Origin of the sequence: Paraburkholderia sp. RL17-368-BIF-A (assembly GCF_046054045.1) — a bacterium.
In the GTDB taxonomy this organism is placed as follows: Bacteria; Pseudomonadota; Gammaproteobacteria; order Burkholderiales; family Burkholderiaceae; genus Paraburkholderia; species Paraburkholderia graminis.
The window spans coordinates 230,687-287,134 of sequence record NZ_JARESN010000004.1; the positions used below are offsets into that span (position 1 = coordinate 230,687).

The 56,448-nt window shown below is 63.6% G+C and carries 53 protein-coding genes and 1 tRNA gene (2 of these 54 only partly in view); 26 read left to right on the top strand and 28 right to left on the bottom strand.

What is annotated here, in order from left to right; translation table 11 throughout:
- Positions 1–239 carry the end of a transcriptional regulator GvmR gene (gene gvmR / locus P0D87_RS09330; protein ID WP_006050554.1) on the top strand. 862 nt of this gene lie to the left of the window's left edge, so the window shows 239 of its 1,101 coding nt (coding positions 863–1,101); the start codon falls outside the window, past its left edge; its stop codon occupies positions 237–239.
- 145 nt (positions 240–384) lie between these two features.
- On the opposite strand, the gene P0D87_RS09335 is transcribed toward gvmR, so the two are convergent.
- From P0D87_RS09335 to dprA, 3 genes are all read right to left on the bottom strand, one after another.
- Positions 385–3,057, bottom strand: a complete 2,673-nt coding sequence (locus P0D87_RS09335; protein WP_006050553.1) for a DNA topoisomerase III — start codon at positions 3,055–3,057, stop codon at positions 385–387.
- Positions 3,058–3,355: 298 nt separating this feature from the next.
- Positions 3,356–3,733, bottom strand: a complete 378-nt coding sequence (locus P0D87_RS09340; RefSeq protein ID WP_006050552.1) for a thioredoxin family protein — start codon at positions 3,731–3,733, stop codon at positions 3,356–3,358.
- 99 nt (positions 3,734–3,832) lie between these two features.
- Positions 3,833–5,131 (bottom strand): DNA-processing protein DprA, encoded by a 1,299-nt coding sequence (gene dprA, locus P0D87_RS09345; RefSeq protein WP_053858937.1) that lies wholly within the window; start codon positions 5,129–5,131, stop codon positions 3,833–3,835.
- A 244-nt stretch (positions 5,132–5,375) separates the two neighbouring features.
- Between dprA and def the strand changes: the two genes are divergently transcribed.
- The 14 genes from def (at position 5,376) to P0D87_RS09415 (ending at position 18,137) form a co-directional block, all read left to right on the top strand.
- Positions 5,376–5,879 carry a peptide deformylase gene (def, locus tag P0D87_RS09350; protein WP_006050550.1) on the top strand — a complete coding sequence of 168 codons (504 nt, stop codon included), beginning with the start codon at positions 5,376–5,378 and terminating at the stop codon, positions 5,877–5,879.
- A gap of 37 nt (positions 5,880–5,916) precedes the next feature.
- Positions 5,917–6,903 carry a methionyl-tRNA formyltransferase gene (fmt, locus tag P0D87_RS09355; RefSeq protein ID WP_053857365.1) on the top strand — a complete coding sequence of 329 codons (987 nt, stop codon included), beginning with the start codon at positions 5,917–5,919 and terminating at the stop codon, positions 6,901–6,903.
- Positions 6,904–7,016: 113 nt separating this feature from the next.
- Positions 7,017–7,658: a LysE family translocator gene (locus tag P0D87_RS09360; RefSeq protein ID WP_053857366.1), complete on the top strand. Its 642-nt coding sequence runs from the start codon at positions 7,017–7,019 to the stop codon at positions 7,656–7,658.
- A 114-nt stretch (positions 7,659–7,772) separates the two neighbouring features.
- A complete protein-coding gene (gene htpX / locus P0D87_RS09365) occupies positions 7,773–8,630 on the top strand; it encodes a zinc metalloprotease HtpX (RefSeq protein WP_006050547.1) in 858 nt (285 codons plus the stop codon).
- 179 nt (positions 8,631–8,809) lie between these two features.
- Entirely contained in the window at positions 8,810–10,249 is a 1,440-nt protein-coding gene (rsmB, locus tag P0D87_RS09370; protein ID WP_006050546.1) for a 16S rRNA (cytosine(967)-C(5))-methyltransferase RsmB, read from the top strand.
- Positions 10,246–10,845: a DUF4390 domain-containing protein gene (locus P0D87_RS09375; RefSeq protein ID WP_006050545.1), complete on the top strand. Its 600-nt coding sequence runs from the start codon at positions 10,246–10,248 to the stop codon at positions 10,843–10,845. Before rsmB ends, P0D87_RS09375 begins: the two co-directional genes overlap by 4 nt.
- On the top strand, positions 10,835–13,249 hold the full coding sequence (locus P0D87_RS09380; protein ID WP_029969436.1) for a sensor histidine kinase: 2,415 nt from the start codon (positions 10,835–10,837) through the stop codon (positions 13,247–13,249). The genes P0D87_RS09375 and P0D87_RS09380 overlap by 11 nt, the downstream gene beginning before the upstream one ends.
- On the top strand, positions 13,250–13,939 hold the full coding sequence (esaR, locus tag P0D87_RS09385; protein ID WP_006050543.1) for a response regulator transcription factor EsaR: 690 nt from the start codon (positions 13,250–13,252) through the stop codon (positions 13,937–13,939).
- 108 nt (positions 13,940–14,047) lie between these two features.
- A tRNA-Phe gene (locus P0D87_RS09390) sits at positions 14,048–14,123 on the top strand.
- A gap of 381 nt (positions 14,124–14,504) precedes the next feature.
- A complete protein-coding gene (gene queC / locus P0D87_RS09395; protein WP_006050542.1) occupies positions 14,505–15,236 on the top strand; it encodes a 7-cyano-7-deazaguanine synthase QueC in 732 nt (243 codons plus the stop codon).
- A gap of 98 nt (positions 15,237–15,334) precedes the next feature.
- On the top strand, positions 15,335–15,967 hold the full coding sequence (gene queE / locus P0D87_RS09400; protein ID WP_006050541.1) for a 7-carboxy-7-deazaguanine synthase: 633 nt from the start codon (positions 15,335–15,337) through the stop codon (positions 15,965–15,967).
- Positions 15,968–15,976: 9 nt separating this feature from the next.
- A complete protein-coding gene (gene queD / locus P0D87_RS09405) occupies positions 15,977–16,420 on the top strand; it encodes a 6-carboxytetrahydropterin synthase QueD (protein WP_107709344.1) in 444 nt (147 codons plus the stop codon).
- A gap of 227 nt (positions 16,421–16,647) precedes the next feature.
- Positions 16,648–17,430 carry an HpcH/HpaI aldolase family protein gene (locus P0D87_RS09410; protein WP_053857368.1) on the top strand — a complete coding sequence of 261 codons (783 nt, stop codon included), beginning with the start codon at positions 16,648–16,650 and terminating at the stop codon, positions 17,428–17,430.
- Complete coding sequence (locus P0D87_RS09415) at positions 17,427–18,137, top strand: tetratricopeptide repeat protein (RefSeq protein ID WP_053857369.1); 711 nt, start codon at positions 17,427–17,429, stop codon at positions 18,135–18,137. The genes P0D87_RS09410 and P0D87_RS09415 overlap by 4 nt, the downstream gene beginning before the upstream one ends.
- Before the next feature lie 123 nt (positions 18,138–18,260).
- Here the strand turns inward: P0D87_RS09415 and rodA are convergent, their stop codons facing one another.
- The 5 genes from rodA to P0D87_RS09440 all read right to left on the bottom strand — a co-directional run bounded on the left by rodA (position 18,261) and on the right by P0D87_RS09440 (position 24,850).
- Positions 18,261–19,409 carry a rod shape-determining protein RodA gene (gene rodA, locus P0D87_RS09420; protein ID WP_006050537.1) on the bottom strand — a complete coding sequence of 383 codons (1,149 nt, stop codon included), beginning with the start codon at positions 19,407–19,409 and terminating at the stop codon, positions 18,261–18,263.
- Between the two features lie 10 nt (positions 19,410–19,419).
- Positions 19,420–21,882 (bottom strand): penicillin-binding protein 2, encoded by a 2,463-nt coding sequence (gene mrdA / locus P0D87_RS09425; RefSeq protein WP_053857370.1) that lies wholly within the window; start codon positions 21,880–21,882, stop codon positions 19,420–19,422.
- A gap of 139 nt (positions 21,883–22,021) precedes the next feature.
- Entirely contained in the window at positions 22,022–22,534 is a 513-nt protein-coding gene (gene mreD / locus P0D87_RS09430; protein ID WP_006050535.1) for a rod shape-determining protein MreD, read from the bottom strand.
- A complete protein-coding gene (mreC, locus tag P0D87_RS09435; RefSeq protein ID WP_006050534.1) occupies positions 22,531–23,655 on the bottom strand; it encodes a rod shape-determining protein MreC in 1,125 nt (374 codons plus the stop codon). Before mreC ends, mreD begins: the two co-directional genes overlap by 4 nt.
- 151 nt (positions 23,656–23,806) lie before the next feature.
- Positions 23,807–24,850 (bottom strand): rod shape-determining protein, encoded by a 1,044-nt coding sequence (locus tag P0D87_RS09440; protein WP_004189550.1) that lies wholly within the window; start codon positions 24,848–24,850, stop codon positions 23,807–23,809.
- A gap of 376 nt (positions 24,851–25,226) precedes the next feature.
- On the opposite strand from P0D87_RS09440, the gene gatC reads away from it, so the two are divergent.
- The 5 genes from gatC to P0D87_RS09465 all read left to right on the top strand — a co-directional run bounded on the left by gatC (position 25,227) and on the right by P0D87_RS09465 (position 30,576).
- The gene (gene gatC / locus P0D87_RS09445) at positions 25,227–25,526 is read left to right on the top strand and encodes an Asp-tRNA(Asn)/Glu-tRNA(Gln) amidotransferase subunit GatC (RefSeq protein ID WP_006050533.1); all 300 of its coding nucleotides are present in this window, start codon (positions 25,227–25,229) and stop codon (positions 25,524–25,526) included.
- A gap of 219 nt (positions 25,527–25,745) precedes the next feature.
- Positions 25,746–27,233 carry an Asp-tRNA(Asn)/Glu-tRNA(Gln) amidotransferase subunit GatA gene (gatA, locus tag P0D87_RS09450; RefSeq protein WP_053858938.1) on the top strand — a complete coding sequence of 496 codons (1,488 nt, stop codon included), beginning with the start codon at positions 25,746–25,748 and terminating at the stop codon, positions 27,231–27,233.
- 5 nt (positions 27,234–27,238) lie between these two features.
- Positions 27,239–28,714 (top strand): Asp-tRNA(Asn)/Glu-tRNA(Gln) amidotransferase subunit GatB, encoded by a 1,476-nt coding sequence (gene gatB, locus P0D87_RS09455; RefSeq protein WP_029969452.1) that lies wholly within the window; start codon positions 27,239–27,241, stop codon positions 28,712–28,714.
- A gap of 175 nt (positions 28,715–28,889) precedes the next feature.
- Positions 28,890–29,726, top strand: coding sequence for a PPK2 family polyphosphate kinase (locus tag P0D87_RS09460; protein ID WP_006050530.1), 837 nt, complete (start codon positions 28,890–28,892; stop codon positions 29,724–29,726).
- 67 nt (positions 29,727–29,793) lie between these two features.
- Positions 29,794–30,576: an exodeoxyribonuclease III gene (locus P0D87_RS09465; protein ID WP_053857371.1), complete on the top strand. Its 783-nt coding sequence runs from the start codon at positions 29,794–29,796 to the stop codon at positions 30,574–30,576.
- A 113-nt stretch (positions 30,577–30,689) separates the two neighbouring features.
- Here the strand turns inward: P0D87_RS09465 and P0D87_RS09470 are convergent, their stop codons facing one another.
- The 7 genes from P0D87_RS09470 to argB form a co-directional block, all read right to left on the bottom strand.
- Positions 30,690–31,991 (bottom strand): M48 family metallopeptidase, encoded by a 1,302-nt coding sequence (locus tag P0D87_RS09470; protein WP_082367042.1) that lies wholly within the window; start codon positions 31,989–31,991, stop codon positions 30,690–30,692.
- Positions 31,988–33,382: an AmpG family muropeptide MFS transporter gene (locus tag P0D87_RS09475; RefSeq protein WP_053857372.1), complete on the bottom strand. Its 1,395-nt coding sequence runs from the start codon at positions 33,380–33,382 to the stop codon at positions 31,988–31,990. Before P0D87_RS09475 ends, P0D87_RS09470 begins: the two co-directional genes overlap by 4 nt.
- A 14-nt stretch (positions 33,383–33,396) precedes the next feature.
- Positions 33,397–34,005: a methionine biosynthesis protein MetW gene (gene metW / locus P0D87_RS09480; protein WP_006050526.1), complete on the bottom strand. Its 609-nt coding sequence runs from the start codon at positions 34,003–34,005 to the stop codon at positions 33,397–33,399.
- Positions 34,002–35,147 carry a homoserine O-succinyltransferase MetX gene (gene metX / locus P0D87_RS09485; protein WP_006050525.1) on the bottom strand — a complete coding sequence of 382 codons (1,146 nt, stop codon included), beginning with the start codon at positions 35,145–35,147 and terminating at the stop codon, positions 34,002–34,004. Before metX ends, metW begins: the two co-directional genes overlap by 4 nt.
- A 307-nt stretch (positions 35,148–35,454) precedes the next feature.
- Complete coding sequence (gene slmA, locus P0D87_RS09490; RefSeq protein ID WP_053857373.1) at positions 35,455–36,129, bottom strand: nucleoid occlusion factor SlmA; 675 nt, start codon at positions 36,127–36,129, stop codon at positions 35,455–35,457.
- Entirely contained in the window at positions 36,096–36,899 is an 804-nt protein-coding gene (locus tag P0D87_RS09495) for a pyrimidine 5'-nucleotidase (protein WP_006050523.1), read from the bottom strand. The genes slmA and P0D87_RS09495 overlap by 34 nt, the downstream gene beginning before the upstream one ends.
- 104 nt (positions 36,900–37,003) lie before the next feature.
- Positions 37,004–37,903, bottom strand: coding sequence for an acetylglutamate kinase (gene argB / locus P0D87_RS09500; protein ID WP_006050522.1), 900 nt, complete (start codon positions 37,901–37,903; stop codon positions 37,004–37,006).
- Between the two features lie 261 nt (positions 37,904–38,164).
- Between argB and P0D87_RS09505 the strand changes: the two genes are divergently transcribed.
- Positions 38,165–38,389, top strand: coding sequence for a cysteine-rich CWC family protein (locus P0D87_RS09505; protein ID WP_081653027.1), 225 nt, complete (start codon positions 38,165–38,167; stop codon positions 38,387–38,389).
- Between the two features lie 56 nt (positions 38,390–38,445).
- Here P0D87_RS09505 and P0D87_RS09510 read toward each other — a convergent pair whose 3' ends face one another.
- Positions 38,446–40,074: a tetratricopeptide repeat protein gene (locus P0D87_RS09510; protein ID WP_053857374.1), complete on the bottom strand. Its 1,629-nt coding sequence runs from the start codon at positions 40,072–40,074 to the stop codon at positions 38,446–38,448.
- Between the two features lie 112 nt (positions 40,075–40,186).
- On the opposite strand from P0D87_RS09510, the gene P0D87_RS09515 reads away from it, so the two are divergent.
- Complete coding sequence (locus P0D87_RS09515; RefSeq protein ID WP_006050520.1) at positions 40,187–41,497, top strand: ATP-binding protein; 1,311 nt, start codon at positions 40,187–40,189, stop codon at positions 41,495–41,497.
- Positions 41,494–42,036, top strand: a complete 543-nt coding sequence (locus P0D87_RS09520; RefSeq protein WP_006050519.1) for a response regulator transcription factor — start codon at positions 41,494–41,496, stop codon at positions 42,034–42,036. The genes P0D87_RS09515 and P0D87_RS09520 overlap by 4 nt, the downstream gene beginning before the upstream one ends.
- 95 nt (positions 42,037–42,131) lie before the next feature.
- On the opposite strand, the gene hslU is transcribed toward P0D87_RS09520, so the two are convergent.
- From hslU to P0D87_RS09565, 9 genes are all read right to left on the bottom strand, one after another.
- Entirely contained in the window at positions 42,132–43,478 is a 1,347-nt protein-coding gene (hslU, locus tag P0D87_RS09525) for an ATP-dependent protease ATPase subunit HslU (protein WP_053857375.1), read from the bottom strand.
- Between the two features lie 9 nt (positions 43,479–43,487).
- On the bottom strand, positions 43,488–44,024 hold the full coding sequence (gene hslV / locus P0D87_RS09530; protein ID WP_006050517.1) for an ATP-dependent protease subunit HslV: 537 nt from the start codon (positions 44,022–44,024) through the stop codon (positions 43,488–43,490).
- 264 nt (positions 44,025–44,288) lie between these two features.
- Entirely contained in the window at positions 44,289–44,708 is a 420-nt protein-coding gene (dksA, locus tag P0D87_RS09535; protein ID WP_006050516.1) for an RNA polymerase-binding protein DksA, read from the bottom strand.
- Positions 44,709–45,316: 608 nt separating this feature from the next.
- On the bottom strand, positions 45,317–46,423 hold the full coding sequence (locus P0D87_RS09540; RefSeq protein ID WP_408636795.1) for a CobW family GTP-binding protein: 1,107 nt from the start codon (positions 46,421–46,423) through the stop codon (positions 45,317–45,319).
- 210 nt (positions 46,424–46,633) lie between these two features.
- Positions 46,634–47,836: a class I SAM-dependent rRNA methyltransferase gene (locus tag P0D87_RS09545; RefSeq protein WP_006050514.1), complete on the bottom strand. Its 1,203-nt coding sequence runs from the start codon at positions 47,834–47,836 to the stop codon at positions 46,634–46,636.
- Positions 47,837–47,925: 89 nt separating this feature from the next.
- A complete protein-coding gene (gene xerC, locus P0D87_RS09550) occupies positions 47,926–48,849 on the bottom strand; it encodes a tyrosine recombinase XerC (protein ID WP_029969465.1) in 924 nt (307 codons plus the stop codon).
- Between the two features lie 71 nt (positions 48,850–48,920).
- Positions 48,921–49,640: a DUF484 family protein gene (locus tag P0D87_RS09555; RefSeq protein WP_044021423.1), complete on the bottom strand. Its 720-nt coding sequence runs from the start codon at positions 49,638–49,640 to the stop codon at positions 48,921–48,923.
- A gap of 93 nt (positions 49,641–49,733) precedes the next feature.
- Positions 49,734–50,597 (bottom strand): diaminopimelate epimerase, encoded by an 864-nt coding sequence (gene dapF / locus P0D87_RS09560; protein ID WP_053857376.1) that lies wholly within the window; start codon positions 50,595–50,597, stop codon positions 49,734–49,736.
- Positions 50,598–50,632: 35 nt separating this feature from the next.
- On the bottom strand, positions 50,633–51,517 hold the full coding sequence (locus tag P0D87_RS09565; protein ID WP_053857377.1) for a lipid A biosynthesis lauroyl acyltransferase: 885 nt from the start codon (positions 51,515–51,517) through the stop codon (positions 50,633–50,635).
- Positions 51,518–51,790: 273 nt separating this feature from the next.
- On the opposite strand from P0D87_RS09565, the gene metK reads away from it, so the two are divergent.
- Entirely contained in the window at positions 51,791–52,981 is a 1,191-nt protein-coding gene (metK, locus tag P0D87_RS09570) for a methionine adenosyltransferase (RefSeq protein ID WP_006050509.1), read from the top strand.
- Between the two features lie 82 nt (positions 52,982–53,063).
- Here metK and P0D87_RS09575 read toward each other — a convergent pair whose 3' ends face one another.
- On the bottom strand, positions 53,064–53,435 hold the full coding sequence (locus P0D87_RS09575; RefSeq protein WP_006050508.1) for a hypothetical protein: 372 nt from the start codon (positions 53,433–53,435) through the stop codon (positions 53,064–53,066).
- Between the two features lie 494 nt (positions 53,436–53,929).
- Between P0D87_RS09575 and P0D87_RS09580 the strand changes: the two genes are divergently transcribed.
- Positions 53,930–54,691 carry a phytanoyl-CoA dioxygenase family protein gene (locus P0D87_RS09580; RefSeq protein ID WP_408636796.1) on the top strand — a complete coding sequence of 254 codons (762 nt, stop codon included), beginning with the start codon at positions 53,930–53,932 and terminating at the stop codon, positions 54,689–54,691.
- Between the two features lie 93 nt (positions 54,692–54,784).
- Here P0D87_RS09580 and P0D87_RS09585 read toward each other — a convergent pair whose 3' ends face one another.
- The gene (locus P0D87_RS09585) at positions 54,785–54,991 is read right to left on the bottom strand and encodes a DUF3185 family protein (protein WP_006050506.1); all 207 of its coding nucleotides are present in this window, start codon (positions 54,989–54,991) and stop codon (positions 54,785–54,787) included.
- Between the two features lie 210 nt (positions 54,992–55,201).
- On the opposite strand from P0D87_RS09585, the gene mgrA reads away from it, so the two are divergent.
- A complete protein-coding gene (gene mgrA, locus P0D87_RS09590; protein ID WP_006050505.1) occupies positions 55,202–56,245 on the top strand; it encodes an L-glyceraldehyde 3-phosphate reductase in 1,044 nt (347 codons plus the stop codon).
- A 76-nt stretch (positions 56,246–56,321) separates the two neighbouring features.
- On the opposite strand, the gene P0D87_RS09595 is transcribed toward mgrA, so the two are convergent.
- Positions 56,322–56,448 carry the 3' portion of a hypothetical protein gene (locus tag P0D87_RS09595; RefSeq protein WP_006050504.1) on the bottom strand. It continues 59 nt past the right edge of the window, so only the last 127 of its 186 coding nucleotides appear in the window; its start codon lies beyond the right edge, outside the window; the stop codon is at positions 56,322–56,324.

The window sequence follows — 56,448 nt, forward strand, 5'->3', positions numbered from 1 at the left end:
ATCTGGTCGAGCATTTCAGCCAGACGCCGAATAGCCTGCTCGGCGAGCAATGGATCAAGGACGGCGTTGGACGCCCGGCGTCGGCGTCGTTTGAACCGGCGGATGCGTCGATGCCGCCGGAAGCATTCGACGGCGCGGAGCCGCTGTCGCGTCTGCTGGACAGCGAGTTATCGCCGGTGCCGAAGACGTTGGCGAAGCCCGGAAGTCGTACGCGGCCGGCGGCGTTGACGCCGCTGTAGAGGCGGTTCAGGCGCGATGTAGGATGTCGGCGCGTCCAGCGCGGCTGCTGAACGCATAAAAAAGCGCGGTCACCTTGCAGGTGATCGCGCTTTTTGTCATCGGCTTTGATATGCACCGCAGGCGCCCGTCGCGCTTACCGAAGAATCACGAACCGGTCTTGCGAGCTACAGTCTTTTTGGCCGGCGCCTTCTTCGCAGCCGCTGTCTTAGCCGCAGGCGCTTTCTTCGCCGCAGCCTTTTTCGCCGCCGGCGCTGCCTTCACCGCGACCGCCGCATCGCCGTCATCGGACTCGAATTCCGAACCGCCTGCCTTCGCAGCCGATTTCGCCGCCGCCGTCTTCGCTGCGGTCTTGGCCGACGGCTCCTTCTTCTCGAACTCGAAGCCGATCTTGCCGTCGTTCTGCTTGACGAGGAACGCCTTGAAGTTACGGCCCGTGCGCGACGACTTGAAGTTCGTCAGCAGATCCGTGCGTCCTTCTTCAAGCAGCTTGGCCATCTGCTCACGCGCGATCTCCTGCTGCAAGATCACTTTGCCCGAGCGGAAGTCGCAAGTCTTCGGGTTCGCAACCGAGTTCTCGCAGACGTAGCTCATGCCGTGCTCGAACACGCGGCCCTTGCACTTCGGGCATGCGCCGACCGGTTCCTGATCCGAGAAGTCGGGCGGTTCGCCGTCTTCGCCGCCCGCGTCCTGGCCGAAGTCGAACTCGAGCTTGTAGTTCTTGATCTCGTCGTCGAGCGAAAGCTTGAGAATCGCCGAAAACGGACGGCCCATCTTGCTGCGAAAACCCGACAGCGGCCCGATCGTTTTGTTCTTCAGCAGTTCTTCGACTTCCTCGATCTCGAACTGGCGGCCGCCCGGAATCTTCGAGATGGAGAACTCGCACTTCGAACACGCGAAGCGGCGATAGTTTTCCTTCACCTGGCCGCCGCAGTTCGGACACGGCGTCTGCAACGTCGCGTAATCGCCCGGGATCGTGTCGGAATCGTATTCCTTCGCGCGCTTGACGATGGTCTGCGTCATGCGGGCAATTTCCTGCATGAACGCGTCGCGCGGCAGGTTGCCGCGTTCCATTTGCGACAGCTTGTATTCCCATTCGCCCGTCAGTTCGGGCGCGGTCAATTCCTTCACGCCGAGCCCGCGCAAGAGCGTCATCAACTGGAATGCCTTGGCGGTCGGAATCAGATCGCGGCCTTCGCGGACCAGATACTTTTCGCCCAGCAACCCTTCGATGATGGCGGCGCGCGTGGCCGGCGTACCGAGCCCCTTCGCGGCCATCGCCTCACGCAGTTCATCGTCTTCGACGAGCTTGCCCGCGCCTTCCATCGCCGACAACAACGTGGCTTCGTTGTAGCGTGCCGGCGGTTTGGTGACGAGCTGCTGCGCGGCGATCTTGTCGGTCTTGACCTTCTCGTCTTTCTGCACCGGCACGAGGTTGGCATCTTCACCGCTGATTTCGCGGCCGTAGATTTGCAACCAGCCCGGCTCCACCAGAACCTTGCCTTCGGTCTTGAAGTGATGACCGACGACTTCGGTGATACGCGTGGTCACGCGGTATTCGGCAGCCGGGAAAAACACCGACAGAAAACGCTTCACCACGAGGTCGTAAAGCTTCTGTTCCGGCTCGGACAGGTTCTTCGGCGCCTGCAGCGTCGGGATGATTGCGAAGTGGTCGCTGATCTTCGAGTTATCGAAGATGCGCTTGTTCGGCTTCACCCAGCCCTTGTCGAGCACCTGCTTCGCAAACGGCAAGTAGTTGTTGCTCTCCTTGAGCATGCCGAGCGTCTGCTTGACCGTGTCCATATAGTCTTCGGGCAGCGCGCGCGCGTCAGTCCGCGGATAGGTCAGCACCTTGTGCTTTTCGTACAGCGCCTGAGCGAGACCCAGCGTGTTCTTCGCCGAGAAGCCGAAGCGGCCGTTGGCCTCGCGCTGCAAGCTCGTCAAGTCGAACAGTGCCGGCGACAGTTGCGTGGACGGCTTCGACTCTTCCCTGACGACACCGATCTGACCGCGGCAAGCGGCGACGATCGTCTCCGCCGCGGGCAGCGCCCACAGACGCGAGTCGCGCTTCTCCGGGTCGAACTCGTCGCGCTTGAACTTCGGATCGAACCAGCGGCCCTCGTAGAAGCCGGCCGCGCAGACAAACTCGGCCTTCACTTCCCAATAGTCGCGCGGCACGAAGCGGCGAATCTTTTCTTCGCGCTCGACGACGATGGACAGCGTCGGCGTCTGCACGCGTCCGACGGTGGTCAGGAAGAAGCCGCCGCCCTTGCTGTTGAACGCGGTCATCGCGCGTGTGCCGTTGATGCCGACGAGCCAGTCCGCTTCGGAGCGGCAACGAGCCGCGTCCGCAAGCGGTTGCATCTCTTCGTCGCTGCGCAGACGCGCGAAGCCGTCGCGGATCGCGGCGGGCGTCATCGATTGCAGCCACAGGCGCTGCACCGGCTGCTTGGCTTTCGCGTGCTGCGCGATCAGGCGGAAAATCAGCTCGCCCTCGCGCCCCGCGTCGCATGCGTTGATGAGCCGGTCGATGTCTTTGCGCTTGAGCAGTTTGGTCAGCACCTTCAGGCGCGACTCGCTCTTCGCGATCGGATTCAGATCGAAATGCGGCGGAATGACGGGCAGATTGGCGAAGCTCCACTTGCCGCGTTTGACTTCGTATTCTTCGGGCGCGGCGATTTCCAGCAGATGGCCCACTGCCGATGAGAGAACGTACTCGTCGCTCTCGTAGTACTCGTCATGCTTGGTAAAACCGCCCAAAGCGCGCGCGATGTCGTTCGCGACGGAAGGCTTTTCGGCGATGATCAGTGCTTTAGACATGACTCGATGTGAGGTTGGTATATCCGGGTTGGTGGCCTTGAGCGCGCCCAGTTGGCGCGACCCTCGTTTGCGACCTTGCTACCCATTAACGACCGCTTTATAGCACACGGCGCGAAAGCGGCGTGTCAACTGCCATAAAAGCGGGCATAAAAGCGGCCCTAAAAGCGCGCCATCATAATTGCGCGTCCGGCGCTCGGACAAGCTGCGGCAAACGCGCTGTGCGCCGCTCGCAACCGCCGTGCCGCCGAGGCCGTCGCGATCCGCTCGGCGCTGTCGACGAAGCCGTGAATCTCGGCGCTCAGGCAGCCGCCAGCGCGGGCCGCAATTTGGGCGCGCCGACGACGCCCGGCAGCGCGGTCAAGTCCGAGAGCATCCGCTCGACAATCCCTGCTTGCGGCAAAACGGTGCCGAAAAAACGTGTCGTTACCGAGTCTTCGATCAGGATGGTCGGAAAATTCTCGACGTCGAGATCGTCGAATCGATCCGCATGCGTTTCGATGTCGATCCATGCGAAGCAGATTTGCGGATGCCGCTCGGCCAGCTTGTCGAACGCCTCGCGATACTCGCGGCAGGTTCCGCACCATTCCGCGCACAGGCAGGCCACGAACAGCGTGTCGGGCTCATTGACGCGCTCGGCGATCCGGTCGTGGTCGGTGTCGAGATTCAGCGCGGGCATGGTGGTTCCTCTAGTGCTTTGTCGAATGCTTTGGCGGATGCGTTGGCGCGAATGTAGCATGGCCGATCCCGGAGAGTGGTCAAGGGGCGTCAACATGCGTTAGCCGTGGCTTGCCCGCGTGTAGCGCCCGCCGGGCAGCGCGCTGACGTGGCCGGCGAGTTCCAGTTGCAGCAGCGTCGTCTGCAGGACCGCGTATTCCATCTCGGTGCGCGTGGCGAGAATTTCAAGGCTGGTCGGCGCGTGGCCCAGCGCGGCGAGCAGTTTTTGCGCGTCGGGGTCGGGTACATCGCGTACGTTCGGGGCGCGTGCTTCGGCGGCTATGGGTTGCGGCTCGGCGTTTGCCTGCGCCTTCGCCTGGGACTGCGCGTATGTCGCCGCCTCGTCGCGCTGCGCCGAATGTCGCGCGGGCGCCGTGCAGTCCGCCGCCGTTGCGTCGTCGTCGAACGTGCGCGTCAATGCCCGCTGTCCGCGAACGCCTGCAGCAACACTCGCGGTCGCAGTCTTCGCAAACCCCAATTCCTCCAGCACTTCCTCAGGCGTCTCGACCAGCTTCGCGCCCTGCTTGATCATCCGATGACACCCGCGCGACAACGGCGCGTGGATCGAGCCCGGCAACGCAAAGATATCGCGGCCCATCTCGTTGGCGAGCCGCGCGGTGATCAGCGAGCCCGAGCGCATGGCCGCCTCGACGACCAGCACGCCGCTGACGAGTCCGGCGATCAACCGGTTACGCTGCGGAAAGTTGGCCGCGCGCGCCGGCGTGCCGAGCGGCCACTCCGACAGAATCGCGCCTTGCAGCGCGATTTGCCGCGCGAGCGCGTGGTGCGCGGCCGGATAGACGAGATCCGCGCCGGTGCCGATCACCGCGACCGTGCTGCCGATGCCCGCGAGCCCGCCGCGATGCGCCGCGCCGTCGATGCCCCTCGCGAGCCCCGACACAACCGTCACGCCCGCCTCCGAAATCGTCCGCGCGAAGTGTTCGGCGTCTTCCTCACCTTGCGGCGTCGCGCTGCGGCTGCCCACCAGCGCGACCGCGCGCGTATGCAACAGCTCGAGACGCCCCTTTATATATAGCAGCGGCGGCGGATCGGGCATGGTCAGCAGCGCCGGTGGATAGGCGGGGTCGTCGAGCGTGACGACCTGGTTACCGGGCAGCTCGCGCCATGCGATCACGGCTTCCAGTTGGGCGTCGAAGTCCGGGCCGGTCGGCGCCAGCGCCGCGCGCGCCGCGGCGTCGCCGGCAATCGCGGCGAGCGTCTCATGCTCCTGCCGAAGAATCGCCTCGGGGAGCCCGAAAGCGCCCAGCAGCAGGCGCAGCGCCGTGGGTTTGAGCCCCGGCGCGAGAGAGAGCCGCAGCCACGCGGCGAGTTCAAGATCCGTTGAAGGCAAGGTGTGCATTGCGGGTCGATCCTCGTGCAGCGCCAGCGGGCAGGCGGGCGCCATGCTAAAATTTTCATCATCCGAAATAACTGCAGCGCCGCGCCCACCCGCGCGGGCTCGTCGTCTAGCGCGTGTGGCGCGTTGAATCGAACCGGTTCGACACCATCTATCGTGTGCGCATTGCGACGTGCCGACAACCTGGCCGAATGGCCAACGCGGGCCTTCTCATGGTCAGCGGCGTCTGAAAATCACTCTCGAAATCATGGCTTTACTGAACATCCTCAATTACCCGGACAAACGGCTGCACAAGGTTGCAAAGCCGGTGGAAGAGGTCAACGACCGTATCCGCCGCCTCGTCGCGGATATGGCGGAAACCATGTACGCCGCGCCGGGCGTCGGCCTCGCCGCCACCCAGGTCGACGTGCATGAGCGCGTGATCGTGATCGACGTCTCGGACGCGCACGATCAACTGCTCGCGTTCATCAACCCGGAAATCGTCTGGTCGAGCAACGAGAAGAAGCTGTCGGAAGAGGGCTGTCTGTCCGTGCCGGGAATTTACGACAACGTCGAGCGCGCGGAGAAAGTGCGCGTGCGGGCGCTCAACGAGAAGGGCGAAACCTTCGAGATGGACTGCGAGGGACTGCTTGCCGTGTGCATCCAGCACGAGATGGATCACCTGATGGGCCACGTGTTCGTCGAATATCTGTCGCCGCTCAAGCAAACGCGCATCAAGAGCAAGATGAAGAAGCTCGCCCACGCAATGTAATGCGCGCCCATTCCGCTACCTGCTCGCCCTCCCGCTCATGAGTCATTCGTTGCGCGTTGTCTTTGCCGGCACGCCGGAATTCGCTTCGGCTGCGCTGGCGGCCATCCACGGCGCCGGTTTTGCGGTGCCACTCGTGCTCACGCAGCCGGACCGGCCGGCGGGGCGCGGCATGAAATTGCAGGCGAGTCCCGTCAAGCGCTACGCCGTGGAACATGGGATCGCGGTCGCACAGCCGCCTTCGTTGCGCCGCGCAGGCAAGTATCCGGCTGAGGCGGCGGCGGCCATCGAGCAGTTGCGCGCCACGCCGCACGACGTGATGGTGGTGGCCGCGTACGGCCTGATCCTGCCGCAGGAAGTGCTCGACATCGCGACGCACGGCTGCATCAATATTCACGCGTCGCTGTTGCCGCGCTGGCGCGGCGCGGCGCCGATTCATCGCGCGATCGAGGCGGGCGACGCCGAAACCGGCATCACGCTGATGCAGATGGACGCCGGCCTCGACACGGGCGCGATGATTTCCGAAATCCGCACGCCCATTTCCGCCGACGACACCACCGCCACCTTACACGACCGCCTCGCGCAGGCCGGCGCAAAGCTGATCGTCGATGCGCTCGTCGAACTCGAACGCAGCGGCAAGCTGGCCTCGACGCCGCAACCCGCCGACGGCGTGACCTACGCCGAAAAGATCGGCAAGCACGAGGCCGCGCTTGACTGGCGCCGGCCGGCTGCGGTGCTCGCGCGCCAGGTGCGCGCGTTCGACCCGTTCCCTGGCGGCGTGGCGACGCTCGAGGACGGAACCGCGATCAAGATCTGGGCGGCCGCCGCCGAAGACAGCACAAACAACGCGGCGCCCGGCACGATCATCGGTGTTTCGCCGGAAGGCGTCGTCGTGGCCTGCGGCGAAGGCGCGTTGCGTCTCACGCAACTGCAAAAACCCGGCGGCAAGCGGCTCCCGGTGCGCGAATTCCTGGCTGGCTTCGGACTGGCCGCAGGTCAGCGTTTCCATATTCCCGACGCAAACTAGCACGGCCTCGCGGCGCTTGCCCATCGTCCATTCGGCCGATGGCGAGCGGCCCCGTCGCGCGCCCGCCGCGCGTTAGAATCCGTCATGCAAAGGCCCAGCTTTCGAGGATTCCCATGTTCGGCATCACCCATTTCGAGTTTTTCGTCGTCGCCGTTTTTCTGCTGAACGTCACGCCCGGGCCGGATACGGCTTATATCGTCGGGCGCAGCGTCGCACAGGGGCGCGGGGCGGGGCTCATGTCCGCGCTGGGCATTTCGGCGGGCTGCTGCGTGCACTCGCTCGCGTGCGCGTTCGGCCTGACGGCGCTGCTCGCGGCGTCGGCCACTGCGTTCACCGTTATCAAGTTCGTCGGCGCGATTTATCTGATCTATCTCGGCGTACGCCTTATTTTTGCGAAGCCAGCCGCCGACGAGGCCCGCGGCCACGCACGCGGGGCCGGTGCGCCGAAGTCGTTGCGACAGCTTTTTCTGCAAGGCTTCTGGACCAACGTGCTGAACCCGAAGGTGGTGCTTTTCTTCGTTTCGTTCTTCCCCCAGTTCGTTACGGCGGGCACCGATCAGAAGGCGCTCGCCTTTCTGACGCTCGGCGCGGTGTTCGTGGTGATGAGCATGCTGTGGAACAGCTTTGTCGCGTGGATCGCCGGCAGCGTCACGCAGCGCTTCTCCGGCAAGCCGTCGGTCAAGAAGTGGCTGGACCGCGGTGTCGGCAGCGCCTTTGTCGGCCTGGGGATCAAGCTCGCCACTGCATCGAGATGATTGAATTTTTCGCGCGCGTCCATATCTAACATTTCGCTTACAGTCAGGCATAATCAGGCGCCGCGATGATGCGGCACGGATATGAACCCCGCGTTAGGGCAAGGAGTTGCAGACATGTTCAATTGGGTCAAAACCGCGATGTTGATGGCCGCGATCACGGCCCTTTTCATCGTGATCGGCGGAATGATAGGCGGGTCGCGCGGCATGACGATCGCGCTCGTCATTGCGCTCGGTATGAATTTTTTCTCGTACTGGTTCTCGGACAAGATGGTGCTGCGCATGTACAACGCGCAGGAAGTCGACGAAACCAGTGCGCCGCAGTTTTATCGCATGGTGCGTGAGCTTTCCACGCGTGCCGGCTTGCCGATGCCGCGCGTCTATCTGATCAACGAAGATGCGCCGAACGCGTTCGCTACGGGCCGCAATCCGGAGCACGCGGCGGTTGCCGCGACCACCGGCATTCTGCGCGTGCTGTCCGAGCGCGAAATGCGCGGCGTGATGGCGCACGAACTCGCGCACGTCAAGCATCGCGACATTCTGATCTCGACGATCTCGGCCACCATGGCCGGCGCGATCTCGGCGATCGCGAACTTCGCGATGTTCTTCGGCGGCCGCGACGAAAACGGGCGTACCACGAACCCGATCGCCGGCATCGCGGTTGCGCTGCTCGCGCCTATCGCCGGTGCGCTGATCCAGATGGCGATTTCGCGCGCGCGTGAATTCGAGGCCGACCGCGGCGGCGCGCAGATTTCCGGCGACCCGCAGGCGCTCGCGTCGGCGCTCGACAAGATTCATCGTTATGCGAGCGGCATTCCGTTCCCCACAGCCGAACAGCATCCGGCCACCGCGCAGATGATGATCATGAACCCGCTTGCGGGCGGCAGCATCGCGAATCTGTTTTCGACGCACCCGGCAACGGAAGAACGCATTGCCCGCCTGATGGAAATGGCCCGCACAGGGCGCTTCGAATAAGCGCGTAGCGCGCGGCATGACGAAAGGCGAGTCTTCGGGCTCGCCTTTTTATTTGCTGGCCGCGGTGATCGACGCGGCCGCGCGCACTGCACACGCCCGCTCGCGGTCCACACGCCGCGCCACGCTACAATGTGTGCTCATTGTGCCGCGCCTACCGCGCGGCCTGCCTTTGTTCTTCCATGATCCCAAAGCCTTCTTCGCGTTCTGCTTCTTCGTCGGCGCGTCCGCGCGAATCCCGCTTGTCCGTGCTGCATCTCGCGCCGGAATCGCTCGGCTTCGCGCTCGATTGCGCCGCGCAGGCCGTCGGCGCCGTGCGCCTCGGCGCGGCTTTGCCGGCCGCGCTGCAAACTGTTTTCGTAGCCGCGCCCGAGGGCAGTGCCGCTGCCGCGCGCGGCGCGGTGCAGGACATCGCGTATCGCACGATGCGGCGTCTCGGGACGGCTGAGTGGCTGATCGCGAAGCTCGTCAAGAAAGCGCCGCCGCCGCATGTCGGTCACGTACTGGCCTGCGCGCTCGCGCTCTTGATCGACGACGAAGCGAGCGCCGCCTATACGCCGTTCACCGTGGTCGACCAGGCGGTCGGGGCGATCTCGGCTCGCCGTGAATTCGCTTTCGCGAAGGGGCTCGTCAACGCCGTGCTGCGCAACTTCCTACGCGAACGCGACGCGCTGCTGACAGAAGCGCAAGCCGACGAAGTCGCGCGCTGGAATTACCCGACATGGTGGATCGACGCCGTGAGACGCGCATGGCCCGAAGCATGGCAAGACGTGCTCGCGGCCGGCAATACGCAAGGCCCGTTGACGCTGCGCGTGAACGCGCGTCATTCGACGGTCGAAGCGTACCTGCAAGTGCTCGAGGACCATCACATCAGCGCGAGCAAGGTTGGCGACTACGCGGTGATGCTCGCCACGCCGATGCCAGTCGATCGCATTCCTGGCTTTAACGAGGGCGTCGTGTCCGTGCAGGACGCGGGCGCGCAGCTCGCCGCGCAACTGCTCGGCGTGCGCGACGGCATGCGCGTGCTCGACGCGTGCGCGGCGCCTGGCGGCAAGACCGGGCATCTGCTGGAACTGGCGAACCTGCAGTTGGTGGCGCTCGAAAGCGACGTGTCGCGCGCGCGGCGGATCGGCGAAAACCTGCAGCGGCTCAAGCTCGAAGCGGAGGTGCGAATCGGCGACGCCGGCGCGCCGTCCAAATGGCACGACGACATCGACCAGCCATTCGACCGCATTCTCGCCGACGTGCCGTGTTCGGCGTCGGGCATCGTGCGGCGTCATCCGGACATTCGCTGGTTGCGCCGCGCGTCGGATATTCCCGCGCTCGTCGACGAACAGCGGCGCATTCTCGGCGCGCTCTGGCCGCTCGTGAAACCTGGCGGCGAATTGCTTTACGTTACGTGCTCGATCTTTCCCGAAGAAGGCGAGTTGCAGGCGCAGTGGTTTGGAAACAAATATCAGGATGCGGTACGATTGGACGCGCCGGGGCAACTTCTACCTTCAGTCGCCCGCGCGCCCGCCGACACATCGGCCGGTTCCCATGCCGGAGAATTCGCTGACATCAGCGCCGGCGCGAACTCAGACCACGACGGATTTTTCTACGCGCGCTTTCAGAAACGGTGACCATCAAACGCTTCTTCCCGCTTCGGCTCGCTGCCGTGCTCTGGGTCGCGCTGGCCGTCTGGCTTGCGGCACCCGGCGCCGCGCACGCCGACTCGATCGCCGTGCAGCGCGCTTCGCTGCAAGCGGACAACACCGGTTGGAGCCTCGACGCGCGTTTCGACTTCGATTTGAACAGCAATCTCGAAGACGCGGTCAATAAAGGCATTCCGCTTTACTTCACGACCGACTTCGAACTGAGCCGGCCGCGCTGGTACTGGTTCGACGAACAGCCGGTCAACGTGTCGCAGAGTCTGCGTCTGTCGTTCCAGCCGCTCACGCGCGAATATCGCGTGTCGAGTGTGTCGTCCGGCGGTTTGCAGCTTGGCTTTTCCACGCTGAAAGACGCGCTCGCGGTCATCAAGCATGTGTCGTCGTGGCATGTGATTGAGCGCAACGACGTGCATGCCGGCGAAACGTACAACGCGTCGGTGCGCATGCAGCTCGACATCGCGTTGATGCCCAAGCCGTTTCAGATCGACGCGGTGAATAACCGCGACTGGAACCTCGCTTCCGAATGGAAGCGCTTTACTTTCACGGTGACCGAACGTGCTAAATAAAGTGCGCTCCGCCACCAGTGTCAGCAGCATCGTCGTGCGCGTGCTGGTCTCCACGGTCGCCGTGACGGCCGTGCTGCTGCTCGTGCTGCTCGCCGCGGCAAGCGCGAATACCGAATTCTTCGACCGCTATTACCAGTGGCTGTATGCCGCGAATCTGGTGGTCGCGATGATCTTTCTGCTGGTGGTGGCGACGCTCGTCATCATCATCATCGTGCGATTGCGAAAGGGGAAGTTCGGCACGCGGCTGCTTGCGAAGCTGGCGTTTTTCATGGCGCTCGTCGGCGTGGTGCCGGGCGGCATCATCTATGTGGTCTCGTATCAGTTCGTGTCGCGCAGCATCGAATCGTGGTTCGACGTGAATGTCGAAACCGCGCTGACGTCGGGCCTGAATCTCGGGCGCGGCATGCTCGACGCGTCGCTGTCCGATCTGCAAACCAAGGGCCGCCTGATGTCCGAGCAGCTTGCGAGCGCGGACGCCGCCGGCACGACGCTCACGTTGCTGCGTCTGCGCGATCAGTTCGGCGTGCAGGAGGCGACGATCGTCGAACCGACGCGCAGCATGTCCGGCGCGACGCCCGACATGCATGTGGTCGCGCAGGCATCGAGTAACTACGCGTCGCTCGTGCCGAACGATCTGCCCACGCCGCTGATGGTCGACGCGGCGCGCGGGCGCGGCTACGCGGCGATTGAAGGCGAAGTCGACGGCGATCCTCGCGCGCACGGCAGCAAGGGCGCGCTGCGGCTGCGCGTCGTGCAGCGCATTCCCGATTCGAACGCTTCGCTGCTGCAGCCCACCGAGCGCTTCCTGCAACTCACGCAGCCGGTGTCGCAATCGCTTGCACGCAATGCCGACGCCGTGCAGCGCGCGTATCGCGAGTATCAGGAGAAAGCGCTCGGACGTACGGGGCTGCGCAAGATGTACATCGGCACGCTGACGCTCGCGCTGTTCCTCGCGACCTTCATCGCGATGATGCTCGCGCTCGCGCTCGGCAACCAGCTCGCACGGCCGCTCTTCCTGCTCGCTCAAGGCACGAAGGAAATCACCGAGGGCGATTACACGCCGAAGCGCGAAATCAAGTCGCGCGACGAACTCGGCTTTCTCACGCAGTCGTTCAATGCGATGACGCGGCAGTTGTCCGAGGCGCGCGCCGCGGTTGAGAACAACCGCATCGCACTCGAGCATTCGAAGGCGTATCTGGAGAGCATTCTCGCGAACCTGACGGCCGGCGTGTTCGTGTTCGACCGGCAGTTCCGTCTCACTACCGCGAATCGCGGCGCCGAGCGCATCTTCCGTCAGCAGTTCCAGGAAGTGCTCGGCTCGGCGCTCGAACAGATCGGCGTGCTAAGCGAATTCGGCGGCATGGTGCGCAAGGCGTTTGCCGATCGCGAGGCGGCAAGCGGCGACGGTCATGACGACGGCGGGCACTGGCAGCAACAGTTTTCGGTTCAGGTGGCGGGCGAATCCGAGCCGCTCACGCTGCTTGTGCGCGGCGCGCGCCTTGTGTCCGCAACCGATCGCGACGCGCAGGACATGCAGACGTCGGGCTACGTCGTTGTGTTCGACGACATCTCGGACGTGATCTCCGCGCAGCGTTCCATTGCGTGGGGCGAAGTGGCGCGGCGGCTCGCGCATGAGATCAAGAATCCGCTCACGCCGATCCAGCTTTCGGCCGAGCGTTTGCAGATGAAGCTAGCGGACAAGCTGACGCCGTCCGACGCCGATGTCTTGAAGCGCGGCGCGACCACGATCGTGAACCAGGTCGCGGCGATGAAGCAGATGGTCGACAACTTCCGCGACTACGCGCGCACGCCGCCCGCTGTGCTCGCGCATCTGCAATTGAACGAACTCGTGAGCGAAGTGCTGACGCTGTACGGTATCGAAGAAGGCAAAGGCGCGATTCAGGTCGAGCTCTCCGAACTGCCCGCGATTCGCGGCGACGCCACGCAATTGCGCCAGGTGATCCACAACCTGCTGCAGAATGCACAGGACGCGGTGGCCGACGTCGAGCGCCCGCGTGTGCTGCTCGAGACGAGGACAGTAGAATACGGAGACCCCGATGCGCAGGGCAAGGCGCGCATCGCGGTGCGGCTGACAGTGTCGGATAACGGACCGGGTTTCCCCACGCGCATTCTCACGCGTGCATTCGAACCTTACGTGACGACCAAGGCCAAGGGCACGGGCCTGGGTCTTGCGATGGTCAAGAAGATCGTCGACGAACATGGCGCGCGCATCGACATTCGCAACCGCATGAAAGCGGGCGATGTGATCGAAGGCGCGCAGATTTCGATTCTCTTCCTTCAACTGGCAGACGACGCCGCGGCTCCCGAAGCGGGACCGCGTCCTGCGCACGGCGGTACGTCGCAGGGAAAGACAAAAGCAACAGTGCAGACAAAGGCAGCGTAAATGGCAACCATCCTGGTGGTAGATGATGAAATGGGCATCCGGGAATTGCTCTCGGAGATCCTGAGCGACGAGGGGCATGTCGTGGAGGCGGCGGAAAACGCGCAGCAGGCGCGCGAGTTCCGCTTGCGTCAGGCGCCGGACCTGGTGCTGCTCGACATCTGGATGCCCGATACCGACGGCGTGACGTTGCTCAAGGAATGGGCTGCGCAAGGGCAACTGACCATGCCGGTGATCATGATGTCCGGTCACGCGACCATCGACACGGCAGTCGAAGCGACCAAGATCGGCGCGCTCAACTTTCTTGAGAAGCCGATCGCGTTGCAGAAGCTGCTGAAGGCGGTCGAACAGGGCCTCGCGCGCGGCACGGCGGCGGTCGCGCCTGGCGGCGTGGCGGCGAAATCCCCGTTGCCGATGAATTCGTCGACGGTGGCTTCGGCCGCGGCATTGCCGATGCTCTCCGCCGACGGTCACGGCAGCGGCGTGCTTGCGGCGCAAACGGCGTCCATTTCGTTCGACATTCCGCTGCGCGATGCGCGCGATGCATTCGAGCGCGCGTACTTCGAATATCACCTCGCGCGCGAGAACGGCAGCATGACGCGCGTCGCGGAAAAGACCGGACTGGAGCGCACGCATTTGTATCGCAAGCTCAAGCAACTCGGCGTCGATCTCGGCAAGAACAAAGGTGAGTGAAAGGGCGAGCGGAGACCGCGGATCGCGGGCCGACTTTGCTTTCGCAGATTTTTTGGACAAGGGGGCTTGCCCAGTAGATGACCCTTTGATATCATTTCGTTCTTCGTTGGCCCGGTAGCTCAGTTGGTAGAGCAGCGGATTGAAAATCCGCGTGTCGATGGTTCGATTCCGTCCCAGGCCACCAGGATTCAGCCCCAGGAAATCGCAAGATTCCTGGGGCTTTTCCTTTTGCGGTGGGTTTCATTGCGTTATACGTTGCGTCAGCAGTAGGCTGGGGCGCCCGGCGAGTTTCGGCATCGCGTGATAAAATCGCGCCAGTTCAATGACTTGCATGCGAGTGCGTCGCCCGCCGCCGAATGTGTCGAAGCGCGCGCGACCACGCCGCGATCCGCACCGAACCCCTCGCCCGACGATCACCGGTATAAGCGCCCGGCAGCTTCTCAGCTAAAGGCGCGGCCTATACTGCTTTGGGCCGGCAGCAGTGCCGGCTCGCGTCGCGCCGCGTTGCTTGCATGGCGCACCTCGCGCAGCGCGACGCGGCACTCATCATTCACGGAGTTTCACGGTGATCCGCAAAGACGCTAAACGTAGCGCTCTCGTGCTGTTTTCCGGCGGCCAGGATTCCGCCACGTGCCTCGCATGGGCGCTTGAACGATATGACACGGTCGAGACGCTCGGCTTCGATTATGGTCAGCGGCATCGCGTCGAACTCGAATGCCGCGAGGGTTTTCGCAATGCAGTGGCGCGCACGTTTCCCGCATGGGGCGAGCGCCTCGGCGACGATCACATGATCGACCTGTCGGTGCTTGGCGCGATCAGCGAAACCGCAATGACGCGCGAAATCGAGATCGAGGCCACGGCGAGCGGTTTGCCGAACACCTTCGTGCCGGGCCGCAACCTGATGTTCATGACGATCGCCGCGGCCATCGCTTATCGGCGGGGTCTGGAGGTGCTGGTCGGCGGAATGTGCGAGACGGATTTCTCCGGCTACCCCGATTGCCGCGACGACACGATGAAGGCGTTGCAGGTCGCGCTGAACCTCGGCATGGACTCGCGCTTCGCGCTCGAAACGCCGCTGATGTGGCTCGACAAGGCGGACACGTGGCGGCTCGCGCATGAACTGGGCGGCGACGAACTGGTGGAACTGGTGCGCGTCGAGACCCACACGTGCTACGTCGGCGAGCGCGCGGAACTGCATGCGTGGGGTTTCGGCTGTGGCGAATGCCCGGCGTGCCGCTTGCGCAAGCGTGGCTATGAAGCGTATCTCGCCGGCGAGAAGGTAACCGAGCCGGCGTGAGAATTCCGCGCAGCGGCGCGGGTTTCACAATCATTGTTAGGTACACAAGCAATACAAGGTACGAAAGTACCAGCACACGGTACAGGGCGGAAAGCAGCATGACGTACGCGGTCAAGGAAATCTTCTACACGTTGCAAGGCGAGGGCGCGAATGCCGGACGCCCGGCCGTGTTTTGCCGCTTCGCCGGCTGCAATCTGTGGTCGGGTCGCGAGGAAGATCGCGCGGACGCCGTGTGCCGCTTCTGCGACACGGATTTTGTCGGCACCGATGGCGAGAACGGCGGCAAGTACCGCACCGCCGCCGACCTCGTGCAGATGATCGCGTCGCAATGGCCCGAGGGCGAGGGCCAGCGCTTTGTCGTGTGCACCGGCGGCGAGCCGATGCTGCAGATCGACCAGCCGCTCGTCGACGCGCTGCACGCGGCCGGCTTCGAAATCGCCATTGAGACGAACGGCTCATTGCCGGTGCTCGAGACAATCGACTGGATTTGCGTGAGCCCGAAGGCCGACGCGCCGCTCGTCGTCACGAAGGGCAATGAACTGAAAGTCGTGATTCCGCAGGACAACCAGCGCTTGTCCGACTACGCGAAGCTCGACTTCGACTATTTCCTCGTCCAGCCGATGGACGGTCCGTCGCGCGACATCAACACCAGGCTCGCGATCGACTGGTGCAAACGCCATCCGCAATGGCGCCTGTCGATGCAGACCCACAAGTATCTGAACATTCCCTGATTTGCCGTGCTGACGATTACACGAAAACTCGAATTCGACGCGGGTCACCGCATCCCCGATCACCGCAGCCAGTGCCGTAATCTGCACGGCCATCGCTATGTGCTCGAAATCACGCTGCAAGGCGACCTGGTCGACACCGAAGGCGCGCCCGATCGCGGCATGGTGATGGACTTCGCCGACGTGAAGTCGCTGGCCGTCGAGCATCTCGTCGACAAGTGGGACCACGCGTTCCTCGTCTACGAAGGCGACTCGCAAGTGCGCGGCTTCCTCGAAACCATGGCGGGCCACAAGACGGTCGTGCTCGACCGTATTCCGACCGTGGAAAATCTCGCGGCCGTTGCGTTCGATGTGCTCGCCAACGTCTACGACGCGCACTACGGCGTGAATCTGCGTCTGCATAAGGTGCGCCTGTACGAGACGCCGAATTGCTGGGCCGACGTGGTCCGCGACTAACGCTTCCGAACGCTGCGGCTGCGCGGCCCTGCTGCCGCGTTATTGTCACGGTATGATCGCTCCCACAACCACACGGAGCGAGACATGCCGGTCACAGCATTGCGTCGCAGCAGGCAGAGAGGCCGCCCGCGTCCGGGCCAGGCTTCTCGCCGCATTCATCCGGCAGGTACGCTCGTCGGCTGCCGCTGGCCCATCGGCGGCGGCCTTCACCGTCATGGAGCGGGGCGATGAGCACCTTCACGAATCCCCTCAAGCAACGTCTGAAAGAAGCCGATCCGCTGTTCGGGCTATGGCTGTCGCTCGGCAGCGATGCCGCCGCGGAGGCGCTCGCGCACGCCGGCTTCGACTGGCTGCTGATCGATATGGAACACGCGCCCAACGACAGCGGCGACGTGACCTCGCAATTGCGTGCGATCGCCGCCGCGCATTTGCCGAGCGAACCGGTGGTGCGTCTGCCGGCCAGCGAGGCGTGGCTCGTCAAGCGTGTGATGGATGCCGGGGCGCGCACGCTGATGTTTCCGAACATCGAGTCCGCCGAAGAAGCGGCGCACGCGGTGCGGCTGACGCAATATCCGAGCGCCGAGGCGGTCGATGGTCTGCGCGGCGTCGCCGGAGTGGTGCGAGCCGCGGCCTACGGCATGCGGCGCGACTACGTGCAAACGGCTAACGCGCAGATCGCAACCATCGTGCAGATCGAGTCGGCGCGCGGACTCGACGAAGTGGAAAAGATCGCGGCGACGCCGGGCGTCAATTGCCTGTTCGTCGGCCCCGCCGATCTCGCGGCGAGCCTCGGCCATCTCGGCGATTCGAAGCATGCCGACGTGCAGGCGGCCATGGCGCGCATCGTCAGCGCGGCCGACAAGGCGGGCATCGCAGCCGGCATTTTTTCGATGGACGCCGCGAGCGCAAGGCAGCATCGCGACAGCGGTTTTCGTTTTATCGCTCTGGCCGCCGACGTCATGTGGATGTTGCGCGCAACCCGCCAGGCGTTGCAGGAGGTAAGAGCATGAAGTGGATGATGCGTGGCGTCGTCGTGCGGCTGGCTGTCGCGGCGGCGCTGACGGCGGGCATGACGGGCATGGCGGCGCAGGCGCAGGATCGCCTCGCGAAACCGAACGACCCCGAGACGCAAACGGCGGTTGCCGACTACAACGCCGGCAATTTCTCCGCGGCGCTTGCCGAATTCCGCAAGGCGGCCGAGCGCGGCAGCCGCCTCGCGCAGTTCAATTACGCGATGATGCTGCTCAACGGCGAGGGCACGGCGGTCAACGTCGACGAAGGCAAGAAATGGCTGCGCAAGGCGGCGGATGCCAACATGTCGCACGCGCAGTATGTGTACGGCAAGATGTACGACGATGGCGAGTTTGTCGGTCGCGATCCGGTCGAGGCGCACCGCTGGTTTCTCAGGGCCGCGCAGCAGGGCCATGTGCAGGCGGAACTGGCGCTCGCCAATCAGTTCCTCGATGGACGCGGCACGGACCGCGACAACAAGCAGGCGTTCGTCTGGTACAAGAAGGCGGCCGAGGGCGGCGACATGACCGCGCAGTACGTGACCGGCTCGTTCTACGAGCGCGGCGGCGACGGTGTGGACAAGAATCTGAACGTGGCGCGAGCGTATTACGCAGCGGCCGCCGCGCAGGGCGATCCGGCGGCGCGCCTGAAGTATCAGCAACTAAGTGCGCAGTTGCGGGATCATAAGGAAGTGAAGCCGCAATAGGCGCAGTGAGGGCGGTGCATGCGGTCGACGCAGTGAACAAGAAGGGGCGCGCCTTGCGGTGCGCCCCTTCTGTTTTGCAGCGCTTGCGCTTGCATTCGCGTTCGCGCTCGCGATGCCGGGACGCTAGCTCTGCATCAACCGCTTCTGGCGCGCGACGCTCATGATGAGGCCGATGGCGACGCCGAGCGTCGTCAGCGCGGTGCCGCCGTAACTCATGAAGGGCAACGGCACGCCGACCACCGGCAAGATGCCGCTCACCATGCCGATATTGACGAACGCGTAGGTGAAGAACGCCATGGTCAGCGAGCCGGCGAGCAGGCGTCCGAACAACGTCGCGCCGTTCGCCGCGATATACAGCCCGCGCGCGATGAGCAGCATGTAAAGCGTGAGCAGCACGATGCCGCCCGCGAGCCCGAATTCCTCGGAGAACACCGCGAAGATGAAGTCGGTGTGCTTCTCAGGAATGAACTCCAGGTGCGCCTGCGTGCCCTTCAGCCAGCCCTTGCCGAGCGGCCCGCCGGAGCCGATTGCGATCACCGCCTGAATCGTGTGGAAGCCCTTGCCGAGCGGATCGGAAGTCGGATCGAGCAGCGTGCAGATGCGGTGCTTCTGATAGTCGTGCATCAGCGGCCATTGCACGTCGGGCTGACAGATCTTGTCCTGGAATGCCGCGACGGAGCCGACCGCGATCACGCCGGCAATCAGCACCGGCACGATCAGCTTGAAGCTCAGTCCCGCGAAATAGATCACGAATAAGCCGGCCGCGAACACGAGCACCGCAGTGCCCAGGTCAGGCTGCTTGGCGATCAGACCGACTGGCACGGCGAGGATCAGCAGTCCGACCACGAAGTCGTACCAGCGCATCACGCCTTCGCGCCGCTGATAGTACCAGGCGAGCATCAGCGGCGTCGCGATCTTCAGAATCTCCGACGGCTGAATCACCACGCCCACGTTGATCCAGCGCTTCGCGCCCTTGCGCGTGAGGCCGAACAGCGCGACCGCGACGAGTAACGCAATGCCGAACGTATAGAGCGGGACGGCGAAGCGCATCAGCGTGGTGGGCGGCACATTGGCGAGTGCCCACATCAGCACGAACGTCAGCATGATGTTGCGCAACTGGTCTTCCACGCGGCCCGGCACGTCGAGGCTCGCGCTGTACAGGGTGACGATGCCGACGCACAGCAGCAGAAACACGATCAGTGCGAGCGGGCGGTCGAAGCCCGCGAACATCCGCTTGATGCGGTCGAGCCAGGCGCGCTTGTCGAATTGCATGCCTTTCTCCTTATTCGTCGATGCCGCCGGAAACCGGCTGGCGTGGCGGCGCGGGCTCAGTGCCGCTGTCGCGCGATGATTCCCGGGCCGGGTGGGGCGTAGAGCGTGCGGCGGCAGCGGGGGCCGGCTCGCTTGCCGGTCGTGGCTGACGCGGGGCGGCGGGTTTGCGCTGGGCGGGGGCTTTTGTCGCTGAGGCTGGTGTGGCCGCAGCCGATGTCGCCGATGCCGGCAGATTGCGCGCTGCGCCCGTTTGCGCCGCGAGTGCAGGAGACTTTGATGTCGCCGCTGCCGGAGCTGAAGCGGCAGGCGTTGCTGTGGCGGCAGACGCACCGTTCGTAGACGCACCGTTCACCGACGCACCATTCCCCCCCGACGCGCCGTTCACCGATGCCGCCGCCGCCCCAGACGCGCCATTCGCCATCGCACCCGCCGCAACCCCCGGCATCGGCAACGCCGTATACCCCGCCGCGATCTTCACCGGTTGTGCCGCTTCCTGCGGCGCCGGCGCACCACCGACTTCCGGCGCGGACGCGTCCTCGGTCGCCGATGCCGCCGCTGCCACGGCCGCCGCCTGCGCGCCCGGCTTGTTCTTGCCGACGAGGTAGTAGTCGAGCACCTTGCGCGCGATCGGACCCGCCGACTCCGCGCCCCAGCCGCCGTTTTCGACGATCAACGCGAGCGCGATTTTCGGTTGCTCGGCCGGCGCAAAAGCGATGAAAAGCGCGTGGTCGCGCAAATGTTCGGCGATCGCGTGGCCCTTGTAGTTCGCGCCCTGCAGCGAGTAGACCTGCGCCGTGCCGGTCTTGCCCGCCGCCAGATACGGCGCGCCGATGAACACCTTCGACGCCGTGCCGTTCGTCACCACGCCTTCCATCGCGCGCTTGATGATGTCGATGTCCGACTGCTTGACGGGAATCTTGTCGCTCGGATCGCGCACGACCGGACGCGTATCTTTCGTGATCGGATTTTCGATGTCGCGCACGAGGTGCGGTTTCATCACCACGCCGTTGTTGGCGAGCGTGGCCGTGGCGTGCCCGAGCTGCAGGATCGTGAACGAGTTGTAGCCTTGCCCGATGCCGAGGCTGATCGTCTCGCCTTCGTACCACCTTTGCTGCTCCGGCTTGCGGTACGCCTTGCGCTTCCATTCCGTCGACGGCAGGATGCCGCGCGCCTCGCCCGCGATGTCGATGCCGGTGATCTGGCCGAAACCCCACGGCTTCATGAAGTTCGCGATGTTGTTCACGCCGAGATCGTGCGCGAGCATGTAGAAGTACGTGTCGTTCGACACGACGATCGCGCGGTTCATGTCGACCCAGCCCTGGCCGGAGCGCACGTCGTTGCGGAATGTGTGACCGCCGAACGTGTACGAGCCGGGGTCCTGGAAGCCCCAGCCCGGCGTGCGCTTGTGCAGTGTGAGCGCGGCGAGCGCCATGAACGGCTTGTAGGTGGAACCCGGCGGATACGTGCCGTGCAGCGGCCGGTTCAGCAGCGGATGGTCGGGCGAGTTGTTGAGCTCGTCCCAGGTCTGCTGGTCGATGCCGTCGACGAACGAATTCGGATCGAAGCTCGGCGCCGACACGAACGCGAGCACATCGCCGGTGGCCGGTTCGATGGCGACCAGCGCGCCGCGCCGGCCCGCGAACGCCTGCTCGGCGACCTGTTGCAGGCCGATGTCGAGCGACAGCACGAGATTGTTGCCCGGCGTGGCCTGCGTGCGCGACAGCGTGCGCACGGGCCGGCCGCCCGCGGTGACTTCGACTTCCTCGAAACCGGTCTGGCCGTGCAGCTCCGTCTCGTAGCTCTGCTCGACGCCGATCTTGCCGATGTAGTCGGTGCCCTTGTAGTTGTTGGCGTCCAGACGCGGATCGTAGTGCTCGGGATCGCTGTCGTTCTGATCGCTCGCGTCGTCGATGCGCTCCTGGTCGCGCTGCGAAATCCGGCCGATGTAGCCGATCACGTGCGCGGCCGTCGGGCCGAGCGGATATTGGCGGAACAGGCGCGCGCGCACTTCGACGCCGGGAAAGCGGAAGCGCTGCGCGGTGAAGCGCGCGACTTCGTCGTCGGTCAGGCGCGTGCGGATAGGCAGACTCTCGAAGTTCTTCGAGTCTTCCTGCAGCTTCTTGAAGCGGCGGCGGTCGCGGGCGTCGATGGAGACAACCGTGGCCAGATCGTCGATAACCGTTTCGAGCGGCGCGCCGAGCTTGGACGGCGTGATTTCCAGCGTGTAGGCCGAATAGTTCTTGGCCAGCACCACGCCGTTACGGTCGGTGATGATGCCGCGGTTCGGCACGATCGGCGCGACGGAAATGCGGTTTTCGTCGGCTTGCAGCGAGTACTTGCTGTAGTGCCAGACCTGCAGAAACAGGAAGCGAAAGCCGATCAGCCCGAAGCAGACGAACACGAACAGGCCCGCCGCCGCGACGCGCAGGCGGAACTTCGAGAGCTGTTGCTGAGTGTCCTTGAATTCGGTCATGCGATTCTGCAAAAGGCCGGGCGACGGCCATCATGAGTGTGCGCCTGATCCGGGCGAAACCGGAAGGCATGAACGGCTGTGGGCGTCGGGCGGGCAGAAAACATACGTTCCATGGACGGCCGGCGCGCTCGACGCCTGGTTAAATCGGCCGCGTATCGTCGGGGTCGGCGGGCCGGCGCTGCGGCATCAACAGCAGCACGCTCGCGACCGGCCAGAGGGCGGCTTCGACGAAACCGTCGACCAGATAGCCCCAGCCGGGAAATGCCGCGCCCGTCAGCAGACGGATCACGAACGGCACTACTTGCGCAGTTACGAGCAGCGGCATGACTGCAAAAGTCTGCACGCCGAGCGACATCCACAGTACGCGGCGATGGATCGTGATCGCGCCGTACGAGAGCAGCGTGTACGCCAGCGCGTGCTCGCCGAGCAGGCTCGCGTTGTGCACGTCCATCAGCAAGCCGAGGAAGAACGCGATGCCCATGCCGACCTTGCGCGGCTGGTGCACGTTCCAGAACAGCAGCACGAGCGCGACGAAATCGGGCACGCCGATCATGCGGCCCCACGGCATCAGATTCAGCAGAAACGCCGCGGCGAGGCTGAACGCGATGAAGTAGGGATTGACCGGCTGCAGAATGTATTGAGGGCGGTTCATGGCTTTGCCCCGGGCGCGGCTTGCGGCTTCGCTTTTTCGGCGGCGGCGGGTTTCTTCGATGCAGCGGATTTCTGGTCGGCGGCGCCTTGCTTGCCTGCTTGCGCAGCTTGGGCTGGCGTATTGTCCGCAGGTTTGGCCGCGGCGTTTTTGTCCGCGCCGGGTTTTTCCGCCGGTTTCGCGGATTTGTCGGCGGCGGCCTTGCCGTCTGCCTTCGCGCCTTTTTTCGCTTTGGCCGCCTCTTTGGCGGCTGCGGCCGGGTCGGGCTCTTCGGCGGGACGCGGCGGCACGTCGTTCACATAATGCAGCACCAGCAACTGACGCGCGCCGCGCACCGGCGCAATCGGCAGGCAGATCACGCGCGCGAAGGCGGTGTCCGCCTGCTTGTCGACGCGCACGACCTTGGCGACCGGCAGCCCCGGTGGATACACACCGTCGAGCCCGCTCGTGACGAGTTCGTCGCCCGTCTGGACGTCGGCGCTGATCGGCACGAAGCGCAGGTCGAGCGTATCGCCCTTAAGCGTGCCGTAAATGACGCTGCGCAAGCCGGTGCGCACGATCTGCACGGGCACGGCCTGATCCTTGTCGGTCAGCAGCGTGACTTCGGCCTGCAGCGGGAACACGCGGGTCACCTGACCGATCACGCCGTCTTCGTTCACGACCGGCGAGCCGTTCTGAATGCCTTGCTGCGCGCCACGATTGATGACGACCTTTTGCGTGAACGGATCGCGCGTGTCGTACTGGATTTCAGCGGGCAACGATTGCGTGGTCGCGCGCTGCGACAGTTGCAGCAATGCGCGCAGATGGCCGTTCTCAGCGGAGAGTTCGGCGGCTGTATTGGCCTGCTGCGACAGTTGAAGATTCCTGGTGCGCAGCTTTTCGTTGTCGCTGCGCAAGGTTGCGCTCGTCACGGCCAGATCGGCGGCGCCCATGAAGACGTCGCGCGGCACCAGCGCTGCGCGCTGCAACGGATAGAGACCCACGCCGAGCACGCCGCGAACGATTTCGAGCGTCTTGAAGCGTGCGTCGGAGATCAGCAGGGCGAGCGCCAGCACGACGAAAAACACGAGTCGTGCGAGGGCGGACGGGCCTTGCTTGAACAGAGGCGGCGGACTGTATTCCATGGTCGGCGCCGGGGGCGTAAGCGGTTGGGTGAGGCGGCGGCGCGCTGAAAACGCGGTTCAGCGTACGGACGCTGGGCGGCGCAGCCAACGGCAAACGGGCCCGCAAGGGGCCGTCTGCCAGATCCGCGCTGCTGACATCGAACTCGCTCGCTTACTCGTACGAGAAGATGCTGCCGAGCTTGTCCATGCGCTCGAGCGCCATGCCCGAGCCGCGCACGACGCACGTCAGCGGGTCTTCGGCGACGAGCACCGGCAGGCCGGTTTCTTCGGCGAGCAGGCGGTCCAGATCGCGCAGCAGTGCGCCACCGCCCGTGAGCATCATGCCGCGTTCGGCGATGTCCGCGCCGAGTTCCGGCGGCGTTTGCTCGAGCGCGATCTTCACCGACGACACGATCTGATTCAGCGGATCGGTCAGCGCTTCGAGAATCTCGTTGCTCGAGATGGTGAAGCTGCGCGGGATGCCTTCCGACAGATTGCGGCCCTTCACTTCCATTTCCTTGACTTCGGAACCGGGGAAGGCCGAACCGATTTCCTTCTTGATGGCTTCGGCGGTTTGCTCGCCGATCAGCATGCCGTAGTTGCGGCGGATGTAGTTGACGATGGCTTCGTCGAACTTGTCGCCGCCTACGCGGACCGAGCCCTTGTACACGATGCCGCCCAGTGAGATGACGCCGACTTCCGTCGTGCCGCCACCGATGTCGACGACCATGGAGCCGGTGGCTTCCGACACCGGCAGGCCAGCGCCGATTGCCGCGGCCATGGGTTCTTCAATGAGATAGACCTGCGACGCGCCCGCACCGTGCGCGGCTTCCTTGATCGCGCGGCGCTCGACCTGGGTCGAACCGCACGGCACGCAAATGATGATGCGCGGCGACGGCGAGAACATGCGCGATTCGTGAGCCGTTTTGATGAACTGCTTGATCATCTGCTCGGTCACCGTGAAGTCGGCGATCACGCCGTCTTTCATGGGGCGGATCGCCTCGATGTTGCCCGGCACCTTGCCGAGCATCTGTTTGGCTTCCTTACCGACTGCCTGAATGGTTTTCTTGCCGTTGGGACCGCCTTCCTGGCGGATGGACACCACCGACGGTTCGTCAAGAACGATGCCTTTGCCACGCATGTAGATAAGCGTGTTGGCGGTGCCTAGATCAATCGCCAGATCGTTGGAGAAGTAGCTGCGCAAAAAACCGAACATTCAAAATCCTGTCTCGCTTGGGGCCGGGCCTCGCAACGTTGCGCAGGGCGGCAGCGGAAAAAAATAACAGCTTCAACCTGGCGAAGCGGCGCCACTGGAACTTGAAGCTGCGGGGGAGTCTACCGGAGGCCGATACAAAGCCAGGTCAGAAATATCCGAACTCTCTTTACGAAATGTCCAGAAAGGCCTGGGTAAGTCGGTCCGGGTTTGGGTCGAACGCGTAATGATACCTTATAATTTTGGATGATTTGAAGGAAACGGACGGCACTTTTTGCCGCCGCCGGCCCCTTTTTCGAGGTCTTCCTCCAGCGTCCTAACTCGCTGTCGCAGCGCGCTTTTCCGGCTGCGGCGGTCCGCCACTTTTTCCGGTGACTGCATGGCTTTGACCCTGACCGATGTTAAGCGCATCGCGCATCTCGCGCGGCTCGAACTGGCCGACGCCGACGCCGAACACACGCTTGTCCAGCTCAACGAGTTTTTTGGCCTCGTCGAGCAGATGCAGGCGGTCGACACCACGGGCATCGCACCGCTTGCCCATCCGATCGAGCAGATCGAAGACGTCGCGCTGCGTCTGCGCGACGACGCGGTGACCGAAACGATCGAGCGCGAGGCTTTCCAGCGTCCCGCACCGGCCGTGCAGGACGGTCTGTATCTCGTGCCGAAGGTGATCGAATAACGGCGATATCAGCGCGCGGCGGGCGCGGCGCGGCTTGCGGGCCGCGAGCCACCACCGCGAGCACGGCATGCCGCGCCGAATCCGGCGCGCGCAGCTTCGCTTGTCGCCGGTATGTTCGCCGATATTGTCGCCAACACCTCGGCCCGGTTCGCCGGCCCGCAACCGAACGCTTCCACGGCAGCGCGACCCGCGTTGCCGCGCTTTCCAGGACAACACGCAATGCATGAAAAAAGTCTGACCGAACTGCGCGCCGCGTTGGCCGCCAAGGAATGCTCCGCAGTCGAGCTGGCCCAGCTCTATCTAAAACGCATCGACGCGGCGCGCGGCCTCAATGCGTTCATCCAGGTGGACCCGGATCTCACGCTCGCTCAGGCAAAAGCCGCGGACGCGCTGCTTCACTCGGGCCACGGCGGCCCGCTGACCGGCGTGCCGATCGCGCACAAGGATGTGTTCGTCACCAAAGGCTGGCGCTCCACGGCCGGCTCGAAAATGCTGTCGAACTACGAAAGCCCGTTCGACGCCACCGTGGTCGAGCGTCTGCAGAGCGCCGGCATGGTGTGCGTCGGCAAGACGAACATGGACGAGTTCGCGATGGGCTCGTCGAACGAAAATTCGTATTTTGGCCCCGTTCAGAACCCGTGGGATCGTCAGGCAGTGCCGGGCGGCTCGTCAGGCGGCTCCGCGGCGGCTGTGGCCGCGCGCCTCGCGCCTGCTGCAACCGGCACCGATACCGGCGGCTCGATCCGTCAGCCGGCGTCGTTCTCGGGCATCACCGGCATCAAGCCGACTTACGGTCGCGTGTCGCGCTACGGCATGATCGCGTTCGCGTCGTCGCTGGATCAGGGCGGTCCGATGGCGCAAAGCGCCGCTGACTGCGCAACTCTGCTTAACGCAATGGCCGGTTTTGACCAGCGCGATTCCACGAGCCTCGTGCGTGACGACGAAGACTACACGCGCTACCTCGGTCAGGCATGGAAGCAGGACGGCGCCGGCAAGCCGCTCGACGGCCTGCGCATCGGCTTGCCGAAAGAGTATTTCGGCGCCGGTCTCGCCGACGACGTGCGCGCATCGGTCGACGCCGCGCTCAAGCAATACGAGGCGCTCGGCGCCACGCTCGTCGACGTATCGCTGCCGAAAACCGAGCTGTCCATTCCGGTCTATTACGTGATCGCGCCGGCGGAGGCATCGTCGAACCTGTCGCGCTTCGACGGCGTGCGTTTCGGCCATCGCGCCGCGGAATATCGCGATCTGCTCGACATGTACAAGAAGTCGCGCGCCGAAGGCTTCGGGCCCGAAGTGAAGCGTCGCATCATGGTCGGCGCTTACGTGCTTTCGCATGGCTATTACGACGCGTATTACCTGCAGGCGCAGAAAATTCGCCGCATCATCGCGCAGGATTTCCAGGAGGCGTTCAAACAGTGCGACGTCATCATGGGACCGGTCGCACCGTCGGTGGCGTGGGATCTCGGCGCGAAGGGCGACGACCCCGTGCAGATGTATCTCGCCGACATCTACACGCTGTCCGTGAGCCTCGCCGGCTTGCCGGGCATGAGCGTGCCGTGCGGCTTCGGCGCGGGCACGAATGCACAGCGTCCGGTGGGATTGCAGATCATCGGCAACTATTTCAATGAAGCCCGGATGCTGCAGGTGGCCGACGCGTTCCAGCGCGCGACCGACTGGCACCGCAAGGCACCGGCAGGAGTGTGAGCACCATGACCAAGCAATGGGAAGTCGTGATCGGTCTGGAGACCCACGCGCAGCTGTCCACGCAATCAAAAATTTTCTCCGGCGCCCCCACGCAATTCGGCGCCGCGCCGAACACGCAGGCTTGTCCCGTCGATCTGGCCTTGCCCGGCACATTGCCGGTCATGAACCGCGGCGCCGTGGAGCGCGCAATTGAGTTCGGTCTTGCAATCGGCGCAACGGTCGCGCCGCGCAGCATCTTCGCGCGTAAAAACTATTTCTACCCCGATCTGCCGAAGGGCTATCAGATCAGCCAGTACGAGATTCCCGTCGTGCAAGGCGGCCAGGTGACGATCCAGGTGCCGGCCAACGAGAAGGCGGGCACGGCGGCCTACACGAAGGTCGTCAATCTGACGCGCGCCCATCTCGAGGAAGACGCCGGCAAGTCGCTGCACGAAGATTTCGCGGGCATGACCGGCATCGACCTGAATCGCGCGGGCACGCCGTTGCTCGAAATCGTCACCGAGCCGGAAATGCGCAGCGCGGCCGAAGCAGTGGCCTACGCCAAGACGCTGCACACGCTCGTCACGTGGCTCGGCATTTGCGACGGCAACATGCAGGAAGGCTCGTTCCGCTGCGACGCGAACGTGTCGGTGCGTCCGGTCGGCCAGGCCGAATTCGGCACGCGTGCTGAGATCAAGAACCTCAACTCGTTCCGCTTCCTCGAAGAAGCGATCCAGTACGAAGTGCGCCGTCAGATCGAACTCATCGAAGACGGCGGCACGGTAGTGCAGGAAACGCGTCTGTACGATCCGGACAAGCGCGAAACGCGCTCGATGCGCAGCAAGGAAGACGCGCACGATTACCGCTATTTCCCCGATCCCGATCTGATGCCGCTCGTGATCGACGCAGCGTGGGTCGAGCGCGTGAAGCGCGACATGCCGGAGCTGCCGGAAACGATCCAGCAGCGTTTCGTGTCGCAATACGGTTTGACGCCGTATGACGCAAACGTGTTGACGTCGAGCAAGGCGACGGCCGCGTATTTCGAAGCGGTCGTCGAGAAGCTCGGCGCGGCCAACGCGAAGGTCGCGGCGAACTGGGTGATGGGCGAGGTGTCGTCGCAACTGAATCGCGAAGGTCTCGACATTGCCGGGTGCCCGGTGTCGTCCGCGCAACTCGCGCTGCTGTTGCAACGTATCGCCGACGGCACCATCTCCAACAAGATCGCGAAGGAAATTTTCCTCGCGATCTGGGAAGAGAAGGCGACCGACGAGGCCGCCGCGGATCGCATCATCGAAGCGAAGGGCCTGAAGCAGATTTCGGATACCGGCGCGCTGGAAGCGATCATCGACGAGGTGCTCGCGGCGAACCAGAAGTCGGTGGAAGAATTCCGCGCGGGCAAGGAGAAGGCGTTCAACGCGCTGATCGGCCAGGCCATGAAGGCGACGAAGGGCAAGGCGAATCCGGCGCAAGTGAACGAACTGCTGAAGAAGAAGCTGGGCTGACGCCTCGTTCGGGCCAGGCTGAAATTTGGCCGACGTGCGGTCGAACGTCTATAGCCGAAGCATTGTTTGCGCTTCGGCGACCGCGGGCTGTTGCCGGAAACGAAAGTGCGGCAACGGCCCGTTTCATTTGCGGGCCCGCTTTTGCGAACCCGAACGCAGATTACGGAGTGTGTGGATGGCGAAGCGACCCGACCTCGACGATTTCCGCGTGCCTTATTTCGAGGGCAAAAAGAACGGCAAATTCTCGCTCGATGATTTCGATCCCGCGTCGAAGCCTTTTTCCACGGGATCGAAAGATTCCGACCGCGAGCGGCTCTCCGAGATCGGCGCGAAGCTCGACGTCTTGCAGGAACGCTTGCACGCGCAACGAAAGCGCCGCGTGCTGCTGGTCCTGCAAGGCATGGACACGAGCGGCAAGGACGGCACGATTCGCGCCGTGTTTCACGAAGTCGACCCGCTCGGTCTGCGCATCGCGCCGTTCAGGGCGCCGACGCCCGACGAACTCGCGCACGACTTCCTGTGGCGCGTGCATGCGCAAGCGCCCGCTGCGGGCGAACTGACAATCTTCAATCGCAGCCACTACGAAGACCTGCTGGTGCCGACCGTGCTCGGCAACATCGACGCGAATGCATTCGACGTGCGCTGCCGCCACATTCGCCAGTTCGAGGAACTGCTTGCCGACAGCGACACGACGATCATCAAGTGCATGCTGCATATTTCAAAGGACGAGCAGCGCGAGCGGCTTCAGGCGCGCGTCGACGATGAGACCAAGCACTGGAAGTTCGACGTAGCGGATCTCGACGCACGCAAGCAGTGGGACACATACCAGGGCGTTTATCGCAACGCGCTGGCCGCGACTTCGACCGAATACGCGCCGTGGTACGTCATCCCCGCGGACTCGAAAACGCATCGCAATGTGATGGTCGCCGAGTTGCTATTGCGCACTTTCCAGGACCTGAAGCTGGAATTCCCGCCGGCCAAGGAATCGCTGAAAGGCGTGAAGATCGAATGACTTTCGGCGTCGTCGGAAAACCATCTCGAAGACGAATCTCCAAACGAATCGAACACAAAGGAACGACATGTTGCGTGTGATTACCGCCAACCTGAACGGCATCCGCTCAGCGGCCAAAAAGGGTTTTTTCGACTGGTTCGGCGAGCAGAATGCCGACGTACTTTGCGTGCAGGAAATCAAATGTTCGCAGGACGACATGACGCCGGAATTCCTCGCGCCGCATGATTTCACCGGCTATTTCCAGCACGCGGTGAAGAAGGGTTATAGCGGCGCGGGCGTCTATACGCGTCACGAGCCGGATGAGGTTGTGATCGGCTTCGGCAGCGAGGAATTCGATCCCGAAGGGCGTTATGTCGAACTGCGTTTCGGCAAGCTGTCGGTTGTGTCGGTGTATGTGCCGTCAGGGTCGAGCGGCGAAGAGCGTCAGCAGGCCAAGTATCGTTTCATGGACGAGTTCATGCCGCATCTCGCGCAACTCGCGCGCGAGCGCGAAGTGATCCTGTGCGGCGACGTGAATATCGTCCATAAAGAAATCGACATCAAGAACTGGAAGAGCAATCAGAAGAACTCGGGTTGCCTGCCGGAAGAGCGCGCGTGGCTCACCAAACTGTTCGACGAAGTCGGTTACGTCGACGTCTTCCGCACGCTCGATCAGCGGCCCGAGCAATATACGTGGTGGAGCAATCGCGGCCAGGCGTATGCGAAGAACGTGGGGTGGCGGATCGATTATCAGATCGCGACGCCGGGCATCGCGAGCAAGGCGAAACGCACTGACGTGTTTCGCGACATCAAGTTCAGCGATCACGCGCCGCTGACGGTCGACTACGACCACGACGTGTCGAAGAAGTGAGTTTTAGATTCTGCGCGGCGGCCTTGAGTTGAAGCGCCGCGTCGGTAAGAGCGCCTGAGCGGCGTCCGCAAGACGCGCGCTCGAGATCGCGGAGGCGTGAAGCGTGACGCCCGTTAATCGCGCGCCAGTTTGCGGCGCGGACGGCCCATGCCCGCATAGTCCGGCAGCGCATCCACGGTTTTGCCGATGGCCTTCGCATAAAGCGGCAGCATGTCCGGCAGACGCTTGACGATGTCCTGGCGGCGCGCGGGCGAGTACGGATGCACGTAGATGAAGCCCTGCTCGCGATTGCTGCGCGTGGCCTGCGCGAGCTTGTCCCACAGCGTGACCGCCGCGCGCGGATCGAAGCCCGCACGAGAGGCGATGTCGCTGCCGATCACGTCGGCTTCGGTTTCGTCCGTGTTTTCGTACTTCATTTCGAGCAGGCGCGAACCGATGCCGAGCGGCGCCGCGCCCAGGTCCGCGAGACCGAAGAGCTGCGGGATCGTACCCGACGAATCCAATTGGCTTGCCTGCAACTGACCGAGCCGCTCACGCGCATGTTCACGCAGCGCATGCGCGATCTCATGGCCGATCAGCATGCCGAGCTCGTTGTCGTTCAGATGCGCGCGGTCGAGCAGCCCACCGTACACGACGATCTTGCCGCCTGGCAGGCAGTACATGCGAATGTCGGGCGAACGCACGACGGCGACGTCCCACTTCCAGCCTTTCGCCCGCTCGTTCCATTTGAGCGAGTACGGAACCATCTTGTCGACGATCGAGCGCACGCGCGTGACATGCGCATCGGCGTCGCCGTATAGACGGTTGGCGTGCTCGGCGCCGTACGCGATCTGGCTGAACTCTTCGGCGGCTTGCGCCTCGAGCATCGGCGACGGAATCAGGTTGCGGAACACCAGATAGCCGCCGTAACGCAACTGGTTGCTCGGGCCGTACGACGCAGCCGGCTTTGCAGCGCCAGCGGGCGATGACGTCGGCGCCGCGGCTTTCGCGCTCGCGGATGGTTGAGCGGTTGGTCCTGGCGGCGAGTTGCCGGAACTCGTCGCGCTGTTCGCGGCCGGCGGTGCAGCCGGCGCGCTTTCGGCGTTCGTGGCCGCCGCAGCAGATTTAGCCGCGGGCCCGGGCGGTTGCGGCGCTGCAGCCGTTGCAGCGTTGAGCGACGTGCCGGCCGCGGCGCTGTTAGCGGCGGGCGGTGCAGCGGTGGTCGGGGCGGCGGCGGCCGGCGCTCCAGTGGCTGGCGTTCCGGCGGCCGGCGTTCCAGCGGCTGCGTAAACAGCAGCGGACGGCGCGATCAAACTCACAAACCCCGAACAGCCGACCCACAACGCTGCGCGAAGCGCACCACGGCCAGCATCGCGCAACGCGACGCCGCGGCGCGCACCCAGGCGCAATGGCTGTTTTGCGAAAAGCACCTTCACGACCGCACTCTCCACGGCGCGATGCGCAACAGAAGCAGCATGCCCGGCACAGCCAACGCGGTACAGACAATGAAGTAGTCGAACCAGCCGATCTTCGCGACCACATAGCCGCTCGCCGCCGACGCCAACGTGCGCGGCACCGAAGCCAGGCTCGTAAAGAGCGCGAACTGCGTGGCCGTATAACGCGGATCGGTCGTGCTGGCGATGTACGCGGTGAAGGCCGCCATCGTCAGACCGGTGGAGAAAGTTTCGAAACCGTAGACGAGCGCGAGCGCGACCGAGCGCGGTTCGAGTTGCACCGACCAGTCGATGCCGACCCACGACAGCAGCTTCGTCGTGCCTTCGCTGGTCCAGACGGCGATGTCGTAAATCGCCGTCAAGCCAGGCGAAGCAGGTCCGAGATGCGCGAGCCAGGCGAAGCCGAGTGTCGACACCATCTGCAGGATGCCGAAGATCCACAAGCCGCGGCCGATGCCGATCTTCATCAGCCAGATGCCGCCGACAATTCCGCCCGCGAGACTCGCGCCAAACGCCGTCGTTTTCGCGATCACGCCAATCTGCGTGCGCGAGAAACCGATGTCGAGGAAGAACGATGTGGACAACGTCGTCGCCATCGTGTCGCCGAGCTTGTACAGAAAGATGAAGCCGAGCACGAACAGCGCGCCGCGCCAGCCATCGCGCTCGACGAATTCGCGGAACGGCTGCACGATCGCGTCGCGCAAATTCTTGGGCGGCGTGCCGTGCACTTCCGGCTCGCGGACTACAAGCGTCATCACCATACCAGGCACCATGAACGCAGCGGTCACGATGAACACGGTAGTCCACGGCAAATGATCTGACAGAATCAGCGCCAGCGAACCCGGCACCAGTGCCGCGATCTTGTAGGCATTGACGTGCACCGCATTGCCGAGACCCTGTTGCGTGTCGCTTAGCAACTCGCGCCGGTAGGCATCGATTGAAATGTCCTGGCTTGCGCCGAAAAACGCGACGAGCGCCGTCAATGCCGCGACGGTCCAGATTGAGTCGCGCGGCGACACGAACCCAAGCGTGCCGATAGCGCCGGCGACCAGAATCTGCGTGACGAGCATCCAGCCGCGCCGTCTGCCCGGACGCCAGCCCGGAAAGCGCGGGACGTAGCGATCCATCAGCGGCGCCCAGATGAACTTCCAGGTATAGGGAAACTGGATCAGCGCAAAAAGGCCAATCTCCTTCAGATTGACGCCTTCAGAGCGCAACCATGCCTGCACCAGATAGACGAGCGTGAACAGCGGCAATCCCGACGTAAAGCCGAGAAAGACGCAGATCAGCATGCGCGTATTAAAAAACGCGCGCCAGCCGGGATGTTCTTCGTGAGCGGTAAGTGCAGGCGCCTCGTGCGGCGGGTTCGACATGTGGATAGCTTGCGTTAGCTTTTCTTGACGCGATAGACCGCAAGACTACCACGCCAGTTCACGCCCCACCGCACCGTCTGACCGTCGTGCAGCACGACACGGTCGAGAATTTCGATGCCGACTTCGGGCGCGAGCGCCTCGAAGTCCTTGATGGTCAGCACGCGCACGTTAGGCGTGTTGTGCCATTGATAGGGCAGCGACTTCGACACCGGCATCCGTCCCCGAACTACGGAAAGCCGATGCGCCCAATAGCCGAAGTTCGGAAACGACACGATGCATTCGCGACCGACGCGCACGGTTTCCCGCAAAATCGCCGCGGTCTGATGAATGGTTTGCAGCGTCTGCGACAAAACCGCGAAATCGAAGCTGCCGTCTTCGAAAAGACGCAGGCCGTCTTCGAGATTCTGCTGGATCACGTTGACGCCGTTTTGCGTCGCGGCCAGCACGCCCGCGTCGTTGATTTCGATGCCGTAGCCTTGCACGTCCAGTTCCTCGGTGAGCAGCGACAGCAGCGAGCCGTCGCCGCAACCCAGGTCCAGCACCGTGGCGCGCGGTTCGACCCAGCGGGCGATCGCGCGGAAGTCCGGGCGCAGCGCCAGATAATCGAGTGCTCGCTGGTTCATGCGTTCACCTCGTTCGCAATGCGTTCGTAGTAGGCGCGCATCAGGTTGTGATAGCGCGCGTCGTCGAGCAGGAAGGCGTCGTGGCCGTGCGGCGCGTCGATTTCCGCGTACGTCACGGTGCGCTTGTGATCGAGCAGCGCCTTCACGAGTTCGCGCGAGCGGGCCGGCGCGAAACGCCAGTCGGTTGAGAAGCTGGCGATCAGATATTTCGCTGTGGTGTGCGCAAGGGCCGCTGTCAGATCGCCTTCGAAGGCTTTCGCCGGATCGAAGTAATCGAGCGCGCGCGTGATCAGCAGGTACGTGTTCGCGTCGAAGTAGTCGGCGAACTTGTCGCCCTGATAGCGCAGGTACGACTCCACTTCGAACTCCACGTCGAAGTTGAAGTTGTACGCGTCGAGCGCGCCTTCCGCGCGTCGCAGCGAACGGCCGAATTTCTCGGCCATGTCGTCGTCCGACAGATAGGTGATGTGGCCGATCATGCGCGCGACGCGCAAGCCGCGCTTCGGCTTCACGTTGTGCGCGTAGTAGTTGCCGCCGTGAAAGTCGGGGTCCGACAGAATCGCCGAGCGCGCCACTTCGTTGAACGCAATGTTTTGCGCGGACAGCTTCGGCGTGGACGCCACCACGATGCAATGCGCGACGCGCTGCGGATACATCATGCTCCACGCGAGCGCCTGCATGCCGCCGAGGCTGCCGCCCATGACCGCGGCGAAGCGCTCGATGCCGAACCGGTCCGCGACGAGCGCCTGCGCATTGACCCAGTCTTCCACCGTCACCACGGGGAAGGCCGCGCCATACGGTTTGCCGGTGGCCGGATCGATACTCATGGGCCCCGTCGAACCGAAGCACGAGCCGAGATTGTTCACGCCGATCACGAAGAACTTATCCGTATCGAGCGGTTTGCCTGGGCCGACCATGTTGTCCCACCAGCCGATGTCCTTTGGATTGTCCGCATAGACACCCGCCACATGATGCGACGCGTTGAGCGCGTGGCACACGAGCACCGCATTGCTGCGCGCGGCGTTGAGCGTGCCGTAGGTCTCGACCATCAGGTCGTAGCCGGCAAGCGAGCTGCCGTTTTGCAGACGCAACGGCTCGGTGAAATGCATTTTTTGTGGAGCGACGATACCGATCGATTCCATTCATTCCGCCATTTGACAAAGACAGGGCGGCTAGACGGCGTCGGCAAAGCACGGAGGAGAACGACTTGTGCGCGGCTGACGACCTCTTTAGCCGCATTTATAGTGAACCGCGGAATTGTTCCACTGGTTCGCGCGCCCGCAATCGAGTCAGCAAATCGGCGCGTAGTACGTGTGTTCTGGAAGGCGGTTCCCTCGATACCTGTCATGTGCTTTCAGGTAATGCAAGGGCCGCAGTCAGGCGCAAAGTATAGCGGAAAATTCCGGGCGGCAACGTCTGGCCGGCAGCCCACGCGGCTTCCCGAGCACGCTACTGAAGGATCACTCGCAATTGCGAATCGGCGTCGTCGGCCGGCATGCGCACAAAGCCGCTACGGACAAAGCGATGCCAGCGTCCAATGACATAGCTCAACAGCAGACTCGCGCGCACGGCAGGATCGTAGTCCGCCGGAAGAGGTGCGAGCGTTTCGTGCGCGGACGAATCGACGCTCACCGCAGCCAAGCGCAAACATTGCTTCAGCGAAGCTTCGACGCGCTCGAGCATCTGATTGACGCGCGTCGTCAGCCGCTCATGTTCGCCGACGAGCGCCTCGCATGTCAGCACGCGCGTCATGCCAGGATTTTTCGCGGAGAAGTTCAGCAGCATCAACGCGATCGCGCGCGCCTGAAGTACGCCGTTGTTTTCCTTGTCGACGATCTGATTGATCAGGCCGAAGATGGTCTGTTCGATGAACTCGATTAGTCCTTCGAACATTTGCGCCTTGCTCGCAAAGTGACGATAAAGCGCCGCTTCCGACACGCCGAGCAGCGAGGCGAGGGCGGCGGTGGTGATCTTTTCGCTTTTCGGCGCTTCAAGCATCGCGGCGAGCGTCTGCAGGATATGCACGCGGCGCTCGCCTGGCTTCAGACGCTGCGCTCGCGGGACAGCCGCCGCGGCGGGGTCGGGTTCGGCTAGGGCTTCGTCAGGCTTGTCGATCGGCTGCATGGCTGTCGTCCCGTCTGCTGGCGCTTCAATCGAACCGAGCGGGTGCTCAGTCGTAGCGATTTTAACGAACGAATGCTGCGATCGACATAATGCGGCCGGCCGGTGCCCGGCAGACGCGTGGGCACGCCGTCCATATGCGGCTTACGCGGCAGATGGCCGGTAATCCACACCGTGCGGATGCCGAGCCGCCGATAGTTCTTCAGATGCGAGCGCGTGTCTTCGACGAGGATCACGTCTTTCAGCGACACATGCGCGTCGCGCATCGCCTTGCGCAGCATCGCGTGATCGGGCTTCGCGCGCCAGCGGCGCCGGTCGCGCATATGCTCGATGGCGATCACCTGCTCGAACAGACGCTCGATTCGCAGTTGCGCGAGCACTGCGCGCGCATAGCTTTCGGGCGCGTTGGTCAGCACGATCTTGCGGCCCGGCAGCGCCGCGACGAGACGCGCGACGCCTCGCTCGTGGCGGATCATCGAGCCGAGATCGGGAAACGTGTGGACGACCTTCAGGAAGTCGTTTGCATCGAGCGGATGATGGCGCGTGAGGCCCAGCAGCGCCGCGCCGTAACGTTGCGTGTAGCCGGTGCGCAGGCGGTTCGCTTCGTCGAGCTCGACTTGCAGCGCGTCGATGATGTACTGCGTCATCGCCTGATTGATGGCGGGAAAAATCGCGTGCGACGCGTGATGCAGCGTATTGTCGAGATCGAACAGCCAGACCGGACCGCCACTTGCGATCTGCGGACGACGGCGCCGGGAAGTCGGAGTGCGCATGGGGAGAAGTGCTGTTCAGGCGCCGGGCGCTGCGGCTAGCGGCGTGATGGACACACGAGGCGCGGTGCAGCGGCGCGCCTCATGTGCCCCGTGTGACGCAGGCATCAATGCGAGCGGATCATCGTGCCGAACGGCTGTTCGGTGAGAATTTCGAGCAGCACCGAATGTTCGATACGCCCGTCGATGATGTGCACCGAGCGCACGCCGCTCTTCGCGGCATCCAGCGCCGACGAAATCTTCGGCAGCATGCCGCCCGAGATCGTGCCGTCGGCGAAGAGCCCGTCGATTTCGCGCGCGGACAGATCGGTCAGCAGATTGCCTTCCTTGTCCATCACGCCGGGGATGTTCGTCATCATCACGAGCTTCTCGGCGTTCAGCACGACCGCCAGCTTGCCCGCGACGAGATCGGCGTTGATGTTGTACGACAGCCCGTCTTCGCCGAAGCCGATCGGCGAGATGACGGGAATGAACGCGTCGTCTTGCAGCGCCTTCACCACGGCCGGATTGATCGCCTCGACCTCGCCGACCTGGCCGATGTCCACGTACTGGCCGGGATTGTCGCGGTCCGGCATCAGCATCTTGCGCGCGTGGATCAGACCGCCGTCCTTGCCCGTCAGACCGACCGCGTGACCGCCGAAGTGATTGATCAGCGTGACGATGTCCTGCTGCACTTCGCCGCCGAGCACCCATTCGACGACTTCCATCGTCTCTTCGTCGGTAACGCGCATGCCTTGAATGAACGTGCCCTGCTTGCCGACCTTCTTCAGCGCGTGGTCGATTTGCGGACCGCCGCCGTGCACGATGACGGGATTGATGCCGACCAGCTTCAGCAGAATGACGTCGCGCGCGAAGCCCTGCTTCAGCCGCTCCTCCGTCATGGCGTTGCCGCCGTATTTGATGACCACGGTCTTACCGTGATACTGGCGAATGTAGGGCAGCGCCTCGGCCAGGATTTCAGCCTTCAGGGTGGGCGCAATCTGCGAAAGGTCGGGAAGCTCGGACATGGCGGCAGGCTCGGGCACGGAACAGTTAAAACAGGGCGAATTGTACAGGACTGGCGCGCTGCAACAGGGTTTTCGACGCGTGCGGCGGCGGCGTGCAACGCCGCGTTTGCGTGCTATGAAACCGTGCTTTGCAGCGGCAACTCGGAGTCAAGCGTAGCGCGTCTTCCGTGTGCCTGTGAACTAGCCGAATGGATGACTCACGGTAGGACGCAAGCCGTGGCATCATTTCCCTGTCGATGCCCGCGAGACCGTCCGCCTGTCATGAAACCGTCTGTTTCCCGCCCACCAGGCAGCGCGCGCTGCCCGCGCTGCGGCAATGCATTCGATTGCGCGATGCACGCAGAGCCTTTCGACTGCTGGTGCCGCGAGATGCCGGCACTGCCGCGCGAGCGGCTGGACCCCGCCGGCCGTTGCCTTTGCCCCGAATGCCTCGCTGCGGAAATCGCGCGGACGGCTCAGCCAGAGCCCGGTGCGGACGTGCCGTGAACGCCTCTGCTATGGGCCGTCAGGCTCACGGTCACGCTCGCTCCTCGCTTTAGCGCTTAGCGTTGTGCAGCGACGTGCTGTGCCGCGAGCGCTTCCAGATCGCGGGAGACGGCTTCAAGCGCCGGCGTCCACTCGCCGAAGCTCGGCTGCCGGTACAGCGTCGCGCTCGGATACCACGGGCTGTCGCGTCGATCGATCAGCCAGACCCAGTGCGGGTTGACGTCGAGCAGCACCCACGTGCGTTGCCCGAGCGCGCCGCTCAGATGCGCGGCCGACGTGCAAACGGTGATGACGAGGTCGAGCGCGCCGACGAACGCGGCGGTGTCGTCGAACGTGGCGAATTCGGCGGTGTAGTCGGTGATCGGCAGGCCGGCGGCCGCGGCTGCATTCACGTCGGCGCTCGCGCCCGGTTGCAGCGAGTAGAACGCCACATTGCGCATGCCCGCAAAGTGCTCCGCATAGCGTTCCCAGCCGACACGCCGAAACGGATTGCGTTGATGCCCGTGGCTGCCCGTCCACGCGAGTCCGACCTTGAGCCTCGGCTCGCCGGCGAGCCGTTGACGCCAGCGCTCGAGAGCAGCGGCGTCCGCGTGAAGATAAGGCCCGCGCGACGGGATGGCCGCCTCGCTCGTGCCGAAGACCAGCGGCAGGCTCAGCAATGGAATCTCGAAGTCGAAGGGCGGCAGCGATTCGACACCGCCGCCCGCCGAAAACTGATCGACGTGAGCGGCCAGACTGCGCGCCATCAAGCCGCCCATCTGCGGGAACGAGTTCCACACGAGACGGCCGCCTTCGCGATGCACGTAATCGGCCAGCATTGGAATGTAGCGGCAGAATTGCAGCAGATCGCCCATGCCCTGCTCGCCCCATACCAGCAATGTTTTGCCGGCGAGCGGCTCGCCCTTCCAGGTCGGCGCCGGGAAGGTGGGACGATTGCCGCGCAGCTCCGACGAGCCGCTCCAGCGCGCCTCATGCGAGAGCCAGCCGTTCGCGTAGTCGCCGCGCATCAGTTGCAGCATCGACAGATTCGAACGCATACCCGCGTGGTCGGGCGCGAGTGTGCAGGCTGTTTCAGCGGCCTGCAAAGCCGCGTCCCAACGTTGTGCCTCTCTTAGCGCCAGCGCATAGTTGTTGTGGGCGAGCGCACTGGACGGCGCGCACTGAACCGCTCGCTCGCCGGCTTCGAGCGAGCCCGACAAATCCAGGCTCTGGCGATAAGCGTTTGCAAGATTGGTCCAGGCGTTTCCATCGTCGGGATGTGCAAGCACGGCTTGTTCAAGAAGCGCAGTTTGCTCGCGAAGGTCGCCATTCGACAGCGAAAGCGCGCCAGCGAGGTTGCTGCGTAGCGACGGCAACGTGGGTTCGAGTGCGAGCGCGCGGCGGTAGGGAGCGACCGCCTCGCCGTGCCGGTCCGCGATCTGAAGCGCGTAACCGAGACGGAAGTGCGCACGCGCGTTGCCGCTATCCAGTTGGGCAATAATGGAGGCCAGTTCGATCGCATCGCCCAGGCGTTGTTGCTCGATCAGATTCTGAGTGAGCGAGGTCAGCGAGTCCTCGTCCAGCGGATGAAGCTGCGCTGCCGCGCGAAGCGCTTGTGCTTCCGGCTCGACCGCGCCGCTCACACGCGCCGCGGCGGCTTGCTGCATGAAATTAAGGAAAGCTGACGGGATGTCGGAGTCGACCATGAGGATTGCGGCCGAGAAATCGGCGCGAGGCGCTAACAGAGAAAGCTATAGTATCACCGGGCTGCGGCGGCACTATTGGGAAGCGTCCGAACGGGTAAAGTGAACTGAAGTCATGCATCGTATAACCAACACCGGCCGCGTCAATCTCGGCCATCTGTTCTGGCTGCGCAGCCTTGCGATCATCGGGCAGTTGCTGACCATCGCGTTCGTGCAGATCTTCATCGGCGTGCATTTGCCGTTGCCGGCCATGCTGCTCGTCATCGCGCTCGAGGTGATCTTTAACGCACTCACATGGTGGCGCGTCACGCAGCAGCGGCCCGAGTCGAACATGGAGCTGTTCGGCCAGATCTGGGTCGATCTCGGCGCGTTGTCCGCGTTGCTGTTTCTGTCCGGCGGCACGACCAATCCCTTTGTCTCGCTGTACCTGCCGTCGCTTGCCATCGCGGCGGCCGTGCTGCCCTGGCGACTGATGGCGTGGCTCGCCGCGTTCGCCGTGGCCTGCTATGCAGTCCTCGGCTTCGATTCGGTGCCGCTGAATCTCGACAACCCGGCCAATCTGTTCGACTACTACCGTGCCGGCATGTGGGTCAACTTCATGGTGAGCGTCGGGCTGATCGCGTGGTTCGTCGCGCGCATGTCGCGAGCCCTGCGGCTACGTGACGCAGCGCTCGGAGAAGCGCAGCAGCGCTTGCTCCAGGACGAACGCGCGGTCGCGCTCGGTGTCCAGGCCGCTACCGTCGCTCACGAAATCGGCACGCCTCTGTCTACAATTGCAATGCTGTCCGAAGAATTGCGCGACGCGGCGCGTACCGACAAAGGGCTCGCGCCGTACAGCGCCGATCTCGAACTGCTCGAACAGCAGATGAGCTTGTGCACATCCGCGCTCGCGAGGTTGAGGAGCCGTGCAACCACCGCCACCAATCGCCAGCCGGTCGACGAGTGGCTCGGATCGTTCGCCGAGCAATGGCGCTTGCGCCATCCGCATGTGAAGTTCGAGCGGCTTGGCGCTCCGCCCGCGGATGTCAGTCTCGACGACACGGTAGCCGTCAGCCAGATTCTGACGATTCTGCTCGACAACGCCGCGCGCGCGAGCCGCGATCACGTCACGCTGTCGTGCCGGCTCACGGCGCGCGGCGATCAGATCGAATTCGAAGTCTGCGACGCGGGCCCCGGCATTCCGGCTGCGCTGCGCGGCTCACTCGGAGCGATGCCGGTGGACAGCACGCAAGGCGGGCACGGCGTCGGCCTGTACCTGGCGTTTTCGGCGGCGGCGCGCCTGAAAGGATCGATTGAATTGACGGACGTCAATGCGACCCAACCGCGTGGCACGCGCGCAGTCTTGCGGCTGCCGCTCACCGGTCGCAAAAGTTCCGGCCCGGGCCGCCAAGGCGCCGCGCCATCCAACACGGAGAAACAGGCATGAGCGAGATGAATTTTCTGGTGATCGACGACGACGAAGTGTTCTCCGGTATCCTCGCGCGCGGTTTGACGCGGCGCGGCTATACGGTGAGCGAAGCTCACAACGCGGACGAAGCGATCAGGCTGGCCAACCAGCAGAAGTTCAGTCAGATCACAGTGGATCTGCATCTTGGCAACGACTCGGGCCTCACGCTCGTCGCGCCGTTGCGCGATCTGCAACCCGACGCGCGCATGCTCGTGCTGACCGGTTACGCGAGCATTGCTACCGCGGTGCAAGCGGTGAAAGACGGCGCGGACAACTACTTGGCGAAGCCTGCGAACGTCGAAACCATTCTCTCGGCGCTGCAAAGCGAGGCGAGTGCGTTGCAGGCGGAAGAGGCGATCGAGCATCCCACGCCGCTCTCGGTTGCGCGTCTCGAATGGGAGCACATTCAGCGCGTGCTGGCCGAGCACGGCGGCAATATTTCGGCGACGGCGCGCGCGTTGAACATGCATCGCCGGACCTTGCAGCGCAAACTCGCGAAGCGGCCGGTCAAGCAGTAAGTTGCCTTCATCGCCGCATCGTTTGATGTGGCGCAAAGAAAACGGGCCGCCCTTTCTGCAGGCGGCCCGTTTTGCTTCGTCGCTTCGGCGTTACATCACAGCACGTAGCGCGACAGGTCTTCGTCTTCGGCGACTTCGTTCAGCGCGCGATCCACATACGCCGCGTCGATCTGCACCGTGCGTCCCGAGTGATTGCCGGCGGCGAACGACACTTCCTCCAGCAGCTTTTCGATGACCGTGTAAAGACGGCGTGCACCGATGTTCTCCGTCTTTTCGTTCACCGAATAAGCGATTTCCGCGAGACGGCGAATGCCGTCGTCGGCGAATTCCAGATGCACGTCTTCGGTTGCCAGTAGTGCCTGGTATTGCTTGACGAGGCTCGCATCCGTCGACACGAGGATCGACTCGAAGTCGTTCACCGACAGCGAATCGAGCTCCACGCGAATCGGAAAACGCCCTTGCAGTTCGGGGATCAGATCGCTCGGCTTCGCGAGATGAAAGGCACCGCTCGCGATGAACAGAATGTGATCCGTCTTCACCATGCCGTACTTGGTGTTGATGGTGGTGCCTTCGACGAGCGGCAGCAGATCGCGCTGCACGCCTTGACGCGACACTTCACCGCCGCCGGCTTCATTGCGCGACGCAATCTTGTCGATTTCGTCGAGGAACACAATGCCGTTCTGCTCGACGTTCTGCACGGCTTTGGTTTTCACCTCTTCGTCGTTGAGCATCTTGCCGGCTTCTTCGTCGGTGAGAACCTTCAGCGCTTCCTTCACCTTCATCTTGCGGCGCCTTTTCTTGCCGCCGCCGATGTTCGCGAACATCGAGCGGATCTGCTCGGTCATGTCTTCCATGCCCGGCGGCCCCATGATGTCCATGCCGACTTGCGGCTGCTCGACGTCGAGCTCGATTTCCTTGTCGTCAAGCAGACCTTCGCGCAGACGCTTGCGGAAAGTCTGGCGCGTGGTGCCGCCTTCGTCGGCCGTGTCGATCGTGCTCGAACTGGAACCGAAACCGACCGGACGCGCGCTCGGCAACAGAATGTCGAGAATGCGGTCTTCGGCCTGATCTTCGGCTTTGGTTCGCACTTTGCGCATTTCCGATTCGCGCGTCTGCTTGACCGAAATCTCGATCAGATCGCGCACGATGCTGTCGACGTCGCGGCCCACGTAGCCCACTTCGGTGAACTTGGTGGCTTCGATCTTGATGAACGGCGCGTCGGCGAGCTTGGCGAGGCGCCGCGCGATTTCGGTTTTGCCGACGCCGGTCGGTCCGATCATCAGAATGTTTTTCGGCGTGATTTCCTGACGCAGCGGGTCGTCGACCTGCTGACGGCGCCAGCGGTTGCGCAGCGCCACGGCAACCGCTTTCTTCGCGCGGCCTTGGCCGATGATGTGTTTGTCGAGTTCCGAGACGATCTCGGCAGGGGTCATGGTGCTCATCGTGGGTCCTTACTCGATCGTCTCGATGACGCGGTTGTGGTTCGTGTAGATGCACATGTCGCCGGCAATCTCCAGCGACTTCTCCACGATTTCGCGCGGCGACAACTCGGTGTTGTCGGCGAGGGCTTTCGCGGCGGCCTGCGCATACGCGCCGCCCGAACCGATCGCGCAAATGCCGCCTTCGGGGTCCAGCACGTCGCCGTTACCGGTGATGACGAGCGTGGTGGTTGCGTCGGCGGCGATCAGCATGGCTTCGAGACGGCGCAGCATGCGGTCCGTGCGCCAGTCTTTCGCGAGTTCGACCGCGGCGCGCGTGAGATTGCCCTGATGCTTTTCCAGCTTCGCCTCGAAGCGGTCGAGCAGCGAAAACGCGTCGGCCGTGCCGCCCGCGAAACCGACCAGCACCTTGCCGTTGTAAATGCGCCTGACCTTCTTCGCACCGCCTTTCATGACGATGTTGCCGAGCGTCACCTGGCCGTCGCCGCCGAGCGCGACCTTGTCGCCGCGGCGCACGGAGACGATCGTCGTGCCGTGAAATTGCTCCATATGCGTTCCTCTTTGCAAAGCGGGTAGGACGCGGCCGCGCGATGCGCGACCGCATGAATCCTGGAAGCAGACGGCGCGCGACGCGGGAAGTGAGCCGCCTCGCGCGCTCGTGCAGCGCATGTCGGATTTATTTTAGGGGCGCGCGCGGGCATATCAAGAGCCGGCAAATGGGATAGGACAAAAGAAAAAAGGCGCACGGATCACCGTGCGCCTCTCGACGAAGCAGCGTTTGTGGGCGCGGCGCCGAAGCCGCGCCGCCGGCGTTCAGTCGCCGAACAGCTTCTGGCGCAGTTCGCGGCGCTCCTGCGCCTCGAGCGACAGCGTGGCCGTGGGCCGCGCGAGCAGACGCGGAATGCCGATCGGCTCACCGGTTTCTTCGCACCAGCCGTAGTCGCCAGAGTCGATGCGGGCGAGCGACTGCTGCACCTTCTTCAGCAGCTTGCGCTCGCGGTCGCGCGTGCGCAGCTCGAGTGCATGCTCTTCCTCGATCGTTGCGCGGTCGGCCGGGTCCGGCACGATTACTGTTTCGCGCAGGTTCTCGGTCGTCTGGCCGGCATTGCGGAGAATTTCCGCCTGCAGCTGTTCGAGCTTGTTCTTGAAGAAAGCGAGCTGATCCTCATTCATGTAATCCTTGTCGCTCATCTTCAGGATTTCGGCTTCGGTCAAGAGTCGTTTCGTCGTCATCTGGCTTACTTCTTCAATGTGAGGCAAAACTCTTACATAGTGCCCGCACTTTCGTATTGCCCGCAAGGCGCCTGGGACGTTGAGCACAAGCTGACACGGACGATGAACTGTCGTGACGCCGAAGCGCCTCACGCCCACCTCGGGCGTCGCAACGCCAATGCGGGGCCGAACTCCTCTGGAAACCGGTTCTCAAATGCTCCTGAGGTATTTGCTCCCGGGCAGCGAGCCTCCTCGGGCTGCTGCGGCGGGTATTGTCGGCGAGTTCCCCGGACAAGATTTTCCGGCGCCGCTACAAGCCCGGTGCGCCCCACTGCGCAATATGTAATCACCGCGCACTGACCGGGCAAATCGTTCTCATTCTCCAGTGGGCACGTATTGTAACTGAATCACAATCCGGCGCCGCAACTGGTGGAAATCCCTCGGCGGCGCACTGGTATCCCGAAAATATAACGCGCGAACGGTCAAAAAGCGATGGTTGAGCGCCCACTAATACAGCAGGGTTTTCACGCGTTTTTCATACATGTGCGCCACCGCACATTTCGCGAGGGCCATTTGGCCCCCGCGCCCCGAGTAACAGCAGACCAATACGCTTTTGCCAGGCGCGACGCTCAGGCGAGGCAGGCGTCGAGGCCGTCGGTAATCAGGTCTTGCGGCAATTCGATGCCGATAAACACCATCTTGTTGGTCTTTTTCTCGGCCGGCTGCCATTTGGCCGCGAGGTCGCTGCCCATCATCTGATGCACGCCCTGGAACACGACTTTGCGGTCGACGCCCTTCATGTACAGCACGCCCTTGTAACGCAACAGGCGCTCGCCGTAAATCTGCAGGATGCCGCCGAGAAAGTCTTCGAGCTTGTTCGGATCGAACGGACGATCGTTGCGGTACACGAACGACTTGATCTTGTCGTCGTGATGCGCGTGATGATGATGCGCATGATCGTGGCCTTCATGGCCTTCGTGATTGCAATGGCCGTGGTCATGATCGCAATTTGCGTGGTCGTGATCGTGACCGTGCGTGTGGCCGTGCTCGTCGTGCGCATGCGCGTGGTTATGCGCGTGTTCGTCCTCGACGAGGAAGTCCGGATCGATCTCGAGCTTCGAATTCAGATTGAAGCCGCGCAGGTCGAAGATTTCCTTGATGTCCGCGTCGCCGAAATTGACGACCTTGATCGCCGCCTTCGGATTCATATGCAGCAGACGGTGGCGCAGATCGCCCAGTTGCGCTTCGTCGACGAGATCGGCCTTCGTGATGAACAGGCGATCGGCGAAACCGACCTGGCGCTGCACGACTTCGTGCTCGTCCAGTTGATGATTCGCGTGCTTCGCGTCGACCAGCGTGATGATCGCGTCGAGCAGGAATTCGCTGGCGATCTGGTCATCCATGAAGAAAGTCTGCGCAACGGGGCCGGGGTTCGCGAGGCCGGTGGTTTCGATCACGACGCGGTCGAAGTCCAGTTTGCCCGACTGCTTCTGCGCCGCAAGATCGCCCAGCACGCGCGAAAGGTCGCCGCGGATCGTGCAGCAGATGCAGCCGTTGCTCATCTGGATGATCTGCTCGCTCGTGTCCTGCACGAGAATCTCGTTATCGATGTTCTCTTCGCCGAACTCGTTCTCGATCACGGCGATCTTCATGCCGTGCTTTTCGTTCAGGATGCGCTTGAGCAGGGTAGTTTTGCCGCTGCCGAGAAAGCCGGTCAGGATGGTGACTGGGATCATGTTGTTCGCCTATAGAGTCGTGAAACGATGCGTAATCGTATGCTTAGCGGATGCATAGCGGTATGCATGAGCCGGGCGCGGCAACCTCGCGGCGCGCAGCCTGTCTAGCCGGTTATTGAAACATATCTGCCCACGCGGCGCTGGCAGCCGGCACGGCCGGGCCGCCGCCGCTCGCGTCCCGCTGCGAAATAACCGTGAAGTTATAGGCGATCAGGCGATTTGCAACAGCAGGCCCTTCAGGTATTCGCCTTCCGGAAATGCTGTGAGCAACGGATGATCCACCCCGGCGCCAAGACGCTTGAGAATCCGCGCGTCGACGCGCGCGTCCGCGGCCGCGCTCGCCACGATCTTCTGAAACAGCTCGGAATCGATCGCGCCGGAGCACGAGTAGGTGAACAGCAGTCCGCCTGGGCGCAGCAGCTTCAGCCCGGTCAGATTGATGTCCTTGTACGCGCGCGACGCGCGGTCCACATGCTCGCGCGACGGCGCGAATTTCGGCGGATCGAGCACAATCAGATCGAAACGCTCGCCTTCGTCGTAGAGGCGGCGCAGCGTCTTGAAGGCGTCCGCGTCGAGCCAGGTCGCGCGCTCGGCGTTAAAGCCGTTCGCCGCCACGTTCTGCTGCGCGAGCGCGAGCGCCTCGCCGGACGAATCGATTGAAACGACCCGCTTGGCACCGCCTTTGAGCGCCGCCAGCGAGAAACCGCCCGTGTAGCAGAAGCAGTTCAACACGTCGCGGTCCTGCGCGAGCTGCTGCACGAGCAGGCGGTTATCGCGCTGGTCGACGTAGAAGCCGGTCTTGTGGCCGTTGCGCACGTCGACGTGATAACGCACGCCGTTTTCGCTCGCGATCAGCGCTTCCGACGGCGCTTCGCCCGCCAGCACGCCGGTCGTCTGTTCGAGCCCTTCCTTCTGACGAATCGACACATCCGAGCGTTCGTAGACGTTCGGACAGCCGGTCGCGCCGACGAGCGCGGCGACGATCGCCTCCTTCCACGCTTCGACGCCCGCCGCCATGAACTGGCAGACGAGCTGGCTGCGCTGGCCTTCGTCCTCGGCGACGTAGTGATCGACGATCAGGCCCGGCAGGCCGTCCGCTTCGCCGAAAATCAGCCGCACGGCGCCGGTGTCGCGCACCATCGTTTGACGATGGAGGAGCGCGCGCTGCACGCGGCGCTTGAAGAATGCGTGGTCGATCGGCTCGCTTTCGTCGAAGCTCCAGACGCGCGCGCGGATCTGCGAGTGCGGGCTGTAGGCGGCGCGCGCGAGAAACCGGCCGTCGTGCGCGCGCACGAGCACGGTCGCGCCCGGCGCGGGATTGCCGTCGATCCGGTCAATCGCGTTCGCATAGACCCACGGATGGCGGCGCAGCAGCGATTTTTCTTTCGACGGTTTGAGCGTAACGATATTCATGAGGGTGTCAGCAGAAGCAAGGGCCGCGCAAACTGCGGCGCGCGCGGCGGATGAAGCAAGGGCGGTGACTAGCGAGCCGAAAGGCGGCGTCAGTCGCGTTTTTTGGCGCGCGGATGCGCCTGATCGTAGACGCGCGCGAGATGCTGGAAATCGAGCCCCGTGTACACCTGCGTCGCGGTGATGCTCGCGTGGCCGAGCAATTCCTGCACGGCGCGCAGGTCGCCGCTCGACTGCAGCACGTGCGTCGCGAACGAGTGCCGCAGCACGTGCGGATGCACATTGGCCGGAATGCCGGCGAGCAGCGCCGCGCGCTTCACACGCTCGCGCACGACGTTCGGCGACAGGCGATTGCCGCGCGCCGACAGAAAGAGCGGATGCGGATCGTGCTTGACCATCTGGTCGCGCACGGCGAGCCACGCGTTCAGCGCGGTGAGCGCCTTGCTGCCGACCGGCACGATGCGCCGCCGCTTGCCCTTGCCGAGCACTTCGACTTCCGCGGAATCGAGCTTCAGCCAGCCGGCCGAGCGATAACCGTCGGCGTCGGCGAAACGGGCGTCCAGACCGACGAGTTCCGACAGACGCAGCCCCGACGAGTAGAACAGTTCGAGCATCGCGTGATCGCGCAAACCTTCCGCCGATGCGGCAGGCGGGCTTTCCATCAGGCGGTTCGCGTCGTCGACGGACAGCGCCTTCGGCAGCGCTTTAGGCTGCTTGGGCGCGCGCACGGTGGCGACGGGGTTGGCGGGCAGATCGATGCGGCCCGCGAGCCAGCGGTAAAACGCGCGCCAGGCCGACAGACGGTGACTGATCGAGCGCGCCGTTAGCCCGCCCGCGTGCGCGCGCGACACGGCGCCGCGAATATCGACAGCGGTCAGGCTTTCGAGCGGCCGGTCTTTCGCCAGCAGGCGCAATTGTTCGAGTTCGTGCGTGTAGCCGCGCAAGGTGTGCGCCGACAGCCGCCGCTCGTGTTCGAGATTCGACAGATACGCGGCGATGAAGTCGGTTTCGGTCACGATGGCGGTTTCGGTGGATCGAGCAGGGTTCGGCTGACTTTTGCGGACGGCGGACGCGTGCGCTCGCGCGTTCAGCGCGGCAGCAGACGGCTCAGCGCGGCGCTTGCGAGCGCGCCGATCTGCGTGAGGAAGTCGGTCGCCATGCCGTCGTGGAAGCGGCGCGCGTCCGCGGAGCCCATCACGAGAAGGCCGAACGCGGACGCTTCTTCATTGGCTTCCGGGTCGCGCAACGCAAGCAGTGCAATCGATTCGGTGACGTGCGCGGGTTCGGGCGCCGCGCCGCCGGACGGGTTTTCGTCGGGGCTGCCGGCAGCCGGCACGAGCCATTGCGCTGCCTCGAAACCGGTGTTCGCGCCGCAGTAAGGCGCTGCGAGGCTGTTCGCGAAGATCCGCACTTCTTCGCCGACGTGGCGCGCGAAATCGGCCTGAGCATACGGCTCGGCGACGTCCCACACGCGCAGCGCCGCTTGCGGCACGTCGAAGATTTCACGCAGGCCATTGGCGACGGTACGCGGCAGCGCGTACGGATCGCGCTCGGCGATCACGCGAATCGTCCAGCGGTTGAACTTCGAGGCGATGCTGTCGTTTTCGTGGCCGTAACGCAGCAGTTCCGCGAGACGCCGTTCGAGATGCTTGTTCTTGTCGCGCAGCATTTCCATCTGCCGCTCCTGCAGGGACACCGCGGCCTTGCCGTGCGGGTTCGCGAGCCGGATGGTGGCGAGCACTTCCGCGTGTTCGGCGAAGAATTCGGGATTGGCGAGCAGGTATTCGGCGACTTCGCGATCGTTCATGGTTTCGGCTAAAGGACTACAGGACGACGCCTTCATGCGACGCGTCGGTCAGTGAGTTAATGAATCGTTCATGCGCGATCGAAGGCGACACGTTCAGTCGGCCAGTTCGATCTCGCCCTGGAAAACGGTCGTGGCCGGACCCGCCATCAGCAGCGGTTCGCTTTCCTTATTACTGCCCCACGAAATGGTGAGCTTGCCGCCGTGCGTATGAACGAGCACCGGCGCGTCGAGCAGTCCGCGCCGAATGCCCGCGGCCACCGCCGCGCATGCGCCCGTGCCGCACGCCAGCGTTTCGCCGGCGCCGCGCTCATAGACGCGCAGCTTGATTTCGCTCCGGCCGACGATCTGCATGAAGCCCGCGTTCACCTTTTGCGGAAAGCGCGCGTGCCGCTCGATCACCGGACCTTCGACGAGCACCGGAAACGCCTCGACGTCGTCGACCACTTGCACGGCGTGCGGATTGCCCATCGACACGACTGAAATCCAGCGCGTCGTGCCGTTCACGTCGAGCGGCCAGAGCGTATCCGCGCCTTCGCGACGTCCCTGGAGACCTTTGGTGGCGAAAGGCACACGTTCCGGTTCGAACACGGGCGAGCCCATGTCGACGAGCACCTCGCCGTTTTCCTGCATGGTCAGCGTGATGGTGCCGTTCTGCACTTGCACGCGCACGCTGCGCTGATCGGTCAGCCCGCTGTCGCGCACGAACTTCACGAAGCAGCGCGCGCCGTTGCCGCAATGCTCGACTTCGCCGCCGTCGCAATTGAAGATGCGATACCTGAAATCGACGCCATCCACGGTGGGCTTTTCGACCAGCAGCAACTGGTCGGCGCCGACGCCGAAATGGCGGTCGGCGAGCGCGCGCACCTGCTCCGGCGTCAGGTTGAGCGCTTGCGTGTAGCCGTCGAGCACGACGAAGTCGTTGCCCGCGCCGTGCATCTTGGTGAATTTCAGTTTCATCACGCTATTGTAAGTGACGCGCCCCTCGAGCGCCCTCAATACACGCTCGGCACACCGGGCGGCCGCGTCTTGAAACGCTTGTGCACCCAGTAGTACTGATCGGGCATCGACGGAATCTGTTCTTCGAGGAACGCGTTCATGCGCCGCGCGTCCGCGTCGTCGTCGCCGGTCGGGTAGTTGTCCCACGGCTTGAACACCCTCAGCCGATAACCCTTGTAGTTCGGCAGCACTTCGCCGATGAACGGCACGACCTGCGCGTGACCGACTTTCGCGAGGCGGCCGACCGCGGTCAGCGTGCAGGTCGGCACGCCGAAGAACGACACGAAAGTCGAATTGCGCGCGCCGTAGTCCATGTCGGCGCCGAGCATCACCGGCTTGCGCTCGCGCAGCCAGCGCAGCACGATGCGCGCGCTGTCGGCGCGGCTTGCCATGTCCGCGCCGAAGCGGGCGCGCGCGGCCTTGGCGACCTCCTCGAGCTCTGGGTTCGACATCGGCTGATACAGCGAGCCGCACTGACGTTTGAGCGAGTAATTGAGGAAGATCGAGCCCGCCTCGATGCCGACGAAATGAAAGCCGAGGAACAGCGTGGGCGGCAAATTCGGATCGGTCAGATCGATTGCGCTGTCGACCTGAATCAGCTTTTCGAGCTTCTTCGCGGAGCCGAACCATTGGACGCTGCGCTCAAGGTAACTGCGGATCGCGTGACGGAAATGCTTCTGCGCGACTTCTTCGCGGCGCTCGTCGTTCCACTCCGGAAAGCACAGTTTCAGATTGATGTGGACGATGCGCTTGCGGCGGCTCGGAATCTGATAGAGCAGCCAGCCGAGTCCGTCGCCGAGGCGGGCGATGAAACCATACGGCAATAGTGCAAACAGTTTGAGAAGGCCGATCGCGAGCCGGGGACCAAGGCGGCTCAGCATGTGACCTCCTGGAAGGCGCTCGGCGTGATGCATTTAAGGAAAGCGGAGAAGTTGACGTAATACCGCACTCGTAGACACTCTGTGACAATCATCGGAAGTCGCTATAATAAGGGCTTCGCCGAGTTAATAGACAACTTGCGGGGCGAAGCCAGGCGGCGCGATCCATGTGATAAGCGCCTGCCAGTCAGGTAATCCGCTAAAGCGTCGCCGCTTCAGGCTCCCGAAGCTGGCTACGTGAACATTAACCGTAACCACATAACAGGAGTCTGCAACGTGGCAAACGACTATCTCTTCACCTCCGAATCCGTTTCAGAAGGCCATCCCGACAAGGTCGCGGACCAGATTTCGGACGCGATTCTCGACGCCATCCTGGCGCAGGACAAGTACTCGCGTGTTGCAGCGGAAACGCTGTGCAACACCGGTCTCGTCGTGCTCGCAGGTGAAATCACCACCACTGCCAACGTCGACTACATCCAGATCGCGCGCAACACGATCAAGCGCATCGGTTACGACAACACCGACTACGGTATCGACTATCGCGGTTGCGCGGTGCTGGTCGCGTACGACAAGCAGTCGCCGGACATCGCTCAGGGCGTGGATCGCGCGCACGACAACAACCTCGACCAGGGCGCCGGCGACCAGGGCCTGATGTTCGGCTACGCATGCGAAGAAACGCCTGAGCTGATGCCGTTGCCGATCCACCTGTCGCATCGTCTGGTCGAGCGTCAGGCGAATCTGCGCCGCGACGGCCGGCTGCCCTGGCTGCGCCCGGATGCGAAGTCGCAGGTCACCGTGCGGTATGTGGACGGCAAGCCGCATTCCATCGACACCGTCGTGCTCTCCACGCAGCATTCGCCGGACATCGATCTGGATACGCTGCGCGAAGCCGTGATCGAAGAGGTGATCAAGCCTACGCTGCCGGCCGAGCTCATCAAGGGCGACATCAAGTTCCTCGTGAACCCGACCGGCCGGTTCGTGATCGGCGGTCCGCAAGGCGACTGCGGTCTGACGGGCCGCAAGATCATCGTCGATACGTACGGCGGCGCGGCTCCGCACGGCGGCGGCGCGTTCTCGGGCAAAGACCCGTCGAAGGTCGACCGTTCGGCCGCTTACGCCGGCCGCTATGTCGCGAAGAACATCGTGGCCGCGGGCCTCGCGTCGCGCTGCCTGATCCAGGTGTCGTACGCGATCGGCGTCGCGCAGCCCACGTCGGTCATGGTCAACACGTTCGGCACCGGCCGCGTGTCGGACGCGACGATCACGCGCCTCGTGCAGGAGCATTTCGATCTGCGTCCGAAGGGCATCATTCAGATGCTCGACCTGCTGCGTCCGGTCTACGAGAAGAGCGCGGCCTATGGTCACTTCGGCCGCGAAGAGCCGGAATTCACGTGGGAAGCCACGGACAAGGCGCTGGCCCTCGCGGAGGCCGCCGGCACTGAGCCGGTCGCTGCGCTGGCGGACTAACGCTAGATTCAGGCGTCTGAATGCGAAAAACCCTGCCGGCTTGCGCCGCGCAGGGTTTTTTATTTGGCGCTCGTGGTGGCTCCTAGCGGCTCGCGAAAGCGAACGCGAACCAGCCCGTGCTGCCGTTCGTCGACATACGACGCGGACGGCGACTCGTGCTTTGCGACGGCACGGCAACCGGCGCGCGCTGCGCTGCGGTGAGGCGCAGCGGCGTCGGCTTGCGCAGCAGCGTGCGCAGCGAGAAGCGGCGCGAGCCGCCCCGCGTGCGCAAGGCCGAGAAGAATGTGTTGAACCAGGTGCGAATGCCGTCGACGGCCTTCGTGTCGCGCCATTGTTCGCCCAATGCGCGTGTGCGCGTGGCGTGATGACGCAACGCGCGCACGACATGGCGGCGCGCCGGACGGGCGGCTTTGAGGGCGGCTCGGGTAAAACGTGTGCTCAGAAGAGTATGCATGGCTTCACAAGTAGGCAGCGTGTCGCGCGACGAAATGTGCGCCCAATAGCAGCACCAAGCGTGCCAATGGCGGTCTCGCGATAGATGGTTCGGGAGCCCGGAATCCGGTGGAAAACTGCGCGGAGAACAGCGCCTTGCGCTTCATGGCCCGTGGGACGCGAAAACAGACGGGAATAACGATCAACATGCGTGCAGGCTACACGTGATTCATGACGTCTGAAAGTCGGTTTTTACCCTGCGGATGGGGGTTCATACGTAGTTCGCAGAGCGGCAAAGGGCAAGTACACACGGGTTTCGCGGACACTCATCGTGCACGTTACCGTGCGTGCCCGCACAGCCCGCGTGCGTCCGCAAGCCGCATGCCGCCTGCAAATAGTGCGCGGCATTGCGGACCTGCATCAACTTCATGTGGACGCGCGACGGTGAAACAGCACGCGGTATGATCGCGCCCGTTTTACAATCGAAGATCGGTTAGTCGACGGTCACGGATCACCATGTCACTCCATTCGAAGAAAGAGCAGATTCACACGTTGCGCGAGCAGGGTTTTGTCGTCGTGCCGGGTCTCGTGTCGGCCGAGCGCTGCGAGCAGATGAAGCAGATCGCGCAACGTCAACTTGAAGAAGCCGCCGCGCCGATCGAGTTCGAAGCGGATCTGCAATATCCCGGCGCGCCGTCGTCGAAACTCGCGCCCGGCGGTCATACCGTGCGGCGTTTGCTCGACGCCTACGGCCGCGATCGCAGTTTCGCGCAATGGGCGACCGCGCCCGAGATTCGCGGCTGGATGGAATTGTATTTCGGCGAGGAGCCGCGCCTGTCGCGCGCGCATCACAACTGCATGATGACCAAGCACCCGGCGTACGGCAGCCTGACCGGCTGGCATCGCGACGTGCGTTACTGGTCGTTCGAACGCGACGATCTCGTTTCGGTCTGGCTTGCGTTGGGCGACGAAACCGTCGACAACGGCGCGCTATGGCTCGTGCCCGGCTCGCACAGCGCGCCATTCACCGGCGATCGTTTCGACGACGCCAAGTTCTTCCGCTCCGATCTGGCGGAAAACCAGGCGTGGATTCGCGCGGCCGTTTCGCCCGAACTGAAAGCCGGCGACGTGGTGTTCTTCCACTGCAATACGCTGCACTCGGCGGGCAAGAACTTGAGCGATCAGGTGAAGTTCTCGCTCGTCTACACGTATCACGGCGCGAGCAATGTGCCGTTGCCCGGAACGCGGTCGGCCGCGAAGCCTGAAATTGCTTTCTGATCCGACGATTCGCTAGCGCTTTTTGACGGCGCCAAACGCACGCGCGAGAGCGTGCGTTGGCGCCGCCGCTCAGCCGCTTAGCCACTTCGGCGGCTAGCGCTTGCGTCCCGACAAAGCCATGCCCGTAATTCCCGCGAGCGTCGCCACGACGCCGCCGACAATCAGCATGATCGCCTTGTTCGTCGGCGAACCCGTAAAGACGCGCGAGACGTCGCTGCTCACCGAATTGAATGCCTGTCCGCCGAAGTACAGCAGCAATACGCCGCCGACAATCAGCGCAATCGAAATTGCCTTCGCCATTGAATGCTCCCTAAGCCTGGTCGGCGAAAGTGTAGGGGACCTGCAAGCACTCGTCCATCCTGCATGGCGGGCGTCTGCACGCATCGCGTCGATTGGCTACCATAGCGATCTTGCCGCCTATAAAAACAAATTGCAGCAGCACGCCTCCCGCAGCATGCGCTTGCCCATGCCCGAGATCACCGGGCGACATCATCATCAAGGACACTAGCAATGGCTTACGAAGCAGCTTCAGAACGCTATTCGGACATGCAGTACCGCGTGTGCGGCAAGACGGGTCTCAAACTTCCCGCGCTGTCGCTCGGCTTGTGGCACAACTTCGGCGACACCACGCCGCTGTCGACGCAGCGCGAAATTCTGCGTACCGCCTTCGACCTCGGCATCACGCATTTCGATCTCGCCAACAACTATGGGCCGCCGTACGGCAGCGCGGAGACGAACTTCGGCCGTCATTTCAAGGACGACTTCAAGCCGTATCGCGACGAACTGCTGATTTCGTCGAAGGCGGGTTGGGACATGTGGCCGGGTCCGTACGGACAAGGCGGCGGATCGCGCAAGTATGTGCTCGCGAGTCTCGATCAGAGTCTCAAGCGCATGGGCCTCGACTACGTGGACATTTTCTATTCGCATCGCTTCGACGCGAATACGCCGCTCGAGGAAACCGCGGGCGCATTGGCGAGCGCCGTGCAGCAGGGCAAGGCGCTGTACATCGGCATTTCGTCGTACTCGGCAAGCAAGACGCTTGAAATGGCGAAGCTGCTCGCCGAATACAAGGTGCCGTTGCTGATTCATCAGCCTGCGTACAACATGCTGAATCGCTGGATCGAACGTGAGTTGCTCGACACGCTCGAACAGGTCGGCGCGGGCACGATTGCGTTCACGCCGCTGGCGCAGGGCCTCTTGACCGGCAAGTATCTGAACGGCGTGCCGCAAGACGCGCGCGTCAACAAGCCGGGCGGCGGATCGCTGAAGCAGGAGCATTTGAGCGAGCAGAATATCGAGCACGTGCGCAAGCTGAACGACATCGCACAGCGTCGCGGACAAAGCCTCGCGCAAATGGCGCTTGCCTGGGCGCTGCGCGATCCGCGCGTGACTTCGGTGCTGATCGGCGCGAGCCGCGCGGAGCAGGTGCGCGAAAACGTCGGCGCGTTGAAGAACCTCGCGTTCTCGAAGGAGGAACTCGCGGAGATCGATCGTTACGCGACTGAAGGCGGCGTCAATCTGTGGGAGAAACCGTCGACGGATCAGGCGATCTGATTCCGGCGACGCTGCCGCCTTGCGAACGAACGGATCAACAGATGAACAGAAAGCCGCCGCACAGGCGGCTTTTTCGCTAGACGAGCGCGGGCAAGCCTTCGACCAGCACGACTGCGAAGACGACACCGAGCAGCGCGCCCAGCACGCGTAGCGCGTTGTGCCGCAACTCCGTCTTGCAAGGCAGCGCGCCCACGAACAATGCC

What these genes read in the sequence shown, in the direction of transcription:
- P0D87_RS09335 (WP_006050553.1), bottom strand. Translation starts at nt 3,057, where the DNA reads ATGTCTAAAGCACTGATCATCGCCGAAAAGCCTTCCGTCGCGAACGAC.
- P0D87_RS09340 (WP_006050552.1), bottom strand. Translation starts at nt 3,733, where the DNA reads ATGCCCGCGCTGAATCTCGACACCGACCACGACCGGATCGCCGAGCGC.
- dprA (WP_053858937.1), bottom strand. Translation starts at nt 5,131, where the DNA reads ATGCACACCTTGCCTTCAACGGATCTTGAACTCGCCGCGTGGCTGCGG.
- def (WP_006050550.1), top strand. Translation starts at nt 5,376, where the DNA reads ATGGCTTTACTGAACATCCTCAATTACCCGGACAAACGGCTGCACAAG.
- fmt (WP_053857365.1), top strand. Translation starts at nt 5,917, where the DNA reads ATGAGTCATTCGTTGCGCGTTGTCTTTGCCGGCACGCCGGAATTCGCT.
- P0D87_RS09360 (WP_053857366.1), top strand. Translation starts at nt 7,017, where the DNA reads ATGTTCGGCATCACCCATTTCGAGTTTTTCGTCGTCGCCGTTTTTCTG.
- htpX (WP_006050547.1), top strand. Translation starts at nt 7,773, where the DNA reads ATGTTCAATTGGGTCAAAACCGCGATGTTGATGGCCGCGATCACGGCC.
- rsmB (WP_006050546.1), top strand. Translation starts at nt 8,810, where the DNA reads ATGATCCCAAAGCCTTCTTCGCGTTCTGCTTCTTCGTCGGCGCGTCCG.
- esaR (WP_006050543.1), top strand. Translation starts at nt 13,250, where the DNA reads ATGGCAACCATCCTGGTGGTAGATGATGAAATGGGCATCCGGGAATTG.
- queE (WP_006050541.1), top strand. Translation starts at nt 15,335, where the DNA reads ATGACGTACGCGGTCAAGGAAATCTTCTACACGTTGCAAGGCGAGGGC.
- P0D87_RS09410 (WP_053857368.1), top strand. Translation starts at nt 16,648, where the DNA reads ATGAGCACCTTCACGAATCCCCTCAAGCAACGTCTGAAAGAAGCCGAT.
- P0D87_RS09415 (WP_053857369.1), top strand. Translation starts at nt 17,427, where the DNA reads ATGAAGTGGATGATGCGTGGCGTCGTCGTGCGGCTGGCTGTCGCGGCG.
- rodA (WP_006050537.1), bottom strand. Translation starts at nt 19,409, where the DNA reads ATGCAATTCGACAAGCGCGCCTGGCTCGACCGCATCAAGCGGATGTTC.
- mrdA (WP_053857370.1), bottom strand. Translation starts at nt 21,882, where the DNA reads ATGACCGAATTCAAGGACACTCAGCAACAGCTCTCGAAGTTCCGCCTG.
- mreD (WP_006050535.1), bottom strand. Translation starts at nt 22,534, where the DNA reads ATGAACCGCCCTCAATACATTCTGCAGCCGGTCAATCCCTACTTCATC.
- mreC (WP_006050534.1), bottom strand. Translation starts at nt 23,655, where the DNA reads ATGGAATACAGTCCGCCGCCTCTGTTCAAGCAAGGCCCGTCCGCCCTC.
- P0D87_RS09440 (WP_004189550.1), bottom strand. Translation starts at nt 24,850, where the DNA reads ATGTTCGGTTTTTTGCGCAGCTACTTCTCCAACGATCTGGCGATTGAT.
- gatC (WP_006050533.1), top strand. Translation starts at nt 25,227, where the DNA reads ATGGCTTTGACCCTGACCGATGTTAAGCGCATCGCGCATCTCGCGCGG.
- gatA (WP_053858938.1), top strand. Translation starts at nt 25,746, where the DNA reads ATGCATGAAAAAAGTCTGACCGAACTGCGCGCCGCGTTGGCCGCCAAG.
- gatB (WP_029969452.1), top strand. Translation starts at nt 27,239, where the DNA reads ATGACCAAGCAATGGGAAGTCGTGATCGGTCTGGAGACCCACGCGCAG.
- P0D87_RS09460 (WP_006050530.1), top strand. Translation starts at nt 28,890, where the DNA reads ATGGCGAAGCGACCCGACCTCGACGATTTCCGCGTGCCTTATTTCGAG.
- P0D87_RS09465 (WP_053857371.1), top strand. Translation starts at nt 29,794, where the DNA reads ATGTTGCGTGTGATTACCGCCAACCTGAACGGCATCCGCTCAGCGGCC.
- P0D87_RS09475 (WP_053857372.1), bottom strand. Translation starts at nt 33,382, where the DNA reads ATGTCGAACCCGCCGCACGAGGCGCCTGCACTTACCGCTCACGAAGAA.
- metW (WP_006050526.1), bottom strand. Translation starts at nt 34,005, where the DNA reads ATGAACCAGCGAGCACTCGATTATCTGGCGCTGCGCCCGGACTTCCGC.
- metX (WP_006050525.1), bottom strand. Translation starts at nt 35,147, where the DNA reads ATGGAATCGATCGGTATCGTCGCTCCACAAAAAATGCATTTCACCGAG.
- slmA (WP_053857373.1), bottom strand. Translation starts at nt 36,129, where the DNA reads ATGCAGCCGATCGACAAGCCTGACGAAGCCCTAGCCGAACCCGACCCC.
- P0D87_RS09495 (WP_006050523.1), bottom strand. Translation starts at nt 36,899, where the DNA reads ATGCGCACTCCGACTTCCCGGCGCCGTCGTCCGCAGATCGCAAGTGGC.
- argB (WP_006050522.1), bottom strand. Translation starts at nt 37,903, where the DNA reads ATGTCCGAGCTTCCCGACCTTTCGCAGATTGCGCCCACCCTGAAGGCT.
- P0D87_RS09505 (WP_081653027.1), top strand. Translation starts at nt 38,165, where the DNA reads ATGAAACCGTCTGTTTCCCGCCCACCAGGCAGCGCGCGCTGCCCGCGC.
- P0D87_RS09510 (WP_053857374.1), bottom strand. Translation starts at nt 40,074, where the DNA reads ATGGTCGACTCCGACATCCCGTCAGCTTTCCTTAATTTCATGCAGCAA.
- P0D87_RS09515 (WP_006050520.1), top strand. Translation starts at nt 40,187, where the DNA reads ATGCATCGTATAACCAACACCGGCCGCGTCAATCTCGGCCATCTGTTC.
- P0D87_RS09520 (WP_006050519.1), top strand. Translation starts at nt 41,494, where the DNA reads ATGAGCGAGATGAATTTTCTGGTGATCGACGACGACGAAGTGTTCTCC.
- hslU (WP_053857375.1), bottom strand. Translation starts at nt 43,478, where the DNA reads ATGAGCACCATGACCCCTGCCGAGATCGTCTCGGAACTCGACAAACAC.
- hslV (WP_006050517.1), bottom strand. Translation starts at nt 44,024, where the DNA reads ATGGAGCAATTTCACGGCACGACGATCGTCTCCGTGCGCCGCGGCGAC.
- dksA (WP_006050516.1), bottom strand. Translation starts at nt 44,708, where the DNA reads ATGACGACGAAACGACTCTTGACCGAAGCCGAAATCCTGAAGATGAGC.
- P0D87_RS09540 (WP_408636795.1), bottom strand. Translation starts at nt 46,423, where the DNA reads ATGATCCCAGTCACCATCCTGACCGGCTTTCTCGGCAGCGGCAAAACT.
- P0D87_RS09545 (WP_006050514.1), bottom strand. Translation starts at nt 47,836, where the DNA reads ATGAATATCGTTACGCTCAAACCGTCGAAAGAAAAATCGCTGCTGCGC.
- P0D87_RS09555 (WP_044021423.1), bottom strand. Translation starts at nt 49,640, where the DNA reads ATGAACGATCGCGAAGTCGCCGAATACCTGCTCGCCAATCCCGAATTC.
- dapF (WP_053857376.1), bottom strand. Translation starts at nt 50,597, where the DNA reads ATGAAACTGAAATTCACCAAGATGCACGGCGCGGGCAACGACTTCGTC.
- P0D87_RS09565 (WP_053857377.1), bottom strand. Translation starts at nt 51,517, where the DNA reads ATGCTGAGCCGCCTTGGTCCCCGGCTCGCGATCGGCCTTCTCAAACTG.
- P0D87_RS09575 (WP_006050508.1), bottom strand. Translation starts at nt 53,435, where the DNA reads ATGCATACTCTTCTGAGCACACGTTTTACCCGAGCCGCCCTCAAAGCC.
- P0D87_RS09580 (WP_408636796.1), top strand. Translation starts at nt 53,930, where the DNA reads ATGTCACTCCATTCGAAGAAAGAGCAGATTCACACGTTGCGCGAGCAG.
- P0D87_RS09585 (WP_006050506.1), bottom strand. Translation starts at nt 54,991, where the DNA reads ATGGCGAAGGCAATTTCGATTGCGCTGATTGTCGGCGGCGTATTGCTG.
- mgrA (WP_006050505.1), top strand. Translation starts at nt 55,202, where the DNA reads ATGGCTTACGAAGCAGCTTCAGAACGCTATTCGGACATGCAGTACCGC.